The 57,671-nt window shown below is 64.9% G+C and carries 43 protein-coding genes (1 of these 43 running past the window's edge); 23 read left to right on the top strand and 20 right to left on the bottom strand.

Features of this window, described 5'->3' with window-relative positions; all coding sequences use genetic code 11:
• Positions 1-1,332: the 5' end (the start) of a TonB-dependent receptor gene (locus C8J47_RS12220; protein ID WP_183129099.1), read on the bottom strand. The gene continues 1,668 nt to the left of window position 1, outside the view; the window shows 1,332 of its 3,000 coding nt (coding positions 1-1,332); its start codon is at positions 1,330-1,332; the stop codon falls past the left edge of the window.
• A 239-nt stretch (positions 1,333-1,571) separates the two neighbouring features.
• On the opposite strand from C8J47_RS12220, the gene C8J47_RS12215 reads away from it, so the two are divergent.
• On the top strand, positions 1,572-2,258 hold the full coding sequence (locus tag C8J47_RS12215) for a SapC family protein (RefSeq protein ID WP_121885924.1): 687 nt from the start codon (positions 1,572-1,574) through the stop codon (positions 2,256-2,258).
• Positions 2,255-3,250, top strand: coding sequence for a cupin-like domain-containing protein (locus C8J47_RS12210; RefSeq protein WP_259467515.1), 996 nt, complete (start codon positions 2,255-2,257; stop codon positions 3,248-3,250). The genes C8J47_RS12215 and C8J47_RS12210 overlap by 4 nt, the downstream gene beginning before the upstream one ends.
• Here C8J47_RS12210 and C8J47_RS12205 read toward each other — a convergent pair.
• The 4 genes from C8J47_RS12205 to C8J47_RS12190 form a co-directional block, all read right to left on the bottom strand.
• Complete coding sequence (locus C8J47_RS12205) at positions 3,225-4,565, bottom strand: MFS transporter (protein WP_183129098.1); 1,341 nt, start codon at positions 4,563-4,565, stop codon at positions 3,225-3,227. The genes C8J47_RS12210 and C8J47_RS12205 overlap by 26 nt on opposite strands.
• Entirely contained in the window at positions 4,543-6,627 is a 2,085-nt protein-coding gene (locus tag C8J47_RS12200; RefSeq protein WP_259467514.1) for a glycoside hydrolase domain-containing protein, read from the bottom strand. The genes C8J47_RS12205 and C8J47_RS12200 overlap by 23 nt, the downstream gene beginning before the upstream one ends.
• Before the next feature lie 173 nt (positions 6,628-6,800).
• Positions 6,801-7,952, bottom strand: coding sequence for a YdcF family protein (locus tag C8J47_RS12195; RefSeq protein ID WP_220683375.1), 1,152 nt, complete (start codon positions 7,950-7,952; stop codon positions 6,801-6,803).
• A complete protein-coding gene (locus C8J47_RS12190; protein WP_121885922.1) occupies positions 7,949-10,519 on the bottom strand; it encodes a TonB-dependent receptor in 2,571 nt (856 codons plus the stop codon). The genes C8J47_RS12195 and C8J47_RS12190 overlap by 4 nt, the downstream gene beginning before the upstream one ends.
• A 124-nt stretch (positions 10,520-10,643) precedes the next feature.
• Between C8J47_RS12190 and C8J47_RS12185 the strand changes: the two genes are divergently transcribed.
• Positions 10,644-11,753, top strand: a complete 1,110-nt coding sequence (locus C8J47_RS12185; RefSeq protein ID WP_121885921.1) for an ROK family protein — start codon at positions 10,644-10,646, stop codon at positions 11,751-11,753.
• A gap of 274 nt (positions 11,754-12,027) precedes the next feature.
• On the opposite strand, the gene C8J47_RS12180 is transcribed toward C8J47_RS12185, so the two are convergent.
• Entirely contained in the window at positions 12,028-13,935 is a 1,908-nt protein-coding gene (locus C8J47_RS12180) for a S9 family peptidase (RefSeq protein ID WP_121886207.1), read from the bottom strand.
• A 115-nt stretch (positions 13,936-14,050) separates the two neighbouring features.
• Entirely contained in the window at positions 14,051-15,856 is a 1,806-nt protein-coding gene (locus tag C8J47_RS12175; protein WP_404969278.1) for a glycoside hydrolase family 127 protein, read from the bottom strand.
• Positions 15,857-16,554: 698 nt separating this feature from the next.
• On the opposite strand from C8J47_RS12175, the gene C8J47_RS12170 reads away from it, so the two are divergent.
• The 6 genes from C8J47_RS12170 to C8J47_RS12145 all read left to right on the top strand — a co-directional run bounded on the left by C8J47_RS12170 (position 16,555) and on the right by C8J47_RS12145 (position 25,214).
• Positions 16,555-19,755 (top strand): TonB-dependent receptor, encoded by a 3,201-nt coding sequence (locus tag C8J47_RS12170; RefSeq protein ID WP_121885919.1) that lies wholly within the window; start codon positions 16,555-16,557, stop codon positions 19,753-19,755.
• Between the two features lie 77 nt (positions 19,756-19,832).
• Entirely contained in the window at positions 19,833-19,970 is a 138-nt protein-coding gene (locus C8J47_RS19215) for a hypothetical protein (protein WP_183129097.1), read from the top strand.
• 284 nt (positions 19,971-20,254) lie between these two features.
• Positions 20,255-21,052, top strand: coding sequence for a FadR/GntR family transcriptional regulator (locus C8J47_RS12165; protein WP_121885918.1), 798 nt, complete (start codon positions 20,255-20,257; stop codon positions 21,050-21,052).
• A 100-nt stretch (positions 21,053-21,152) separates the two neighbouring features.
• A complete protein-coding gene (gene uxuA, locus C8J47_RS12160; protein ID WP_121885917.1) occupies positions 21,153-22,325 on the top strand; it encodes a mannonate dehydratase in 1,173 nt (390 codons plus the stop codon).
• Between the two features lie 397 nt (positions 22,326-22,722).
• Positions 22,723-23,934: a D-mannonate dehydratase ManD gene (gene manD / locus C8J47_RS12150; RefSeq protein ID WP_121885915.1), complete on the top strand. Its 1,212-nt coding sequence runs from the start codon at positions 22,723-22,725 to the stop codon at positions 23,932-23,934.
• Entirely contained in the window at positions 23,928-25,214 is a 1,287-nt protein-coding gene (locus tag C8J47_RS12145; protein WP_259467569.1) for an MFS transporter, read from the top strand. Before manD ends, C8J47_RS12145 begins: the two co-directional genes overlap by 7 nt.
• Before the next feature lie 263 nt (positions 25,215-25,477).
• Here C8J47_RS12145 and C8J47_RS12140 read toward each other — a convergent pair whose 3' ends face one another.
• Positions 25,478-27,529 carry a phosphocholine-specific phospholipase C gene (locus tag C8J47_RS12140; protein ID WP_121885914.1) on the bottom strand — a complete coding sequence of 684 codons (2,052 nt, stop codon included), beginning with the start codon at positions 27,527-27,529 and terminating at the stop codon, positions 25,478-25,480.
• Between the two features lie 426 nt (positions 27,530-27,955).
• Here C8J47_RS12140 and C8J47_RS12135 point away from each other — a divergent pair, with 426 nt between their 5' ends.
• The 3 genes from C8J47_RS12135 to C8J47_RS12125 are packed head-to-tail and all read left to right on the top strand — an operon-like array spanning position 27,956 to position 32,059.
• On the top strand, positions 27,956-29,977 hold the full coding sequence (locus C8J47_RS12135) for an HAD-IIB family hydrolase (protein WP_121885913.1): 2,022 nt from the start codon (positions 27,956-27,958) through the stop codon (positions 29,975-29,977).
• Positions 29,974-31,146 carry a glycosyltransferase gene (locus tag C8J47_RS12130; RefSeq protein WP_121885912.1) on the top strand — a complete coding sequence of 391 codons (1,173 nt, stop codon included), beginning with the start codon at positions 29,974-29,976 and terminating at the stop codon, positions 31,144-31,146. The genes C8J47_RS12135 and C8J47_RS12130 overlap by 4 nt, the downstream gene beginning before the upstream one ends.
• Position 31,147: 1 nt before the next feature.
• Positions 31,148-32,059 (top strand): glycosyltransferase family 2 protein, encoded by a 912-nt coding sequence (locus tag C8J47_RS12125; RefSeq protein ID WP_121885911.1) that lies wholly within the window; start codon positions 31,148-31,150, stop codon positions 32,057-32,059.
• On the opposite strand, the gene C8J47_RS12120 is transcribed toward C8J47_RS12125, so the two are convergent.
• Positions 31,993-33,159 carry a glycosyltransferase gene (locus C8J47_RS12120; RefSeq protein WP_220683374.1) on the bottom strand — a complete coding sequence of 389 codons (1,167 nt, stop codon included), beginning with the start codon at positions 33,157-33,159 and terminating at the stop codon, positions 31,993-31,995. The genes C8J47_RS12125 and C8J47_RS12120 overlap by 67 nt on opposite strands.
• Before the next feature lie 596 nt (positions 33,160-33,755).
• Here C8J47_RS12120 and C8J47_RS12115 point away from each other — a divergent pair.
• Positions 33,756-34,646, top strand: a complete 891-nt coding sequence (locus C8J47_RS12115) for a hypothetical protein (protein ID WP_147454325.1) — start codon at positions 33,756-33,758, stop codon at positions 34,644-34,646.
• Between the two features lie 382 nt (positions 34,647-35,028).
• The gene (gene creD, locus C8J47_RS12110; RefSeq protein ID WP_121885909.1) at positions 35,029-36,396 is read left to right on the top strand and encodes a cell envelope integrity protein CreD; all 1,368 of its coding nucleotides are present in this window, start codon (positions 35,029-35,031) and stop codon (positions 36,394-36,396) included.
• A gap of 10 nt (positions 36,397-36,406) precedes the next feature.
• Here the strand turns inward: creD and C8J47_RS12105 are convergent, their stop codons facing one another.
• The 4 genes from C8J47_RS12105 to C8J47_RS18930 form a co-directional block, all read right to left on the bottom strand.
• Complete coding sequence (locus C8J47_RS12105; RefSeq protein ID WP_121885908.1) at positions 36,407-36,967, bottom strand: hypothetical protein; 561 nt, start codon at positions 36,965-36,967, stop codon at positions 36,407-36,409.
• Positions 36,968-37,242: 275 nt separating this feature from the next.
• A complete protein-coding gene (locus C8J47_RS19210; protein ID WP_183129096.1) occupies positions 37,243-37,416 on the bottom strand; it encodes a hypothetical protein in 174 nt (57 codons plus the stop codon).
• 111 nt (positions 37,417-37,527) lie between these two features.
• Positions 37,528-37,842 (bottom strand): hypothetical protein, encoded by a 315-nt coding sequence (locus C8J47_RS18935; RefSeq protein ID WP_147454324.1) that lies wholly within the window; start codon positions 37,840-37,842, stop codon positions 37,528-37,530.
• Positions 37,843-37,869: 27 nt separating this feature from the next.
• Entirely contained in the window at positions 37,870-38,538 is a 669-nt protein-coding gene (locus tag C8J47_RS18930; protein ID WP_183129095.1) for a hypothetical protein, read from the bottom strand.
• Positions 38,539-38,573: 35 nt separating this feature from the next.
• Between C8J47_RS18930 and C8J47_RS12090 the strand changes: the two genes are divergently transcribed.
• The 4 genes from C8J47_RS12090 to C8J47_RS12075 all read left to right on the top strand — a co-directional run bounded on the left by C8J47_RS12090 (position 38,574) and on the right by C8J47_RS12075 (position 42,329).
• A complete protein-coding gene (locus tag C8J47_RS12090; protein WP_121885905.1) occupies positions 38,574-39,713 on the top strand; it encodes a 3-oxoacyl-[acyl-carrier-protein] synthase III C-terminal domain-containing protein in 1,140 nt (379 codons plus the stop codon).
• A 2-nt stretch (positions 39,714-39,715) separates the two neighbouring features.
• Complete coding sequence (locus C8J47_RS12085) at positions 39,716-40,390, top strand: iron-containing redox enzyme family protein (protein WP_220683373.1); 675 nt, start codon at positions 39,716-39,718, stop codon at positions 40,388-40,390.
• Complete coding sequence (locus tag C8J47_RS12080) at positions 40,383-41,279, top strand: DUF6999 family protein (protein ID WP_121885903.1); 897 nt, start codon at positions 40,383-40,385, stop codon at positions 41,277-41,279. Before C8J47_RS12085 ends, C8J47_RS12080 begins: the two co-directional genes overlap by 8 nt.
• Before the next feature lie 345 nt (positions 41,280-41,624).
• Complete coding sequence (locus tag C8J47_RS12075) at positions 41,625-42,329, top strand: hypothetical protein (protein ID WP_121885902.1); 705 nt, start codon at positions 41,625-41,627, stop codon at positions 42,327-42,329.
• 248 nt (positions 42,330-42,577) lie between these two features.
• On the opposite strand, the gene C8J47_RS12070 is transcribed toward C8J47_RS12075, so the two are convergent.
• Genes C8J47_RS12070 through C8J47_RS12060 form a run of 3 tightly spaced genes read right to left on the bottom strand, consistent with a single transcriptional unit; the run spans position 42,578 to position 45,203 of the window.
• Positions 42,578-43,471 (bottom strand): NAD(+)/NADH kinase, encoded by an 894-nt coding sequence (locus C8J47_RS12070; RefSeq protein WP_121885901.1) that lies wholly within the window; start codon positions 43,469-43,471, stop codon positions 42,578-42,580.
• Positions 43,471-44,469, bottom strand: coding sequence for an SPFH domain-containing protein (locus C8J47_RS12065; RefSeq protein WP_121885900.1), 999 nt, complete (start codon positions 44,467-44,469; stop codon positions 43,471-43,473). The genes C8J47_RS12070 and C8J47_RS12065 overlap by 1 nt, the downstream gene beginning before the upstream one ends.
• Before the next feature lie 5 nt (positions 44,470-44,474).
• Complete coding sequence (locus C8J47_RS12060) at positions 44,475-45,203, bottom strand: NrtR DNA-binding winged helix domain-containing protein (protein WP_121885899.1); 729 nt, start codon at positions 45,201-45,203, stop codon at positions 44,475-44,477.
• Between the two features lie 311 nt (positions 45,204-45,514).
• On the opposite strand from C8J47_RS12060, the gene C8J47_RS12055 reads away from it, so the two are divergent.
• Positions 45,515-48,535 (top strand): TonB-dependent siderophore receptor, encoded by a 3,021-nt coding sequence (locus C8J47_RS12055; RefSeq protein WP_259467513.1) that lies wholly within the window; start codon positions 45,515-45,517, stop codon positions 48,533-48,535.
• Between the two features lie 26 nt (positions 48,536-48,561).
• Complete coding sequence (locus C8J47_RS12050; RefSeq protein WP_121886204.1) at positions 48,562-49,599, top strand: glycoside hydrolase family 43 protein; 1,038 nt, start codon at positions 48,562-48,564, stop codon at positions 49,597-49,599.
• A gap of 19 nt (positions 49,600-49,618) precedes the next feature.
• Here the strand turns inward: C8J47_RS12050 and C8J47_RS12045 are convergent, their stop codons facing one another.
• The gene (locus tag C8J47_RS12045; RefSeq protein WP_121885897.1) at positions 49,619-50,668 is read right to left on the bottom strand and encodes a LacI family DNA-binding transcriptional regulator; all 1,050 of its coding nucleotides are present in this window, start codon (positions 50,666-50,668) and stop codon (positions 49,619-49,621) included.
• A 278-nt stretch (positions 50,669-50,946) separates the two neighbouring features.
• Between C8J47_RS12045 and C8J47_RS12040 the strand changes: the two genes are divergently transcribed.
• Together C8J47_RS12040 and C8J47_RS12035 are read left to right on the top strand one after the other, a co-directional pair.
• Positions 50,947-52,188, top strand: coding sequence for an MFS transporter (locus tag C8J47_RS12040; RefSeq protein ID WP_121885896.1), 1,242 nt, complete (start codon positions 50,947-50,949; stop codon positions 52,186-52,188).
• Positions 52,185-53,786 carry a glycoside hydrolase family 43 protein gene (locus C8J47_RS12035; RefSeq protein WP_259467512.1) on the top strand — a complete coding sequence of 534 codons (1,602 nt, stop codon included), beginning with the start codon at positions 52,185-52,187 and terminating at the stop codon, positions 53,784-53,786. Before C8J47_RS12040 ends, C8J47_RS12035 begins: the two co-directional genes overlap by 4 nt.
• A 176-nt stretch (positions 53,787-53,962) precedes the next feature.
• On the opposite strand, the gene C8J47_RS12030 is transcribed toward C8J47_RS12035, so the two are convergent.
• Together C8J47_RS12030 and C8J47_RS12025 are read right to left on the bottom strand one after the other, a co-directional pair.
• On the bottom strand, positions 53,963-54,178 hold the full coding sequence (locus C8J47_RS12030; protein WP_121885894.1) for a hypothetical protein: 216 nt from the start codon (positions 54,176-54,178) through the stop codon (positions 53,963-53,965).
• Positions 54,179-54,409, bottom strand: coding sequence for a hypothetical protein (locus tag C8J47_RS12025; RefSeq protein WP_121885893.1), 231 nt, complete (start codon positions 54,407-54,409; stop codon positions 54,179-54,181). It abuts the gene before it with no gap.
• Between the two features lie 256 nt (positions 54,410-54,665).
• Between C8J47_RS12025 and C8J47_RS18925 the strand changes: the two genes are divergently transcribed.
• A complete protein-coding gene (locus tag C8J47_RS18925) occupies positions 54,666-55,826 on the top strand; it encodes a M48 family metallopeptidase (RefSeq protein ID WP_147454321.1) in 1,161 nt (386 codons plus the stop codon).
• Between the two features lie 585 nt (positions 55,827-56,411).
• Here C8J47_RS18925 and C8J47_RS12020 read toward each other — a convergent pair.
• The gene (locus C8J47_RS12020; RefSeq protein ID WP_183128690.1) at positions 56,412-57,101 is read right to left on the bottom strand and encodes an FkbM family methyltransferase; all 690 of its coding nucleotides are present in this window, start codon (positions 57,099-57,101) and stop codon (positions 56,412-56,414) included.
• Positions 57,102-57,671: the final 570 nt, after the last annotated feature.

Raw genomic sequence — 57,671 nt, 5'->3', positions numbered from 1 at the left:
GCGGCTGCCGATCACGTTGCCCGGGTTCAGCCAGCTCTTGGCATAGGCGCCATCGGCTTCGAGCGTGAGGTTCTCGGTCGCGTCGTACTTGACGTTGAGGCCGGTCTGGTTGGTCTGCAGGATCTGCTTGTTGAGCGCGGCGGTGAAGTCGGTCGGCGTGCCGACCTGCGTAAAGTCGGTCGCGGTACCGTTCTTGTCGAGCGTCACATTGCGCAGATCGCCCTGGTTGAACCATACGCCGAATGCGTAATTCTCCTGCGTGATGGTCTGGCGCGAGAAATTGTTATCGAGCGTCACCATCAGATCGTCGGTTGGATGATATTGCAGCGAGATGCGCGCATCGACGCGCTCGTCCTGCACCCGCTGCTGCTCCGCGCCATATTGCTGCGGGAACCAGCCGGGCAACGTCTTGTTTGCCGCCTGCGCAGTCGTGCACGCCGCAGTCAGCTGGCAGGGGGCGAAATTGCCGCCCGGCCAACCCGAGACGTAGACGCGATTGGTATCGGTATCACGACGGGTGTAGATAACGTCCGCCAGCACGCCGAACTTGCCGTCGGCGGTGGTAGTGCTGACCAGCAGACCGCCGGTCGGCACGATCCTGCTCGCGCGATCCTGGATCGAGCCCGACGCGGTCGTCGCGACGCGGAAACCGGGGTGATCGAACGGGTTCGGGAAGGCGATGTTGACGGTCGCGCCGATCGAGCTCGACGCGAGCGAGACGTCCGGGGTCTTGAGTACGCTCAGCTGGCCGATGAAATCGACGCCGACGGTGCTGAAGTCGATCTGGCGGCCGCCGGTCGCGGTCGAGATGCGGCGACCATCGTACAGCGTGGTGTTGAAATCGCCGCCGAAACCGCGGACCGTGATCCCGGTCGGCTCGCCGCGCGATCCCGAGCGCTGGATCGAGACGCCAGGCAGGCGCTGGAGCGATGCAGCGACGTTCGAGTCGGGGAACTTGCCGATGTCTTCGGCAGAGATGACGTCGACGATGCCCGACGAGGTGCGCTTGAGGTCGAGGTTGCGCTGGAGCGATCCGCGCAGACCGACCACGACGATGTCGTCGCCCGTGGTGTTACCCTGCGACGCGTCCTGCGCGGTCGTGAGATCCTGCGGCTGGCCCGCTTCGGTCGCAGTCGTCGTGTTGGCAGTGGCGGGTACGGCAGGCTGCACGGCGGCAGGGCGATCGGTCGTCGCATTCTGAAGATTGGTCTGGTCCTGCGCCAGCGCGGGCGATGCCCAGGCGAGCGCGGCCATGCTGCTCGCGCACGCCAGCGCACGGGCCCGACGCGCACGTCCGCGGTCGCCGAGTATCGAACGGGTATCCAGAGTCATTTCAACATCCCCTCAACGACGCCGCGTGCCCCTTATCGAGGGGCTATCCGGCAATATCTTGCGCGATGCGTTGAGTCGGATACCCGACCCACACCATCACGGTAGCGCTCACAATACGCCAAGTCGCAACCATTGCAAGCTCTTGTAGGAGTGAATGCGAAGGCCCTTTGCAAGGATAGGCGGGTGTGCGAGTTCGACTGTAGACGCGCGAACCAAAGTCGCGCGCGCAGGAGGATCGGATGCCGACATGGGAAATGTTGAACCGCGAACAGCATGCGGCGCTGCGTGTCTCGCGCGCCTGTGATGCGACCTGGCATTTCGCGCAGATCGTCGCCGACGAGTTTCCACGCGCTGCACCCTATTATCCCATCCTGTTCACCAAGCATCCCGAAACGGGCGCGTTCTATGCTGGCGTGGTGATGGGACTGGAGCCGGGCGACAACCTGCTGACGGTCGAGGGTGCGCTTCCGGACTACCGCCCTGCCGATCTGGAACGCCAGGGGTTCTTCGTCAACGACGGCCAGATTGTGATCGACCGCGAGCATGCCGGCTTCGCGGCTGCACGGGGTGAGGCACTGTTCGAGATCGACGGCGAGCCCACGCTGGCGTTGAAGCGCGTGCAACAGGCGCTGCACACGCTGCAGGAGGGCATCCCGGCGACCGACGACGCGATCAAGCGGTTCCTGGCGCACGGCCTGTTGGAGCCGATCGACGTCACGCTCGATTTCGACGATGGCAATCGGCTGCGGCTCGATGGACTGTACACGATCAGCCTCGACGCGCTCCACGCCTTGCCCGATGCCGCGGTGCTCGACCTCTTCCGCGCAAGCGATCTGCAACTCGCCTATGCGCAGACCGGCTCGCTTCGGCACATCCGCACGCTCGGTCGGATCCGCAACGCGCGACTGTCGGACGGGCGCGCGTGAGCGATACGCTCGCCGATGCAATGACCGATCCCGAACGGTTTCGCGCGGAGGTCATGACGCCGGGCCAGCCGGCGCTGATGCGCGGCGCGGCGCGCGCGTGGCCTTTGCTGGCCGGGGGCGGGGTGCAGGGGGTCGCCGACGAGTTGCTGCGGCTGGAGACGGGAGCCTCTGCAGAGGTGTTCGTTGGCGAACCCGCGATCGGCGCACGCTACCACTACGACGCGACGATGGCGGGCTTCAACTTCACCCGCTCGACGATGCCGTTCCGCGACGCGCTGGCGCGGATACTCGACACCGCGGGCGAGCCGGGGCACGCCAGCATGTATATGGGCTCGCTCACCGCGGAGACGTTCTTTCCCGGCGTCGAGCAGATGACCCGGCTGCCGTTCGTCCCGCCCGAGGTGTTGCCGCGGATCTGGATCGGCCATGCCTCGACCGTCGCCTGCCATTACGACACGATGGACAATGTCGCGTGCGTCGCGGCCGGACGCCGCCGCTTCACGCTGTTTCCGCCCGACGCGATCGGCGATCTCTATGTCGGGCCGATCGATCATACGCTGGCGGGCCAGCCGATCGCGCTGGCGGTCGGCAGCGCGGCGGGCGACCCGCGCTTCCCCCGCTTCGAGCAGGCAAGACATCGCGCGCGCGTGTTCGATCTAGAGCCGGGGGATGCGTTGTACGTGCCTAAGCTCTGGTGGCACCAGGTCGAGGCGACGGGCGACGTCAACGTGCTTGTCAATTTCTGGTGGGACGGGTTCGCGGCCGGCCCCGACCAACCCTATACAGCGATGCTGCTTGCGCTCACCGCGATCGCCGAGCGTCCGCCGGCTGAGCGCGCGGCGTGGCGCGCATGGTTCGATCACTACGTCTTTCGTCCCGACGGCCATCCGCTCGCGTTCCTGCCCCCGGAGCGGCACGGCATATTGGGCGCGACCAAGGAAAATCAGGGCCGCATCCGCGCGCTCGTCATGCGATTGCTGCGGGGCGGTTGAGCCGCGCGGGTGTCGACCCGAGCACGATGGCAAGCCCCGCCAGCGCGCCGACCAGCGGAATCGACCACGCCATCGTCAACAGGAGGTCGCGGCTCTCCTGGACCAGCGGCTGCCCGACGGTCCAGCCGATCGCCGACAGCCCGCGACCGAGCAACGCGCCGCTCAGGCCGCCGCCGACCTTCAACGTCAGCAGCAGCAGCGCCACCGGCAGTCCCTCGAGACGGACGCCGGTGCGACGCTCGCCGTGATCGACTGCATCGGCGAGCAGGATCCAGATCATCATCTGCAACCCGGCATTACCCGCCCCGAACACCGCGATCCCCGCGATCATCGTCGCCGGCCCCGCGGCGAATATGCCCAGGCCGACCGCAATCGCGACCAGCGCGAACCGGAGCACCACGCGGCGTTCGCGTCGGCGGGCGAGCGCCATCCAGCCCGGCAGCGTGACGAGCTGCGCCAGTGCCAACGTCGCCAGCGCGCGGCCCGTCCACCCCGCGTCATGGATCACGCCCTTGCCGATATAGGCGACCGATCGCGCCAGGACCGGCAATGTCAGCGCCTGCGCCAACGCCAGCGCGAGCAGCATGAGCAGCGGCCGGTTGCCGACGATCCACGCGAACGATCCGTTCTGCGCGTGTGTGCTCATGGGCGTCGATCGGGGCGCGGCGGCGGCCGACAGCCACAGCGTGAGGACATAGGCGACCGCGGCAAGGCCTGCGACGACGACCAGCGCGTGCCCACCGTCGCGATCCGGATCGACGAACGCCGGCGCGCAGTACGCGACCGCCAGCGTCCCGCAGCAGCTGAACATGTAGCGCAGACCGGACACCGTCGTGGCGGCGCCCGGCGTCCGGGTCAGCTGCATCATCAGCGCGTTGTGCGCGACGTCGCAGACCGAATACGCGCTGCGGAACAGCAGCACGATCGTGATCGCCCACACCATGATCTCGTGGTGCCCTAGCGATCCCGGTGCACCCGGCCGCAGGAAGAAGATCGCGAAGAAGATGCCGACGACCGGTGCACCGACGAACAACATGCGACGGTACGCGCCGAGCCGGTCGGCGGACCGATCGACGAGCCGCCCGAGCAGAGGATCGCAGACGCCGTCCCAGACGAGGCCGATCATCACCACCAGCCCGGCCGCCGCGGGCGATATGCCCCAGCGCTCGGTCAGGATGAACAGCAGGAAGAAGTCCATCGTCGAGGCGAGGACGTTCTTGCCGAAATTGCCGCTGGCATAGCCGAGCATCTGCGCGCGCCGCGGGGGGCTGCGATCGCCGGGGATCTCCAGTCTAGTGGCGGCGGCGGTGTCCATCGCTCGGGACTTTAACGCCGATGTCTTGCAGTTGCGGGACAATTCGTCCGTCTCGTGTGCGGGTCGTGATCGCGAGGGTGCCGCCGCGGAGCAACGCGGCATGGTCGACGCGGAAGTCGGGCAGTGAGCGTCCGTTCAGGTTGGCGCGTGCGATCGTGCCGTCCGCCGGTCCGTCGCGCCGGATCGTCAACCTGCGTCCATTGCCGAGATCGATCTGCGCGCGGTCGAACGCGGGGGTCGTGACCACATACCACGGCTCGCCTGGGACCAATGGATACAGGCCGAGCGTCGCGAACACGTGCCACGCGGTCATCCCGCCGGCATCGTCGTCCATCCCGTCGGCGAACCCCTGCGGCGACAGCGCGAAGCTGCGGCCGACGAACGGCACCGGGAGCTTGCCGCTGTTGGTATAAGGGTGCGCGATCTGCCGGTTGAGAATCGTGTGGATCAGGTCGGCGGTGGCTTGCGGCTGGCCGAGCGCGGCGAACATCCACGGCACTTGGATATCGGGCTCGTTGGTCATGTTGAACAGCCCGGCATCGAAGAAATGATGCAGTTCGCTCAGCAGCCGCTCGCGCTCGACCGTCGCGGTCATCCACGGCAGGTCGAAGATCGGCGCCCAGCGATATTGCCACAAGGTGCCCTGATACAGCCCGCGCGCCTTGACCACGTCGCCATCCGCGCCCGGTGTCTGGAACACCGATCGCCACATCGGGCGATAGCTCTGCGCCTTGGCGGTGAAGATGCGGGCCAGATCCGTGCGGCCGAGATCGCGCGCGAGTTCGGCGGTCGCCCAATCGTCATAGGCCGCTTCGATCTGCTCGTCGGGCGTGCCGCGCTTGAGCGCGTCGCTGTCCGCTGCCATTCCCGCCAGCGCGGCGTGCGCGTCGAATGCGATGCCCTTGCGGTGCATGTCGAGCAGCGCGATCCCGGCATGTTCGGTGCGGACCGTCAGGAACGGTTCGTGCGGGGTCGACCATTGCGCCTTGCCGCCTGCGTACAGCGCGACCAGCGAGTTTGCGATGTCGGCGCTGCGCTCGGGCTGGAGCAACGCGAGCAGCGGCATCTGGGTGCGGTAATTGTCCCATAGCGACCAGTTCGCGTAGCGCGTCCGGCCCTTCGGCGAGGTCTGTACCGTGCCGTCCTTGTCACGGTGCCGCCCGTCGGGATCGTCGATCGCGACCGGGGTTTCCATCACGCGGTAGAGCGACGTGTAGAACAGTGCGCGCTGGTCTCGCGGGCCGCCGAGCACGACACGGCCGAGGATGCGGTTCCAGGCGGCGCGCGTTTCGCCCGCGACGGCAGTGAGCGATTTGTTGCCGACTTCCGTGTCGCGGACCGATGCCGCGCCGCGTCCGTCGACGGTCGACAGGCCGGTGCGGATTTCGATCGCATCGCCGGCCTTGGCGGTGAGGTGCAGCGTCGCCAGATCGCCCGCGACGGCGGTCAGCGTCTGGTGGATCGGCCGTCCGTTGACGAGGATCCGGCTGGCGGTGTGGAGGCGATAGGCGCCCTGATCGCAGACCGTGCCCGCGACGAGGTCGGCGCGGAGGTCGTCGCTGGCGACGCTGCCCCAACTTGCTGCCAGCCGTTTCGAATAGCTGTGTCGTGGGTCGATCTGCAGATCGACGGCGCCGGCGCGGGGCAGCGTGAAGCGAAGGACACCCGCACCCCGCGTCGCCGCCATCTCGGCGAGAATGCCGCGGTCATAGCGGACGCGGTATTTCCCGGCGCTTGCGGTTTCGCTCGCCTTGTCGATCAGCGCGGCGCCGGTGCTCCCGGTATAACGCAACGAGATCATCAGGTCGCCGCCTGCACCGCCGCAGCCGACCCCGACGCCGCGGGTGTGCGAAAAGCCGAGCAATGTGGTCGCCGCGTGGTCGTAGCCCGCGTGGTTGGCCGGGCTGGTGTCGGGGCCGAGCTGCATCATTCCGAATGGCGCGACGGCGGCGGGGGAGAGTTGGCCGAAGTCGGCGAGCGTGCCGACGAACGGGTCAACGAGGTCTGCGGGTGTTTCTTGTGCCGTGAGGGTAGTGGGGGTGAGGAGGAGGCCGAGAAGCACCGCGTATCTCGCCCTCGTTTTTCGTAACCACCCCGGCGAAGGCCGGGGCCCAATTGGAAAGGTCGGCGTAATGGAGCGCGTTTCTCCGTTACAGCCGTCCCCCAATTGGGCCCCGGCCTTCGCCGGGGTGGTGCCGCGGGCGTGTATCTCATATACGTGCAAGAGATACCGCTTCATGGATCGAGAGGATCGCGCGGATCTTGGCGTAGGGATAGCCGCGACGGCCGGAATTCGAGATCGTACACCGACAGCCGCCGGCCCACCGCACCCGGCAGATACCCAAGTTCCGCGCGGTTGCGGTCGGTGAACGTCTGGCTCTTGATATACTTGCTCTGCTCGGCGTCGGTGACGATCAGCGTCGGCCGATCGAGCGGGATGCCGAGCGCGACCATCCGCCGCGTCGCGTTGCGCAGATTGGTGGTCGTGTGCCGCGCATACGGCTCTAGGATCACGCGATCGGCGGGGATGCCGTAGCGCTCGATCAGCGCGCGGCGGATCTCGACCGCCTCGACGAACCGCGTGCCGCGCGGGTGGACCGCGCTGCCCGAAACCAGGATGAACGGCGCGAGACCCTGTCGATAGCGTTGCGCGGCGAGCAGCGCGTGGAGCTTGCTGCGGGGGCTCAGCACCGTCGCGCTGTCCTCGGGGCCGACGCCGGGGACGATCAGCAGCGAATAGCGATACGCGCTCCAGTTCGTCCGCGCCGCCACCGCATGCGCGCCCACATTCTCGCGCTGGTCGAGCGGGTCGAACCGCGTCGCCGCGGTCGCATCGTTGGCGTCGAGCAGCGCCACCGCCAGTCGCACGCTCGCGGCGATCGTGTCAGGCCGCGCCTGCGATGCCGCCCGCGCGGTATCGATCGCGACCTTCACGCTGTCGGCAAAGAAGGGCGTGTCGGTCGCAAAGACCGGCCCGTCGATCTTCGGATAGCGCCCCGGCAGCCCCAGTCCGTAAACCCGCAGGACGACGTTCAGCGTTTCCAGCTCTTGGTCGACCCCCGCCGCCACCGACAGGTCCGCATTCTGCCGCATGCCGGTCTTCCCCAGCCGGGCCACCGCTGCCGCGACCGCTGCCCGGTCCTGATCGCTCCACATCGCCGCCTCGACCACGCACGCAGGCCCGCCGCCACACGCGGCAATCCGCGCCGCCCGCGCCCGCGTGTCGAGGCCCGGCAACCGGCCGAGCGCGCCCAGCATCGGGAACAGCCGCTGCGACAGGCCATCGGCGACGGTATCCGTCACCGCCACCGGTGCAGGCGTCTCCGCCCACACCGGGGCCGCCGCCGTCATCGCCAGCGCCGCCATCACCATACGCAGCCCCGTCACCAGGACTTGCTGACCACGAGGCGGACGTTGCGGCCGAAGATCGGACGGCCATAGATGGCGTCAGCGGTGCCCTGGCCGCTCAGCTGGTCGGTGCGCGTATTGCCTTCGGTCAGGCCCTTCGCGTTGAACAGATTGTCGCCGACCACCTGCATCTGCCACGTGTCGTGGGTCAGCGTCATGCCCGCGCCGACCGTCTGGTACGAGGGCAGCGCGGTGTTGTTGAAGAAGTCGACATAGCGCTTGCCGGTATATTCGTAGCGGCCATAGACCTGCACCGCATTGCCCGCGACGTCGAAGTCGACCGAGGGGCGGATGTTGCCATAGACCTTGGGCTCGCGGACGATCTGGTTGCCTTCGACGGCGCCGGCGCTTGCGCCATTGGCGTTGGTCAGGCTCTTGTATTGCGGATCGCTGACCGTCAGCGCGCCGGTGACCGCGAAGCCGTGCGGCAGCGCGAGGTTGCCGTCGATCTCGATGCCCTTGATCTCGGCCTTGCCGATGAACGGCACCGACTGATCGTTGCGGCCGGTGACCGGGTCGAGCGCGACGAACGACGCGTTGAGCGGATTGTAGCGCGTATAGAAGCCGATCAGGTACAGATACGACCGGCCGAATGCGGCCTTCAGACCGACCTCGTACTGGTTCGCCTTCGACGTGATGATCGTCGGGTTGATCTGGTAGGTGACCTGCGTCGATGGCGGCGTTTCGAGATGCGAGGCGCGCGCATAGGCGCCGAGATGCTGCGTGACGTCGTAGTTGACGCCGCCCGTCCAGTTGGTGATGCTCGGGCTCAGCTTCGAGTTGATGATCTGGCCGGTGAACGCGCGCACCGCATTGTCGGCGAGCGTGTTCGGGTCGCCGAGATTGGCGGACGTCGTCGCGAACGCAGAGCCCTTGAAGCTGTAGCGCTCGTGGCGAATGCCGCCGTCCAGCGTCAGGCCCTTGACCAGTTCCCACGTGTCGTTCGCGTAGAGCGCGTACATCGAGGCGTCGGTGTTGCCGCGGTTGAGCGTGGTCGTATAGCGCAGCACGCCGTTGTCGGTGATCGAACCGACCGCCTGGCCCGCGGCGTTGTAGGCGATGAGGTCGAGCGTCCGCGGCTTGCCCTTCACCTCGAGCAGATAGTCCTGATACGCGACCTCGTTGGTTTCGCCGTACAAACTGCCATACACGCCGACGCGCAGGTCATGCGTGCCGAACCCGGTCGCGATCGAGCGGGTGACGCTGAGATCGCCCTGCGTCGAATAATATTTAGAGACGACGTCGCGGAACTGCGCGGGCACGACGAGCCCGGACGCGGCGTTGGGATCATAGACCTGCGCGCCGTTGGTGCCGGCGATCGCGTAGCCGAGCCGCGTCACGCCTGCGCCGAACGCGGTCCGTGCCGCGCTCAGGTTGCTCGCGGCAAAGGCGTTCGCGTCCGACGGGTTGCTGGTCGAATAGAGCGCGTCGAAATGCAGCTTGCCGACGCTCACGCCGCCCTTCGCCGCGACCTTCCATCCGTCGTAATCCGCGTCGTACTGCACCCCAACATTGCCGAACTGCGTGTGGCGACCATTGCCGAGATCGGCATTGACGTTGCGCGTCGTGCCATCGGCCTCGCGGAACCGGATATCGGCGTTGCGCAGCGCCGGCGAGTTCATCGTGCCGCTGAAGAAATCGATATACTGGTTGAGCGACTTGGTCGGATCGCGCGGATCGGCGGTCGGGATCGGCAGGTAGAACACGTTGTGGTCGTTCAGGTAGTTGCCAGAGATCCGCAGCGATCCGTTGCTGAAGTCGTGTTTGATATTGCCGCGGATCTGGCCGCCGCGATCGTTCGGAAAGCCGTTGTCGCGGTAGCCGTCGTGATGACGGATGAACCCGCCGATCGCGTAATAGGTCGAATCGTCGATCGGCCCCGCTTGATACGCGTCGAGGCGGTAGAGGCCGGTGTCGCCGAGCGTGACCTGCGCCTTGCCGCGCGTCGTATCGGTGCCCGACACGGTGATGTTGTTGACGATCGCCGCGGCATAGCTCGCATAGACCGGGGCAGGGCCGCCACGCACGACCTCGACGCGCTGCGTCATCAGGTCGAACCGGTTGATGCTGTCGCCGCGAAAGAAATTGCCGTCATTCTCGTGGAACAGCGGCAGGCCGTCCTGCTGGAACGTGACCAGGCCGCCGTCGCTCGGCAGGCCGCGCAGGCGGATGATGTTCTGGACCTCGCCACCGGTATTCTCGACCGCGAACCCGGGCAGCTTGCCGAGCAGGTCAGCGAAGTTGATCGGCGCGAGCTTCTGGATTTCGGCGTTGCTGAGCGAGTTGACCGCGTAGGACACGTCGAAGCGGCGCTGCTGGCGCGCGGAGCCGGTGACGATGATATCGCTGCCGGTCTCGGGCGTCGTCGCGTCCTGTGCAGGTGCGGACGGGACCTGCGTTGCGGACGCGTCGTCGGTCGACGCGGTCGTCGGTGCAAGCGTCGTCGGTACGGGCGTCGTCGGTACGGCTTGGGCCCAGGCCGGCGTGTACGCCATCATGCCGAGTGCGATCAGCGCGCAGCCACCGCGCAAGCGAGTCTTCGTCATCAATTGGTTCCCACCCTGTGTCCTGACGCTGCCGCTGGGCGCGCAATGTGACAATTTTAATTAATTTCACGAAATAAACTAATGGTGTAGCCGATTGTCGTAAAAGCGTGCGGAGGTGTCACACATGAGGCTCAGGCTGGACGACGACGAACGCCGGATCATGCAGGTTCTGCGATCGACGGGCTCCCGGTCGCGCAAGCAGCTGGCGGTCGATCTCGCCATGAGCGCATCGAAGCTGACCCGGCTGTCCAGCAACCTGCTGGCGCACGGCCTGATCGAGGAGTGCGCGACCGCGGATGCCGTCACGCCCGGTCGTCCGGCGGTCCCGCTGCGGATATCGCCGCAGGCGGGCTATGCGGTCGGCGCGATGCTGCACCGTGGGCTGATCGAGGTGGCGCTGGTCGATTATGCCGGCGGCGTGATCGCGCACAGCTCGCAACCGTTCGACGATCCCGACCCGTGCGTGTTCGCGGCGTGCGTGACCGCGACGATGCACGATCTGGCGATCGCGAACCGCCTGTTGGGCCGACGGCTGCTGGGAGTCGGTATCGGCGTCCCCGGATCTTCGACGTCGCCCGAGGGGAACAAGCGCTGGACGGTGGACAGCCTCGCGGTCTGGCGGGGCATCGACCTCAAGGCGCTGTTCGAGGAGCATATCGGCCACCCGGTCTGGATCGAGAACGATGCCAACGCCGCGGCGCTGGCGGAATATTATATCGGTGGCCTGATGCGGCGCTGTTCAACCGCGGTCGTGATTTTGCTCGGCCACGGGATCGGCGCGGGCGTCATCATCGAAGGGCGTATCCTGCGGGGCGCGATGGCGAGTGCCGGCGAGATCGGCTGCCTCTATCCCAGTACCGACGCGCGTCCCTCGACGCTCGATCTACTGGTGACGCTGCGCGCGGCGGGGTGCGCGATCCATTCGCTGGTCGATTTCGACGCGGCGATCGCGGGGTACGAGGACGTCGTCGATCGCTGGGTGCGGCGCGCCGCCAGCCAGATCGCGGTGATCGTCAACTGGGGCATCGCCTGGATCGACCCCGGCGAGTTCGTGATTTCCAGCCCCTTGCCCAATCGCATCCTGACCGCGCTGGTCGAGCATATCGATTTCGCGGCGATGCACATCGGCGATCACGTCGCCACGCCGCCGCGGATCTCGGTGTCGACGCTCGAAGGCGCCGCCGCGACGATCGGCGCCGCGCTGCTGCCGATCCACGCGACGACCGTGCCTTGAGTCCGGCGAACCCGCGTGCGGACAGGGGGGGCGATCGACAATCGGTGTGATGCGCGAGATCCGTTCATATCCCGTCATCCCCGCGGAGGCGGGGACCCAGATGCTAAGACGGTCGCGATCATATCGCGAGGTATGCCAGTATGGGTTCCCGCCTGCGCGGGAATGACGGGCGCATGTTTGACGGGGACAAGCGCCAAGCCAGCCCGGGATGACGGAATAACGACCGGCGCGCGTCCCACACTGATTGTCGATCCCAAAGTCTCGGCCGAAGCCGTTAGCGCGCGGCCTTCACATAGCGGTCGAACCACGCGATCGCGCGCTGGCGCACGTCCGCCGACTGCTCGGGCCCGGTCACGCAATGCCCGGCGTCGGGATAGATCACCAGACTGACCGGTACGTTGCGGTCCTTCAGCGCATGCCACCATTCGATCGACTGCGTCGGTGGCACCTCGATGTCGCGCTCGCCGACATAGATGAAGGTCGGCGTCTTCGCCCGCTTGGCCTGGTAGATCGCCGACACGTCCTCATACGCCTTCATGTCGTCGTACATCGACTTGCCGAAGAACGGCAGCAGCCACTGGTCGATGCCGTTGGTGCCGTAATAGCTGACCCAGTTCGACAGCCCGGCACCCGCGACGATTCCCTTGAAGCGGTCGGTCTGCGTATTTGCCCACATCGCCATGAACCCGCCATAGCTGCACCCGCCAAGCCCAAGGCGCTTGTCGTCGACCGGTGCGACACGCTCGACCGCATCGATCCCGGCGAGGATATCGCGCAGGTCGCCGCCGCCGAAATCGCGCTTGTTGGCGGCGGTGAACGCCTCGCCCTGGCCGTAGCTGCCGCGCGGATTGGGCAGGAACACGTAATAGCCGGCCTTCACCAGCGCCGCGTTGAGCGAGGTCGGGTACAGATAGTTCGGCGTGGAGGCCGCCGACGGCCCGCCGTGGACGATCGTGATCATCGGCGCCTTGCCGGTCGGTGCGACGCGGGGGGCGAGCAGCCAGCCCTGCACGTCGTAGTCATCGTTCTTCCAGCTGATGCTGCGCGCGGCGGCGAGGGCCGGGGCGGCGTCGTTGTCATGCGTGACCTGCTTCACCCCGGCACCGGGGGCGACGATCGAGCCCGCAAAGATCGCCGGCGCGCGTTCGTAGTCCTGCACCACCGCGGCGGCGACCCGGCCATCCGCGGAAAACGCCGCGCGACCGTCTCCCGCCGCCGTACTCACGGGTTTCGCGAAGCCGGGGACTACAGGCTGGCCGGGTGTCAGCGTGCCGAACTGGACCTGGTCGCCCGCGAGCGTGACGACGCGAAGGCCCGCTCGGGTCCAGTCGATCGTCGTCACGGTGGACTTTGCACCTTGCGTGATGTTGCGCGGTGTCCCGCCGCCGAGACCGACAGTATAGACGTCGCCGCCGATCGATCCGAAGTCGCTCATCAGGCCGCCGATATAGGCGACCGTCCGACCGTCCGGCGAGACGCGCGGCTGGTTGATCTGCATCCCCGGCTTGGCGATCGCGCGAACCGCGCCGCTCTGCGCATCGATCGCATCGAGCGTCGCGACCCACCAGTTATTGTCGCCATTACCGAGCGCGGTGGTCGCGACGAAGCCGCGTCCGTCGGGCGTCCAGTCATATTCGTAGACATAGCGTCCCGCCGGCGACAGCGGCTTTACCGCCTCGTTGCTGCGCGCGAGGTCGAACACGGCGAGCCGTTGCTCGTCGTTCTTCTCGCCGATCTCGCCGATCATCCGCACGCCGGCCTGCGTCGCGCCCGATTCCTTCGCGGCGCCCAGCGTTACGAGCAACGCGATCCGCTTGCCGTCGGGCGATACCCGCGGCGTCTGCGCGATGCCGCCGATCGTCGCGATGGTGCGCGTCGTCTTTGCATCGGCATAGGTGAGGCGCACCGTGCCCGCAGTGGTGTCGCGTGCGAGGAACACCAGATCGCCGTTCGGGGCGAACGTCAGTCCGGCATAGCTGCATGTCGGGCACGGATCGATCGTCCGCACCACGTGGCCATCGGCAGCGGCGCGGATCGTCACGACATTGTGACTGCCATTGCCCTCGATCGTCGCCATCCGGTCGCCGGCCGCGGACAACGCCAGACCGCCATATTGATGCAGTGTCTGCGCGGAGGCCGGCGACGTGGCGGCGAGAAGGGCAACGGCAAGGGTCAGGCGCATCGAAAGCTCCGGCAGACGGCAGGTTGTCGCCATGCTTACCGCGTCCACCTCAACCCGCAAGCGGCGACGCGAGGACCGGATCGAAGATCGAACCGGAGCGATGCCGGTTGGTGCGTCAGACCGCCCCGCGCTCGACCTTCCAATAGGTCGCGTACCGCTCGTGCGCGATCCGGTGATAGGGGATCAGGCGGATCGGCTGCCCCCCGGCCGACACCGTCGTGAACTCGAGCGGCCTCGGGCCGGGCTTTACCGTCGCAGCGAGCGTGTCGGGATCGCCGGCCAGGTCGGGTGCGGTGAACGGCGTGGCGTTATATTCGCCGTATTTGCGCTCGCTGACAATGATGTCCGATCCCGGCGCCAGTCCTTCGCGCCCTAGTGCGCCGGCGAGTACCAGCGGGCCGTAGGTGAAGGCGACGATATCGGGTGCGGCGGGTGCGCGTTGGACCGCGACCTCCATCGCCAGTCGCAGTTCGACCCGGTCCCCGTCGCGCCACGTTCGCGCGATATCGACATAGCTGCCGGGCATTGTCGATCGCGCGGTCTCGACGCCGTTGACTAGCACGACTGCGGTGTCGCTCCAGTGCGGATGCCGCAGTTTCAGCGTCGCGCTGGTCGGGCGCTTCGAACTCCAGCGCAGCGTCGTCGTCGGTGTCTCGGGAAAAGTGGTGGTCTGCGTGACGACCGCCTCTTTGTCGCGCCACCGCACCGACGACGGCAGGAACAGGTTGACATACAACGCGTCGGCATCGTGGAAATAGATCGAATCACGGTATTTGACGTGGTTCTCCATGCCCGTGCCGGTGCAGCACCAGAACGAGTGTTCGGGGGTGTGATACAGCTTCATGTAGCCGGGGCGGGCGCCCTGGAAATAGGTCGCCATGCCGCTGTCGGGATCCTGCGACGCGAGGATCCCGTTGTAGAGCGTGCGCTCGTAGTAATCGGCATACGCCGCCTGCGGATCGTGGAGGAACAGCGCCCGCGTCAGCTTCAGCATGTTGTGCTGGCAGCAGGTCTCGGATCCCTTCGCGGAGAAGACGTGGTCCGCGAAATCGGCCATCGGGAAGAAATGCTCGTTGTCGCCGTGCCCGCCGGTGGCGAACGACCGGGTCCGCGCCACCGTCTGCCAGAAGAACGCGGCCGCGACGTGATAGTCTGGGTTGCCGGTGATCTCCCACACCCGCTGGTAGCCGATGATCTTGGGCAGTTGCGTGTTGGCGTGCATCCCGTCGAGCATGTCGCGGCGCTTGGCGAGCGGCGCCATGATCGCCTTCTGCGCGAACCGCTCCGCCGTCGTTTTGTAGTCGGCGTTGCCGGTCATCGCGAACAGGTCGGCGAAGACCTCGCTCATGCCGCCATGCTCGGTCTCGAGCATCGTCTCGAACTGCGCGTCGCTCAGCGGACGCGTCGCGATCACAGCCCAATCGGCGAATTTCAACAGCACCGCGCGTGATGCTGCGCTGTCCGCCAGCATCGCCCCGTCACGCAACCCGGCATAGACCTTGTGCAGGGTATACCAGGGCACGCCGGTGATCGGCTCGCCCCGCAGATGCGCCGCGACCAGTTTCGCGCCATCGGGAAACGCACAGATCAAGCCGCTATCCGCGGCCTTCTGACAGGCAGCCAATTCGCGCGCGATATAGTCGACCCGCTGCTTGTACGCCGCAGTGCCCGTCGACCGGTACGCGAGCGCGCACGCGGACAGGTAATGGCCCAGCGTATGACCGTGGCAGTTGATATCCGCCCAGGTCGGATCGGATTCCCATCCGCCATAGACGGGCGCCTTGGGCTTGAGCCCTGCGTTCACGCGAAAATTGTGGAGCATCCGGTCCGGCTGCAACGTCAGCAGATACGCCTCGGTCTTGCGCTGTGCCTGCAGGAAGGGACCGTCGCCCAATGTGACGTCGGCGAGATCGAACGGCATCACCGTCGCCGCCGGTTCTGACGCCGATATCGGTGCTGGTGCTGCGACGGCGGACCGGGTGGCGGCAAGCAACGCTCCCCCCGTCAGCGCCGCCGTCCCTGTTCCCACGAGAAAATCTCGCCGGGACCTGCCCGCGCAACATCCATCCGCCAACATCTCTCTCCAGATCGATTTTTTGTCAGAGTATTGGTATTCCGCGGGATGTCAAAGCTGGTGGCGACGATTTCACCAAACTGATGAACGACGCTCCGCAATACGCGCTACCGTAAGGTTAGAGGAGCTCAGGTCGCGGGAGCGGTACCTTTCCATTTTTTCATGCTCGCCAGCGCATCGGCGAATAAGGGCTGCGGCCTGCCGCGATAGGAAATGGCGCGACTGACGCTGGGGCCGCTAGGCAAATTGGTCATACAGAAGCGCGATATTTTTCATGATTATCTCCCCGCCCGGTCGCCTGTGCGTGAAGATTGGCCATGCCGGTGGGTCTTGACTCGGTCACCAGTCGACCTAAAGGTACCGCTATCAATAGCCTGCTCAAGACAGGCATGATCGGGGGTTGGATGGGTTTCGCGCTTCATTTTCTGCAATCAGCACGCCGGAGCAATCGCTGCTCCGCGCCGACTGACGCGCGTCCAGACTTCCACCGACCATAAACGCGTTCTCGCCGCAACGTCGGCGAGGCTTCAGAGAGGATTCTGATCATGACCCCTTTTAAAATGGTATCACGTCTGACGCGCGCGGCGTTGCTGGGCGCCACGACGATGGCCGCAGTGTCCGCGACCATGGCCGCAGCGCAGACCATACCGCCGACGCAAGACCCGTCGCCGCCCGCGGCTCAAGGCGCGGCCCCGACCGCAGCAGACCCTGTTGCCCCGGCGTCGGCGCCCGCGCCGGCAGCGACCCTGCCGAATTCCGATCAGACTCCGGGCGCGATCGATGCAGCGAACAGCGCCGATATCGTCGTCACCGGCTATCGCTCCAGTCTCGCCAAGTCGACCAACGCCAAGCGTGCGGCGACCGGGTTTACCGATTCGATCTTCGCGGAGGATATCGGCAAGTTTCCCGATACGAACATCGCCGAATCCTTCAATCGCATTCCCGGCATCACGATCACGCGCGACGTGACGGGTGAAGGCACCAACGTCGCGATCCGCGGGCTGGGGTCGAACTTCACGAACGTGACTCTGAACGGCGCGACGATCGCGGTGGCGTCGTCGGGCGCGACCGATGCGCAGGGCACCGATCGCTCGGTCGATCTGAGCTTCTTCCCGACCGACCTGTTCACCAAGCTGACGGTCAACAAGAGCTACACCGCCGACCTTCTCGAAGGCGGCGCGGCCGGCAATATCGACCTTCGCTCGGCACGGCCGTTCGATCGTGCGACCTCGTTCCTGGCGTATAACGTCCAGGGCACCAAGCAGTCGCCAGAGGACCGGATCGGTGCGCGTGGCTCGCTGATCGGCAGCTGGCGCAACGACAAGTTCGGTATCCTCGCGGGCGTCTCGGCGCAGCGGCTGTTCACCGACACGCGCGGGTTCGAGACGATTGGCTATACCAATCCCGCCCTGACCGCCGCGCAGTGCGGCGCCGCATCGGGGTGCAACACGACCGGTGGCGGCAACTGGACAATTCCCGCGGTGGTGCCGACTGGCGCCGGTGCAGGCCTGGTGGCGGGGACGCCGATCAACAGTGCGTTCCTGCTCGCGAACAACCCGGGCGCATCGATCCAGCAGATCGACAACGCGCTGCTGCCGCGTCTCGGCCGCTCGACCAGCATCCGTGGTCCGCGCGACCGGATCAACGCGATCGTCAGCGCCGAGTGGCAGCCGACCGACACGCTGCACCTTTATGTCGACGGGCTGTACGGCTACAAGAAGAACGACCTGATCCGCGAGAACGTGGCGTGGATCGTGCGCAACGGCGCCGTGATCCCGACCAACCTGACGTTCGACAAGGCGGATTGCACGATCGGTTGCGTCGTCACCGGCGGGACGTTCGCCAACGCGCAGTTCTTCAACGAATTCCGCCCGTATACCGAGACGACCAAGCTGTTCAGCGTCAATCCTGGCGGCGAATGGGAGATTTCGGACACGCTGAAGCTCAACCTTCAGGGCAATTACGCACGCTCGACGTTCCACCGCGAAAGCCCGTCGGTGGGCCTGACCACGCCGCTGGGCGTCGGCAACACCGTCACCTACACGAATACCGGCGGCGTCCCGTCGATCCAGAGCGCGCTCGATCTCAACGACCCCGCCAATTTCGGCTGGAACGCGGGCAGCCGCGTGAACATCCAGGACGAGCGCCGTCTCAACACGAACAAGGGCGCCCGCGGCGACCTGACCTGGGGTAGCAAGGCGCTCAACCTGAAGGTCGGTGGCGCGTTCGACGACGTATCGCGTCGTATCCAGGGCTTCGACAACAGTCAGGCGTATCAGAACGCCGTCTGCGGCAACAATCCCAGCATCTTCGTCCCCTCGCCCAATTCGCAGCCGCCCTGCGAAGGGTTGAATGCGCCCGGCGTGATCCCGGCGGGTTATCCTTCGTATCCGGGCTACGGCACCGGATCGACGGCGGGCATGGCGGGACCGGTGACCTATGGTGGTTCGCTGATCCCCAACTCGGCAGCGCCGACCTATCTGAAGCCGGGTCCGGCCGGGTTCGTTACGGTCGATTGGCCCAAGTTCGCGGCCGCCAGCAACTATGACCAGTTTCACGACAACGCGCCGGAGACCGGTGCTGCGAATACCGGGGCGAGCGGCGGCACGATCCGCGAAGTCGTGAAGTCGGCGTTCGCAACCGTGAACGGCGAGCAGGAACTGGGCGGCAACATGCTGCGGTTCAACGTCGGCTTGCGCTACGTCAACACGATCCAGACGATCTCCGGGCGGGTATCGTTGCCCGATCCGCGCAACACGACGGCGACCGGTGCCGCACTGCCCGACGGCAGCCGCTATCCGAACCTCGTCAGCAACGTGTCGACGCGCAACGAATATGCGAAGTGGCTGCCTGCGGCCACCTTCGCCTACGACGTGAGCGAGCACGCCGTGGTCCGCGTCGCGGGTTCGCGGACGATGACCCGCCCCGATCCGTCCGCGCAGTTGCCGGGCGTCAATTTCGGCGCGCCATCGGCGGATCAGGCGACGATCGGCAACCCCGCGCTGAAGCCCTATCTCTCGACCAATCTCGACCTCGGCTTCGAATATTATACCGGCCGCGAGGGCGTCGTCAGCTTCAACGCGTTCCGCAAGTCGATCGAGGGCTTCACCAACACTTTCATCAGCACGGTGCCGTTCTCGAACCTGTCGCAGTACGGGATCACGTACGACACGCTGAACCCGACGCAGCAGATCGCGCTCAACTCGCGTGGCGGACCTAATGCCGCGCAGGTGCAGGTCACGTCGCAGGTCAACGTCCCCAACAAGCTGACGATCAACGGTCTCGAATTCCAGTGGGTTCAGCCGCTCGACTTCATCACCAAGCACATCGGCGTGACCGGGTTCGGCTTCAACGCCAACGCCACGGTGGTCGACCAGCGCAGCGATGGTCCGGCGACGGCGTTCGGCGTGGCGCCGTTCACCTACAACATCACCGGGTATTACGAGAAGCACGGCGTGATGCTGCGCGTGTCGACGACCTCGCGTGAGGGCTCGCAGAACAGCGGCGCGGCGCAGAACGGCATTCCGGCCGCGGCGTTGTTCGGTACCGACTATACGACCTACGACTTCTCGTCGTCGTTCGATCTCGACAAGATCTTCGGCCTGAAGAACGCCCCGCAGCTGACCGTCAACGTGGCCAACTTCACGAACGCGACGCTGCGCTCGTACTTCCAGTTCGAGAACGCGACCTTCACGCAGTACAAGCCGGGGCGTCAGTTCCTGGTCGGCCTGCGCGGGACCTTCTAGTCGGTGAGCGGGGCGATCGCGATGCGGCCGCCCCGCCGGTCGTTTGGCGGGGTGGCTCGGTCGCGACCGTCATCAGGATGCTCACCCATCTTCCCCGCATCGCCGATGCGCCGGTGATCCCCGATAGCGACCGGCGCGGCGCGATCTACGGCGCGAGCGACCTGTCGCGGACGATCGGTATATCGTTGTGGTGTTGGCAGGCATCTTGGTCGTGAACCCTGTGAATCGGCGCAGGGTGCAGGGCGAGCTCGGCGACGAGATTTTAAGCCGCCGTTGCGGCTCCACGATGAGCGGATCTGATGGCGCAGGCCGTATCGCGTCGTTCCTCGACGAGCGCTCCCGCATTTGCAATGCTTTCCGCGGCTGCGTTCGGTGTCCAGCCCGAGCCCGCGGTACGTCGATCCGCGGACTCGGCTCCCGACCCGCATCGACGTGGCGGTGCTCGCTTTCTTCGAGGGTCGTTGTAGACATTGTTATGACAAAGGGATTGGTAAGTCCGATGGCGAAATCTGTATCTCGCAATGGACCGGTAAGAGCTGGAGCATACGACGTCCTGGCCAACGATCGCCTATATCAGCGTATCGCGCGGCGCCTGGTCGAAGAGTTGACCGCCGGGACCTATGCGATCGGCGACCGGCTGCCCGCGGAACGAGAACTCGCTATCGAATATGGCGCAAGCCGTCCGGCCGTGCGGGAAGCGCTCATAGCCTTGGAAGTGCAGGGCTTTATCGAAGTGCGCGTCGGCTCTGGAGCCTATGTCTGTCGGTTGCCGGGGCAGGGGGAGGAGCCCGGATTCGCGATCACCGCGTTCGAACTGACCGAGGCCCGGATCATGTTCGAGGGTGAGGCGGCCGCGCTCGCCGCAGCGCAGATTACGGACGCGGAACTGGATGTGCTCGACCGTCTAGTCGAGGCGATGACGACCGAAAATACGCGCGTCGAAGTGACCGAAATCGCCGATCGCGATTTTCATATGGCGATCGCGAAGGCGACCCGAAATGCCGGTGTCGTCCGGACGATCGAGGATCTGTGGCATCTGCGATCGACATCGCCCGAATGCGCGCTTCTTCACGCCAAGGCGCGCAACGCCAAGGTGCGCCCCGTCATCGCCGAACACACTGCGATCGTTGATGCTTTGCGCGCGCACGATGCCGTCGGCGCGCGCGCGGCGATGCGCGGGCATCTGACATCGGTGATGGATCACCTGCTGTTCCAGACCGAGGAAATGGCGATGGAACAGGCACGGCTGGCGCTTGCGGGCACCCGGCAACGCTATGGCGGCAGCGCCAGATCGTGAAACGCGCGCAAGCCGGCGCTTGCAAGTTGTCAGACCAATTAGATCGCTGCTATTATGATGGGGCGCCAACGTAGTGCGGACAGGACGGGATGATCGGCGAATGATGATGACCCAGACCATGCGCTGGTTTGGCCCGCGCGATCCGGTGCCGCTCCAGGCCATCCGGCAGGCCGGTGCGACCGGAATCGTCACGGCCTTGCACGAGGTCGCCAATGGCGACGTCTGGACGACGGACGCGATTGCCGCACGCCGGATCCTGATCGAAGAGGCTGGCCTCGAGTGGAAGGTGGTCGAAAGCCTGCCCGTCGCCGAAGATCTGAAGCGGCGCACAGGCGACTGGGACCGGCTGATCGCGGCCTATATCGCCAGCTTGCGGAATCTCGCGGGGCAGGGCGTCGAGGTTGTGACCTACAATTTCATGCCGTTGCTCGACTGGACTCGGACCGATCTGAGCTGGGTTTTGCCCGACGGTGCCCGCGCGTTGCGGTTCGAGCTTCAGGCGCTTGCCACCTACGATATCCATATCCTGCGTCGCCCGAATGCCGAGCGGGATTACGCGCCCGAGCTGGTTGCCAGCGCCGCCGAGCGGTTCGCGACGATGGACGCCGCCGCGCGCGATACGCTCGAGCGGACGATCATCGCCGGGCTGCCGGGCAGCGAAGAGAGCTTCAGTTCGGCGCAACTGCTCGAGCAGATCGAGACTTATGCCGAAGTCGACGCGGCGGCGCTGCGCGCGAACCATATCGCGTTCCTGGAGGCGGTGTGTCCGGTTGCCGAAGCGGAAGGCATCCGGCTGGTGGTGCATCCCGACGATCCGCCGTTTCCGATCTTCGGCTTGCCGCGCGTGGTCAGTACCGAGGCGGACGTGCGCGCGCTGGTGACAGCGGTGCCTTCGGTCGCGAACGGCCTGTGTTTTTGCAGCGGCTCGTTCGGCGCGCGCGCGGACAACGACTTGTCGGGCATCGTCCGGCGGCTCGGCGACCGCATCGGTTTCGTCCACCTGCGGTCGGTGCAACGCGAGCCTGGCGGTGCCTTTCACGAGGCTGCGCATCTGGCGGGCGATGCGAACATGCCGGCGATCATGACCGAGCTGGCGGCCTTGCAGGCACGGACGGGCCGCAGCCTGCCGATGCGTCCCGATCATGGCCACCAAATGGCCGACGATCTGAACAAGCGGACCAATCCCGGCTATTCGTTGATCGGACGGCTTCGCGGGCTCGCGGAACTGCGCGGGTTGGAGCTGGGTCTGGCGTACGGCAAAGCGCCGGTCTGATGGACGGCGGCGATGCCTCGGCGATAGCGGGGGAGCGTCACTGCGGTCAGGAGTCGTCACGATCGATATGCCGCCTATCGGAGCGATCGCACTGGTCAGCCGTCAACCCAGCTTTTGGTTTGACATGATCGCGGGCGGTCCGTCATGGTATCGCTATCAGCGGCGGCTCGGAAGATTGTCGCGTTTACGATAGGAGATCACGGTGTCCGGCATCAGATCGAAGCGATCGCGCACGGCCTTGGCTCTGCAGCCACGCCGCCGGGTGACTGCGGCAACACCCTGATGCCTGCGACGATCGGGCAGGAGGTCGCGCCGGCGACGTCGCCCTCGGCCCCTATGACCAGCGCAACCGCTTGATGCCCGAACATCCTCACCGAAAGTCCCTGGAGGACCATCGATGCCAAAAATCGTTTCCGCCCGAGTCATCGTTACCTGTCCGGGGCGCAATTTCGTCACGCTGAAGATCGAATGCGACGATGGTACCACCGGGCTCGGTGATGCTACGCTCAACGGCCGTGAGTTGAGCGTCGCAAGCTATTTGACCGATCACGTCGTGCCGTGCCTGATCGGTCGTGACGCGCACCGGATCGAGGACGTCTGGCAGTATCTCTACAAGGGTGCGTATTGGCGCCGCGGCCCGGTGACGATGGCGGCGATCGCGGCGGTCGATACCGCGCTCTGGGACATCAAGGGCAAGCTTGCGGGGATGCCGGTGTACCAGTTGCTCGGCGGCGCGGCGCGCGATGCGTGCATGGTCTACGCGCACGCGAACGGCACCACGATCGAGGACACGATCGCGGTCGCTAAGGCGGAACAGGCGAAGGGGTACAAGGCGATCCGGCTGCAATGCGGCGTACCGGGGCTCGCCTCGACCTACGGCGTCGCCAAGCACGGCGCGCGCTACGAACCCGCCGATGCCGACCTGCCGAGCGAGAGCGTGTGGTCGACCGAGAAATACCTGCGTGTCGTCCCCGAACTGTTCAAGGCCGCGCGCGAGGCGATGGGCTGGGATGTGCATCTGCTCCACGACATCCACCACCGGCTGACGCCGATAGAGGCGGGGCGGCTCGGCAAGGCGCTTGAGCCGTATAACCTCTTCTGGATCGAGGATCCGACACCGGCGGAGAACCAGGAGGCGTTCAAGCTGATCCGTCACCACACCACGACGCCGATCGCGGTCGGCGAGGTGTTCAACTCGATCTGGGACGCGAAGGACCTGATCCAGAACCAGCTGATCGACTATATCCGCGCGACCGTCGTGCATGCGGGCGGCATCACGCATCTGCGCCGGATCGCGTCGCTCGCGGACCTGTACCAGGTGCGGACGGGCTGCCACGGTGCGACCGACCTGTCGCCGGTGGCGATGGCGGCGGCGCTGCACTTTGGGCTGTCGGTGCCCAATTTCGGCGTGCAGGAGCATATGCCGCATACCGAAGAGACCGATGCGGTCTTCCCGCATGCGTACAGCTTCGACGATGGCATGATGCATCCGGGGGAGGCGCCGGGGCTCGGCGTCGACATCGACGAGGAGCTTGCCGCGACCTACGATTACAAGCGCGCCTACCTCCCCGTCGCGCGTCTCGAGGATGGCACGCTGTGCAGCTGGTGAACTCGGCCACGCCAGCAACCGAGAAACCCCGCGGGAAGGTGCGGTGGATCGTCTGTGCGCTGCTCTTCGCCGCGGTCGCGCTGAGTTATATCGACCGGCTCGTGCTGCCGGTGCTGAAGCCCGAACTCCAGGCGCGCTACGACTGGAGCGAGCAGGGCTATGCCGATCTCGCGATCGCGTTCCAGGCGGCGTACGGCATCGCCTATGTGCTGTTCGGGCGGTTCGTCGACCGGGTCGGCGCGAAGATCGGCTATGCGGTCGCGGTGACGCTGTGGACGATCGGTCATGTCGCGCACGCGCTGTTCACGAGCGCCGGCATGATGATCTTCGCGCGCATCCCGCTCGCGATCGGTGAGGCCGGCGCGTTCCCCGCCGCTTTGGCCGCCGCGAACGAATGGTTTCCGCAACGCGAGCGTGCGCTGGCGATCGGTATCTTCAACGCGGGCTCGAACGTCGGCGCGATCCTCACGCCGTTGATCGTGCCGGTGATCGCGGTGACGTTCGGCTGGCGTATGGCGTTCATCGCGACCGGCGCGCTGACGGTGATCTGGCTGGTCGCCTGGCTCGCCTTCTACCGATCGCCGCGCAAGCATCCGCGCATCACGCCCGAGGAACTGGCGTGGATCGAGGCCGATCCCGTCCCGGCCGCGAAGCCGGTCCGCTGGCGTACGCTGCTGCGGCTGCGGCAGACCTGGGCGTATATGCTCGGTCGGTTCCTGATCGATCCGGTGTGGTGGACCTTCCTGTTCTGGCTGCCCGACTTCTTCAACCGGCAATACGGCGTGAAGATGCTCGATTTCGGTCCGCCGCTGGTCGCCGTGTACGTGCTGGCCGATGTCGGATCGGTCGCGGGCGGCTGGTTCTCGTCGCGGCTGCTGGCACGCGGCCAGACGCCGAACCGTGCGCGCAAGACCGCGTTGTTCGCCTGCGCGTTGTTCGCCCTGCCGATCATCTTTGCCGCACAGGCACCGGGATTGTGGTGGGCGGTCGCGGCGATCGGCCTGGCGTGTGCGTGTCACCAGGGCTTCTCCGCCAATGTGTACGCGATCCCCGGTGACCTGTTCCCGCGCGGCATGGGTGGATCGGTAATCGGTCTCGGCGGGTTGGCGGGCGCGTGCGGCGGGATGCTGATGGCGAAGTTCGCGGGCACGATCCTGGCGGGTGTCGGTAGCTATGGGCCGATCTTCGTGGTGGCTGGCTGTGCCTATTTCGTCGCGCTGCTGGTGATCCACCTGCTCGTACCGCAGTATACGCCCGTCGATCCGGAACGCCTTGCCTGAGCCCGCGCGACCCGGCCTGATCGTGCGGTGACCGCGAGGGGGCCGGGAGTGTGGCGAAATCTATCGCGGAACGGTCGAATGGCGCGACCGGTTCTTGGCTCTTATGCGCGCACGATCCGTCAGGCACGTTTGAAGTAAACCGCGAGGTCTTCAACCGGGCCGATGCCGCGGCGCCGCAATTGTCGGTCGACGGTCTGCGCGGGGTCGCCGCTCGCTGGAGCGCCCCGTCGTGCGCGATCGCCACGCGCCACGCGTCGCGGTCGTCAAGCGCGTGCGAGTGGCGGTTCGGACCATGACGTGCGGCCGGTTTCCAGTCTTCCGGCGATGCGGCGGCGGAAGGCGGGATCGGCGGGATCGGTGACGAGGATATCGTACCAGCCGCCGGTCTCGGCGAGCGACAACGGATGAGGCCGCCCGTCGCCACGCCAGCCGCGATGCGCGCCGGTATGGCGCAGCGATACCGCCTTCAGGCCCGGCGGAACCGTCACCGAAAGCGTTTCGCGCGCCGGATCCAGCCGCCACGACACGGCCTTGGCGGTCTTCTGCCCGGCGAAGTGGCGATGAAAGCCGTTCGGGCCGAGCAGCCACAGATCGTAGCGCGCTTCGTCGTCGAGAGGCCATGTCGCGGCGATGCGATCACCGGCGGCGAGCGTGTAGCGCCGTGGGATACGATCGAGCCGGTGGCGATCGTAGACGTGGACGACCGCCGGCGCGCCGCGGCAGGCGAGGTCGAGTGTGATGCCCGTCGCGTCGATCCGCGCGATTGTCGCGTCCAGATCATAAGGGAGCGCGCGGGAGGGCCGGATACCCGGCTCCTGCGGCGGGCGCGCACCGGCCGCGGGCGCGCGCGGATCGGGTTGCCCCTTCAGGGCGGCGGCGCGTGCGGCTGTCGCGCGCGGGTCGGGCAGCGGGGCAGGGGCTGCGCCGTTGGCGCGCGCGAAGTCGAACGCGGAGGTGAGGTCGCCGCACACCGCACGGCGCCACGCCGAGATGTTGGGCTCCGCCACGCCGAAGCGCGTTTCGAGGAAGCGGATCACCGAGGTGTGGTCGAACACCTGCGAATTGACCCAGCCGCCGCGGCTCCATGGTGAGACGACATAGCACGGCACGCGCGGACCCAGACCATAGGGCCGGCCGCGACATTCGGGTGTATCGGCCTTCGCCTCGCCGGGGCTGGCGACATGATGATAGTCGGCGGCCGTGGCGATGCTCGATGCGCCCGCGAAACCGCCCGGCGCGCCGGCGTCGGGCGAGGGCGGGGCGGGCGGCGGCACGTGATCGAAGAAGCCGTCATTCTCGTCGAACATCACGAACAGCGCGGTCCGTGCCCAGATTTTCGGATCGGCGGTCAGCGCATCGAGCACCGCGGCGGTATAGGCGGCACCCTGCGCCGGGCTTGACGGGCCGGGATGCTCGGAGCCGGCCGCATTCGCGATGATCCACGACACCTGCGGCAGCGTCCCGCCGACGACATCGGCGCGCAACCGGTCGAGCCCGTGCGTGGTCATCGCGCGGTCGTGCAGCGCCGAGCCGGGCGCGGCACCCCGATAGGCGGCGAACCCGGCCAGTGGGTTGTCGGTGAAATTGTCCGCCATGTCCTGATAGATCCGCCAGTCGATGCCGGCGGCCTGCAATCGCTCGGGATAGGTGGTCCAGCGATAGCCCTCGGGCCAGCCGCCATCGGCGGGCAGGCTGTCGTGCGAATTGCCGATCGCCGGGCCACCGTGCGTGCCGGCGGGGTCGTTGGTGCCGGTCCACAGCATGATGCGGTTGGTGTTGGTGCCGGTCTGGATCGCCGCGTGATACGCGTCGCAGATCGTGAATGCCTCGGCGAGCGCGAACTGGAAGGGCAGGTCGGCGCGCGCGTAATGGCCGAGCGAGCGTTCGGTCTTCGCCGCGGGCCAGCGCGCCATCCGGCCGTGATCCCACGCCGCCTGCGCGTCGGGCCAGGTATGCGGCGTGCCCGCCATCCGCATCAGCGCGAAATGCTCCTCGGTCGACAGATGGAACGGGGCGACGTGGCGGCCGTCCGCCGTTTCCTGAGACCAGATGTCACGGTTCTCCGGCAGCGGAATGGGTAGTGGATCGGCAAAGCCACGGACACCGCGCAAGGTGCCGAAATAATGATCGAAGCCGCGATTTTCCTGCATCAGGATCACGACATGATCGACATCGGCGATCGTGCCGGTGCGGACGTCGGCGGGGATCGCGAGCGCCCGCCCGATCGCGCTCGAGACGGTACCGGGCAGCACGCCCGTCGTGGCGGCGGCAAGCCCGGCGCCGATCAGCGTCCGGCGGGTGGGATGGTCGATCATCGTGGCTCCATCATCAGGTCGAGCCCGGCGAGCGCCGAGTCTTCGCGGACCCGCGCCGAATAGCGCAGCGCGGGCCTTCACGCGACGATAACGGCGGCTGATATGCTCAAACACTGAGAGCCGCTTCGCCGCACTTTAAGGCGGTGTCGCGGGGAGCGATTGGAAAGCCGAAGACGCAGGCGAAGTCCATCGGCGCAGTCACTTATGTCCCGACTAGCAAGCCGAACGTTCCCAGACATCGCGGCCGTCGTGATCGCAAAAGCGAGACGGCGCTCCGGCCGGAAAACGACCTAATTTCGGTTAAGATGATTTACTCGGCAAATGGCGTCGCGTTGCGCAACCTTCAAACTGAACGATGCGTTAACAGCCGACGGTATCGGTCTGTCTTGAAGACATTTGCATTGGGGTTAATTTCTATTGTTTATTATGGCGATCGCCCTCGGTGGATGTTTGAAGGGGCCGCCGATCGAGTTTGGCCTTACCGAGGACACCGGCGGACATATCACCTACACGCTGGGGGCAGCGCTGGCGTTGTCGGCTCGCGATGATGTCGACTCGGTGGAGATCGTCACGCGACTGATCGAAGACGATGACCTAGGCGTCGCCTACGCCGTGCCGTACGAGCCGGTGTCGGCAAAGCTCGGGATTCGGCGCATCGCGACTGCGAACCGTCGCTATCTCGGCAAGGGGACCGGCGCTGCCGATCGCCCGGCCTTCGCGCAGGCGTTGATCGACCATATCGAGACGCTCGAACTGCGGCCCGATGTGATCCACGCGCACTTCGCCGACGCTGCCGACGTCGCCATGCTGGTCCGCGAGCGTTTCGGCATCCCCTTCATCTATACTGCGCATTCGCTCGGCATCGAGAAGGCAGGGTGTTCGTCAGGCTCGAACCGGACGCTGGCGCCGCGGATCGCCGAAGAGGATCGGGCGATCGCCGCCGCCGACGCGATCATCGCGTCCTCGCGCGACGAGGCCGAACGGCAGTTGATGCTGTATCCATCGGCGTGTCCGGCGAAGATCCACTGCGTGCCGCCCGGCGCGGGCCTCGCCGATAGCGCACCGGCAGACCCGACCAGAGCGAGGGCCTTGATCGCGCCGTTCCTGCGGGCACCCGACAAGCCGATTATCCTCGCCATCGCGCGTCCCGTCGCCAAGAAGAACCTGGTCGGGCTGATCGATCTGTTCGCGTCCGACGCGCGGCTCCGCGATCGCGCCAATCTCGTCATCGTCGCCGGGCTGCGCGACGGGCCCGACACGGGTGAGGACGAACAGCGGGCGGTCATCGGTGGGCTGCTGGCCGGGCTCGACAGGCACGACCTCTACGGGACGCTCGCCTTGCCCAAGCGCCATACCGCGGGCGATGTCGCCTCGCTCTATGCGCTTGCGCAGGAAACGGGCGGCGTCTTCGTCAATCCCGCGTTGACCGAACCCTATGGTCTGACGCTGACCGAAGCAGCGCTGCACGGTTTGCCGGTAGTCGCGACCTGCCATGGCGGTCCCGCGGACATCGTCGCACGACTAGGGCACGGGTCGGTCGCGGACCCGCGCGATCACGCCGGTTTTGCCGCCGCGATCAACGCGCTGCTCGACGATCGGATCGCCTGGAAGCGTGCCTCCCGAGCCGGGCGGGTCAACGCCCGGATGCTCGACTGGAACGGCTATGCCGCGCGCTTCGTCGCGATCGTCGATGGTCTTCGCGCGATCCGGACGGTGAAGCCGCGACCGTCGCGGCTGCTGCTGTGCGATATCGACAACACGCTGACCGGATGCACGGTCGGCGCGCTCAGCATGGCGGCGTATCTGAAGACGCAGCCGAACCTCGCCTTCGGGGTCGCGACCGGGCGGTCGTTGCAGGAAGCGGAGCGGTTGCTCGGGGAATGGGGGCAGCCTGCACCCGCGGTCCTCGTCACGTCGGTCGGTGCCGAGATCTATTGGCGCGATGGTGCGCGGCTGATCGCCGATGCCGACTATAGCGCCCATATCGATTCAGGCTGGAATGCCGATGCGGTCGACCGGCGAGTCTGCGGGTTGGCGGGCGTCGAGCGTCAGCCGGCGGTCGAGCAGCGACGTCACAAGCGCAGCTATTTCGCCGAAGAGCCTGCGGTGGTCGCGGCCATCCGTGCGGCGGTGGCCGATCTTCCGGTACGCGTCATCCACAGCCATGGCCGCCTGCTCGACATCGTCCCCGAGCGCGCGGGCAAGGGCGCGGCGATGACGTGGGTCGCAGGCAAGCTGGGGATCGCGCGCGATCATGTCTATGCCGCGGGCGACAGCGGTAACGATCTCGACATGCTCTCGATCTGCCGCAACGGCATTCTCGTCGCCAATCACAGCAGCGAGCTTGCCGGGCTGGTCGGACGCCCCACCATCTATCTCGCGCGGGGTGCGCATGCCGCGGGTATCGTCGAGGGCATGCGTGCCTTCGCGATGGAACGCGCGGCATGACGCGGCCGATCGGGTATTTCGTCCACCATCAGGGGCGCGGCCACGCCGAGCGCGCAGCGGCGATCGTCAACGCGTTGCCTTCCGACCGGCCGGTGGTGCTGTTCTCGGCGCGTGCCGACATCTTCCCGCCGCTCGCGTCGAACGTGACGATCCGCACGATCCCGTCGCTGTTCGAAGTGACGGGCGACGAGCCGATCGGGCTGGCGAATGTCCGCACGCCGTCCAGCCTTCACTGCGCGCCGCTCGGGTGGAAGAGCATCACGCATGCGGTCGCGACGATCGCGACTTGGTTCGACGCGGCCCGCCCTGCGCTGTTCGTCACCGACGTCTCGGCGGAACTCGCGCTGCTGGCACGGATCGCGTCGGTCCCGTGCGTCAGTGTCCTCCAGCACGGCGACCGCAGCGATGCCGGGCACATGGCGGCGTATGAATCCGCGCTGGGCATATTGGCGCCCTATTCGGCATCGCTCGAGCAACCGGGGCGGCCGGACTGGATGCTCGCCAAGACGCATTACGCCCCCGGCGTCGGGGTGGAGATCGACTCGATCGACCGGAGCGCTGCACGGACCGCGCTCGGCCTGCCGCTCGCCGCCGAGATCGTCGTCGTCGTCGCTGGCGGTGGTGGCAATGGTACGCCCGCGACGCCGCTCACGCTGGGCGCGCGCGCCGAACCGGACGCGCTCTGGCTGACAATCGGCGCGGTCGAGCAGGAGTGGCACGCAACGGCGCCCGGCAACCTGCGGCATCTTGGGTGGGTCGACACGCCGGCGCTGTATATCGCGGCGGCAGACCGGGTCGTATCGTCGGCGGGCAATACGACGGTGCACATGATCGCGGCGATCGGCCGGCCATGGATCGTCGTTCCCGAATGGCGCTATTTCGACGAACAGCTCTGGAAGGCGCGTACGCTCGACCAAGCCGGGGCGGCGACCATGCTCGAGCATTGGCCCTCGCATGCCGGCGCGTGGATGGACGCCTGGGCCCGTGCAGCGACGCTCGACCTGTCCCGTCAACACGCGCTCTATGCCGCTAATGCCGCACGGGACGCGGCATCGTGGCTCGCCAAGGTCGCGGACGATGCCTGGGCGCAGCCGGTCGTTGCGCTGCCTCTCGACCCTGCATCTGCCTCAACTGAACTTGCACCCTCTACCCACCATGTGAAAGCCTGACATGACCGTCTCGATCTGTACCCTCGCGCATGGCCGTGCGGCCCACCTCGCCAATGTCGTCCGGGCGCTCGACATGCAGACGACGGTGCCCGACGAGCTCGTGATCGCGGTGATGCAGGCCGACGCGTACGACCTGCCCGAGACGCGGTTTCCGATCCGGCAGATCATGATCGGCGCCGACGGCATCCCCTTGGCCGCGGCACGCAATGCGGCGGCGCGGGCGGCGCAGGGCGAACAACTGATCTTCCTCGACGTCGACTGCATCCCCGCACCATCGCTCGTCGCGGACTATCTGGCGCAGCTGCGGGCGGTCGATGCGGTGCTGATGGGGGAGGTGCTGTACCTGCCATCGGGTGCGACCGCGGAGGGGCTCGATTTCGCGCGGTTCGCCGCGCTCGGCGTCAAGCATTCCGAGCGGGCAGGGCCTCCGGTCGAGGCCCTGGGCGACTGCACCGACTATCGCTGTTTCTGGTCGCTCAACTTCGCGATGCGGCGCGCGACGTTTCTCGCACTCGGTGGGTTCGACGAGCGCTATGTCGGCTATGGCGGCGAGGACACCGATTTCGGCCGGGTCGCGATGACCGCGGGCATCCCGATCCACTGGGTACGCGGCGCGCGCGTCTATCACCAATATCATCCGCACCACATGCCCCCGGTCCATCATGTCGACAGCGTGATCGCCAACGCCGCGCGCTTTCGCGACAAATGGGGGCATTTCACCATGGAGCATTGGCTGAAGGCCTTCACGCTCATGGGATTGATAACGCTGCGCGAAGGCGAGCATGTGCGGCTGCGCACCGTGTCCGAGGAGGATCTCGCCCTGACCCGGCAACAGGTCGACCAGCCCTATGCGAGTACCTCCGTGGTGCTCGCGCAACTCGAGGCGCGGGCGCCAGCGATCGCGGCCGCATAGGCGCGTTCATAGCCCTCGACCATCGCGGTCAGCGAGAACAGCTGGGTCACACGGTCGCGGCATGCAGCGCGCGGGATCGCGACAGCACGGTCGATCGCCAGCGCGAGCGAGCCGGCGTCGGTCGCGAGCGCGCCGCAATCGCCTACCACCTCGCGCATCGCGCCGCGATCCAGCGCGGCAACGGGCACGCCGCATGCCAGCGCCTCGGCGGCGATCAGCCCGAACGGCTCGTCCCACATCGGCGTCGATAGCAATACCGATGCCGTGCCGATCGCCTCGACCAGCGCGTCGCCGCCGAGATGGCCGCGATAGACGCGGGCGTGATCGAGCAGCGGTGCCACCCGGTCGGTGAAATAATCCATGCAGTCGATCGGCCCGACCACGTCCAGCTCGATCCCGGCCAGAGTCGCCGCTTCGAGTGCGACCGCGGTGCCCTTGTTCGGGGTGATGCGACCCGCCCAGATCGCCCTGCCATCGCCGACGGCGTGAAACCGCCACCGAGCCGTATCGATGCCGTTGTGAACCACCGACACGGTGGCCGGCGGCGTCGTCCACCATGTTGCGAGATGCGCGTGCGACGTCACGGTCTGCCGCAACCAGTCCGCGCTGGTATCCGCGACCGCGTTCGCCAGGCCGGCAAACGGGGGCACGTGGAGCGACGTCACCATTGCCGTGCGGTCGCGCTTCGCCAGGACATGCAGCGTCGGGTGCATCGTGTTGTTGTGGACGATGTCGTACGCGCCCGCGCCGATCGCCTCCCAGGCCCGCCCGAACGCCGCATCCTGGAACGCGGTCAGTTGCGGCGTGCCGTGCCACTGCGCCCAGGGCAGGACCGCTTCATAGTGGCGCTCGGCGATCGGGTGCAGAGGCAGCGTCGGGTCGCTGTCGCCGCTGGCGAACAGCGTGACGTCGTGCCCGCGCGCCACCAGCGCGGTGACCAGCTGATGGCAATGCGCTTCCATGCCCCCCATGAACGGCATAGCGATCGGATGCCGCAGATGGGCGATGACGGCGATCCGCAAGGGGGCGTGGCGATGGGCCGCCTCGACCGAACCGTCATCGGTGGTCGTCGTGCTGCTGTCGAAGTCGTGGAGTGTCATAGCGGAGGAACCCACGACCGAAAGGATTGTGCCCGGACGTCGAGCGCGCGCTCGAACCGACTTGTCTGGAACCCTCGAATAAGACACCGGGCCGACGTCAAGCAGCCAGTGCCACGCGGGACCTATTTGCGGCCAGCTAGGAAGGCGTTGGGCTTGTGCGGTCACCGCGCTGCTCATCACTGTCGACCGCACTGCGCGTTCGACGCAAGTTTGCTGCCCGTAGCAATATCCCCGCTCATGTTTTGTCCCGAATTCGAAGCCGATGACGGTTGGTTCTAGGGGACCTGTGGGAGTATGTTCGAAAACGCACGCTAAGCTTGCGGGCGGCCTGTTTGGTAGCCTGTTGCAGCGTAATCATGCTGACGATCAATGGTCGCCGGCAGGACATGTCCTACTATCACCGCTGGTCTTGCTCGTGGATGGAACTGCGATAGACTTTTACGATGCGACCCCCGAACTCGAACCCGCATCAAAACCAGCCGGCGACCAAGGCCGCATGGTCGGCCATTGCAGCGGACGATTCCGCGTCTTTGCCAGGCGACGCGCTAGTTTCCGCACAGGCAAGGCTGGGTGCTTGGGCCCTCTATCTCGGTCTGTTGGCAAGCGTGGCCATGCTGATCCTTGGTGCGATCTTCGAGATCGGTCCGTTCGCCTGGAGCGAGGGGCTCGTCAATCGTCTGTTCGGGCACGATAGCGTCACGGTGGCCGGGCTCCCCGTGGTCGCGCTGACCTTGTGGTTGCCGCATGCGGTCCTGCGGCGGCTTCCCCGCCGTCCGGAACGCTCGTTTCTGTGCGGCATGCAGGACGCGCTCGATCCGAAACGCAATCCAAACTGGCGGTCGCGCTTGCCCACCACCACGCAGAAAGCGCGGTCCTTGCGCCGCAACCGCGCAGGTGCGCTTCTGGCGGCGGGGGTTTTCGCCCTAGCCGCTACGGCGGGCTATGTCCTCTTCGGCCGGACGCCACCCGACGCGGGCAAGCCGTTGCCAAGGCTGACGATAGCGGCACTCGCCAGCAAAGGTGAGGGCGAGATGCCACGCTATGCACGGCTAGCCGACGCGCTGCCGGGTTACGATCAGGCATGGCTACGGCGCTGGAATACGCGAACGAGCAGCTACGAGGACTATTACCTGCCGCTTCGCGCGCCCGGCCAATCCCCGACCGATCCGGTCACCGTCATGATGCTGGCAAGCTATCCCGCCAGCGGAGCCGGGCCCGGGGCCGATCCGCCGGTCCCGCCGATCGACGGAGCACTTTCGATGGCGCGCCTGCCGACGTGGATGCGCTCCAGGATGCGGGAGCACGGCTTGGAACTGGCCGAGAATGCGGTGTTGCTGCGGCGCATGGCGCTGGAGGGGCGTATGCCCGCCGCGGACGATGTCGGCCAGGTATTGTCGGTTATTTTTGGCGGTACGCTGACCCTCTGCTGCCTGATGATGGCCTGGCTGTGGACGCGTGCGCTGCGCGCGATGCAGCCTGAGCGGTGAACGCCGCTACGCCGGCGCGACAATCGGCACCTCTGTCAGAGCAGCGGGCAGCGGGGCCGTGTCTACTTCGCGGCTCACCTTGATCACGCCGAGCTACGCGGAGATGCGCAAGGTTGCAGTACGACAGCGCCGTCGACCTCGACGTTGCTTTCCTCCACGATCGGCAAGCGCGCCGTACCCATGCCGTCGGCCGTTCGCGGCGAGCGCGGTCGGCAGAAACGATGTCATTTCGGGAACCAAGGTACCGATCAGTATGCACTGATGGTGGTGCCCAAGGATATTTCTCTCGAGGTCGCGATGATTCGCACGAACCACTTCCGATTGACGAACAGCGACGTCCAATTCAATATCTTCAACAGCGGTCGAGACCGCCGGGGGTATCATGATCAAGTTTTCGTCTTCGTCGAAGCGCACGACGCCGGGGCGCAAGCTCGCCATGACCATCCTGCTGGGGCTGCTGCTGTCCATACCGCTTTTCGCCACCTACCTGCTGGTCTACGACCGCGAGAGCCAGTCGCAGGTCGCGCGCACGTCGATCGTCGAGGGTTGGGGTGGCCCGCAGCGCATCGCCGGGCCGTTCCTGGTCATTCCGTTCAGCCGCGTGGTGACGCGCGATGCGGTCGAAAGCGGGCGCACCGTCCGACGGACCGATCGTGAGGACAAACTGTTGTTCGTCGCGCCGACGCGCTCGGCGATCCGCACGAGGATCGATGCGGAACGGCGGCATCGCTCGATCTACGAAGCGGTGGTCTATCGCTCGCGCGTCCAGATCGCCGGCCAGTTTCGCCTGCCCGACTTCGCGACACTGAACATCCCGCCGGACAGCCTGCGCCTGGCGGATGCGGAGATCCGCGTCGGGATCGGCAACGCCAAGGGACTGGCGGGGTCGCGGCCGGCGATCCGCGTCGACGGCCGGACGCTACCGTTGATCCCGGGGGCCAGCCTGGCGACGACGAGCGGCAGCGGCTTCACCGGGCGGGGGCCGATCGCGGCAGGCGTCGGGGTAGCAAACGCGGCGTTGATGTTCGATGTCGCGTTCGATCTGCGTGGCAGCGACGAACTCTCGTTCCTGCCCTCTGCCGAACAGACCAGCATCGACGCGATCTCCGCCTGGCCGCACCCGTCGTTCACCGGGGCCTTCCTGCCGAACCGGACACCAGGAGCATCGGCGTTTCCGGCGAACTGGCAGATCGGCAATCTTGCGCTGAACCGGCCGGTCGTGACGATCGGCGAGCAGGAGATGGGGGCGGACGAAGCGGTGACGATCGGGCTGCTCGATCCGATCAATCTCTATTCTCAGGTCAATCGCTCGACCAAATACGGCTTCATGTTCATCGGCTTTACATTCCTCGCACTGCTGATGTTCGACATCATCGGCGGCGCGCCGGTGCCGGGTGTCGCCTATCTGTTGATCGGTGCCGGACTGGTGCTGTTCTTCATTCTGCTGCTGGCACTCGCTGAAGTGATCGGGTTCCTCGGCGCCTATCTGGTCGCCAGCCTCGCGGTCGTCGCGCTGATCAGCAGCTATTCCGCGGCGATCCTGCACAGCTGGCGGCGCGCGGGCGTGGTCGCGGCGCTGCTCGCCGGGCTCTACGCGGTCCTTTACGTTCTGCTCAGCCTCGAAGCCTATTCGCTGCTGATCGGCTCGGGCATGCTGTTCGCTGCGCTGGCGGGCGTGATGTACGCCACCCGTCGGATCGACTGGGGTGGCGTCGCGGCATCCGACGAAGAGGATGCCGCGCTCGGCTAGACGATAGGTCTCAACGCTGCGATTCCGCAAATTCCAGGGCGTCGCCGATCGTGTCCAGCGTCGGCATCGGACGCGCGGGCAGGGTCTTCCAGCGGACCTTGCCGGGAGTCTCGTCCTCGATCGTGCCGGTCGTCACCTTGGCCCGGTGGGTCAGATAATTCGCGCTGAACAATTCGGTCTCGCCACTGCCGCGGTGGGTGTAGTCGCGGTCGAAGCCGACGAGCCGGAAGTGTGCGCCGTCCCAGCGGAACGACAGGGTGTTGGTGCTGGTCCCCCAGCCGCCCATGCTGCGCCAGACACCCAGCCGAAGACGGATTATGCCAGCGCTAACCGTCAGGCCGTCCTCGCCAAGCGGATCGTCCATATACGGATCTTCCAACCGCGGGATGACCGCGGCGTTGACGACCCGCAGCGTGTATCCGGCCGGAGCACCAACCGCAGCGATCAGCACGCGCGGGTTGGTATCGAGCGGCCCTGCTCCGTGATCATTACCGATCACGCAACGTTTGTCCGCGCCCCTCAGCACCGCGACGATATCGGGACGGCCGTCCTTGTCGAGATCGGCCCGCACGGATCGTTCCACCTTCCACCCGGGCGGGGCGAAGCCAGCTGCGGAGGCGGCGACACGTCCCGGTTTCGGTAACGCGGGCAGCGTCATCGGCGGAATTTCCAGCGCCTCGCCGGGCGAGGACGGTTGGGTTACAGCGATGCAGATAGCAGCGGCAGCAAGAGCAGGCATTGTCGCGTATCCTGTCGACGGGGGGGGCATACGGGCGGCGGTTTGAGCGCGAGCAGGCGTTCGACCCAAATTACCAACTTCCGCAGCCTACAGCCGCGCCGACGGGATCAGAAGCACGCGCTGGGGACTGCGGCAAACAATTCGCGGTGGCAGAACCCATCGGCGAGGCTGGCACCTGAGTCCGACGAGCCGATCATCACCGACTTACTGACGGGCAGATAACCACGGTCGGCATCGAGCCGTTTTGCAGAACGGCGCAGGCTTGGCGTATACAGCGGCATACCCCGTGACCGAGTCACGCACGCAAACAGAAAGACCGCTGTGGCAATGCGTCTGCGCCTTCTATTGGGTAAGCGCCACGAGGCCGGCGCCGAGGATGGTTTTGGCAAAGCCTATTCGAGGATCTGCAGTTCCTGTTCAGGTTCCTGCAATGTCGGCGGCGTATCGTTGTCTGGCGTCGTCCGTCCACGAACGAAGCCGCCATTGTCGCCGCGCACCCCGTCTTTGGGAGGTTCGGCGATGCTACTGTCGCAGTGGCGGATGTCGACGGGGCAAGATGGATCGTGCGCGAAAACGATTTTTACGGCTGGCCCGACCCGCCGCGCTACGCCTTTTTCGCGGTCGAGGGCGATCGGATCACTGCAACCGGCGGCTTTACGGTTTCGATGAAGGCGTGGTCCTATCCCTGCGCGGATAGGACGGCTCATACGGTCGTGTAGAACGCCGCACCGTCATCATCGTCGGCGCGCTGAAGCGCGCACACGCCCCTTGCGGTCGATCACGGCCCAACGTCCGCCGCCCATAGTGGAATGTTCGTCGTCGAGCCTTTGCTCCTTGCATCCGGTGCAGACCTCGGCCCGACCATGATCGAACGGATAGCCCCAGTCGTATCCGGTCACGATAACGGGACGCAGGGCGCGATCATAATAGATGAGCTTGCCGTGGCGAAGTCCGCGTACCAGCCCTTCCCTGAAATAGTCCGGGCCGTTGTCGAGGATGAATACGCTCACGGCTCGCCCGTCGCGCCTGACATAGGCGATCCCGCCGCCGGTTCCGGCACCGCCTATCCGGATCTCCGCCAGGCCGCCTTCGAAGGTCATCCGGGCGAGATGTGCGGGGTCTATATGCGGGACGTCATCCTCGATCCGTGCGCAGGGTCCGTGTGGTTCCAACTCGCCGCCCCGCGCCACATAGGCGCAATCTAGCGGAAAGGCCGCTGCTGGCGGGGAGGCCGCAAGCAGCGTCACGGCGAATACGGCGATCACGATACCCGGTCTTCCGGCGCGACCTGCGGATCGTTCTTGCACCGGACGATAATCATACGGGAACTTCCCTGCCGTTTGAAACGTGTCCGAACATCGATACCGCCCGCCGTTACAGTCGTTCGTGCCGATATGCCGCATTGACCCAAGATAAGCGACCGCGCCATGGTGACGTAATGCGCGACGCCTTCATCACTCGCACGGCCCAGTTCCTGCCTGGGCCCCCGATCAGCAACGCGGCGATGGGCGATCATATCGGCCACCTGTCCCCACAATCGGATCGCCTGGGACGGCTGGTTCTGCGGCAGAACCGCATTCGCACCCGCCATTATGCGATCCGGCCCGACGGGACCACCGACTGGACGCTGGCGACTCTTGCTGCGGAGGCGGTTCGCGCGCTGCTGGCGGATGCGGAGATCGACCGGCGGGAGATCGGCTATCTCGCTACCGCGACGACGCAGAACGATCTCCTGGTGCCCGGGCTGGCAAGCGGGGTCCACGTCGCGTCGGGTCTGCCGCCGCTGGAAATCGCGAGCCTGCAGAGCGTTTGCGCAAGCGCGATGATGGCACTGAAATCGACCGCGCTGCAGATCCGTGCGGGCGAGCACCGCGCCGGTATTGCCGTCGGTGCCGAATTTGCCAGCCGCTATTTTCGCCCCGGCCAATATCGCGGTACCGCTACGCTGGGCGAAGACGGCACGCTGCCTGCCGACGCCGAATTCCTGCGCTGGACCTTGAGCGACGGCGCGGCTGCGCTGGTCGTCGAGGACCGGCCGGCACAGAGCGGCCTGTCGCTACGCATCGACTGGATATCGGTGCGCTCCTTCGCCGATCGTTTCGGCCCGTGCATGACCGGTGGCAGCGCGCCCGGCCCGGGCGGCGCGGTCCTGCCGTGGAGCCTGCACGATGGCGCCGAGGCCGCCGCGCGCGCCGGCGCGTTTCAGTTGCGACAGGATGTCGACACACTGCACCGGATGCTGCCGGTATGGCTGGGCGAATTGATGCGGCTGGTCGACGAAGGCAAGGTCGACACGGGTAAGGTCGATTGGTTCCTGTGCCATTTCTCCGCGCATTCGTTGCGCGAGGAGATGGTCCGGCTGGCCGAGCGGGCAGGGTGCATGATTCCCGAGGACCGGTGGTTCACCAACCTCTACGACAAGGGCAATGTCGGCGCGGCGGCGTTGTTCCTGTTGCTCGACGACCTGATGCGCTCGGGGCGACTCGTACCCGGTCAACGAATCCTGTGCGCCGTACCCGAAAGCGGCCAGTGCGTGATGGCGTATGCGGCGTTGACCGTGGTGGAGGGGGAAAGATGAGCATGACCGACCAGATCGAGGCGAGCAACCGCGGCCTTGCGCGCGTATGGATAGAATTCGAAAGCGCGCTGATCCAGGTGCCGGTGATCGCGCGTCTGACCGGTGGGCGCCTGCGCCTCGAGGAGTATCGCAGCCTGCTGCGCAACCTGCGTCAACAGGTGGTGGAGGGTGGCCGCTGGATCAGTCGCGCCGCGTCCAGCTTCGGTCCGGCGCACGAGGACCTGCGGGCGATGTTCATCACCCATGCCGCCGCCGAGCATCGCGATTATCGCCTGCTCGAACAGAATTACGTGGTCGCCGGTGGCACGCTCGAGGAGATCCGGTCGGCGCCCAAGAATATCGGGACCGAGGCACTGAGCGCGTTCATGTATCAGGCGGCATCGCAACCCGACCCGGTCGGTCTTCTGGGCGCGATGTTCATCATCGAAAGCCTGGGCAATCGTCTGGCCGGACCGTGGGCGGACAAGCTTGCCGCACAGCTCGACCTCGCGCCCGATGCGCTGACGTTCCTGCGGTATCATGGCGAGAACGACGTCGCGCATATGGCCGAGTTCGACCACGCTCTGACGTTGGCGGTGGAGTCTGGCGGCGAGGCGGCATCCGCGGCGATCGTCCGCCATGCGCAAATCGTGGCGCGGCTGTACCGGCTCCAGCTCGAGGAACTGGACAATGGCTGAGTATGCCGTCCCCGGCCATGATCCGAACGATCCCGACCCATGGCTGGCGCTGGCGCTGGACCGCTCGCTGCCGTTCGAGCCTATAGCCAAGGCGGCCTTGATCCGGGACCAATCCTCGCGCTGTCGCCAGTTCCTGCTTCCGCTGGTGCGGCCGTTCGCGCGGCTGACGATCATCCTCGCGCAGCTGGTCCACACGATCAGCCCGCGCTGGCCCCATGCGCCCAGGTTCCTGCACCGGTCGATCGCACTGGGCATGAAGCATTTCCTGTCGCGCGACGCCAATCTGCTGATCCTGCGTCACTTCCACCTTGGTGCGCAGGTCCTGCGGTTCATCTCGGACAATGCCACGCCCGGCTTCCATCCGCCGCTGAAACCCATGACGCCGCGCCGGATCGACGATGTGCGCGAGGACCTGTTCCTCAATCACGATCTTAACATCTATAATTATCTGATCGGCCTCAACCGTGAGCTAGAGCGGCGCGGCACCAGCGTCGCGCGCGTCGACAGGATTGATTTTTCCGCGATCACTGACGAGATCGTGCTCGATCCGTTGCCCAACGGCCGCCTCAACGTCGTCGATCTGCAAACCGCGATCGAGCTTTACACGCCGGCCTACGCGATGCTGCTGACCGATCGCGATTTCTGGCGTGCCGCCAATTCGCTGCAGCTCGACGAGACGATCGGGCTCTACGTGGCGCGGCTGACGGGGGAGGAAAAGCATCTGGCGATGATCAACAATCGCCACCCGCTTGTGCCCTTCTCGACGTTGGGTGCCGGTTTCCGGCTCGTGATGCACGGACTGTCGACCGAGGTGCTTCACGGCTTTCTGCGTGAACTCAAAGCGCGCCAGCGCGATCAGCCGATGCCGCCTGCGACCACCGCTCCATAAGGCTCCGAGCTTCCGCGTGCCGGGGAAACGGTAAAATACCCACGGCGGCAGGTCCGTTCGGCAACGCTCTCGCCCCAACTCGAACAGACGATCATCATCGCCCCGCTGTCCCCTTCGCGGGCGGCGCTCAACCTCGGTGACAGGGTGCACCGACGGCACCCGCCGATCCAGATGAACGGCTGGTTGGCGGTCTTCGTTATCCCGGCTGCTGCCCGAGCAGGGCAGTCCGCCCTGCTCGTATCGACGCTGCGGCAATCCCGCAAATGGCCTGCGATGCGCCGGCACCGTTAGCAACATGGCATCAGATTGCCGACTGGCGCCGCTACAAATATCGGCTTTGGTTCGATGGATTTCTCCGGCATGATCGATGCCATGGCCCAAACCCCATCTCTCACCTTCCTGCCCGATCCGGACTGCGCTTCGACGACCGGCGTGTCGCGCGTGAGCGTTCGTTTGCGCCTTGCCGCTGCGCTGCTGCTTGCCACGGGGGCCGCTCCGGCCGCCGCGTGGGAACCGGTTGCGCTTCCCAATGCGGTCAAGGCCAAGCTGCCTGCCGGATATATCGTACGCGTGGCGTCCTGCAGTCGTACTTTGGACCCACCGCAGCCGATCTGCATCGTTGTCGTCGCACGGCCTGACGAAGGCGGACAGCCGGGGGCGGCGGTGCGAAAAGCGCCCGCTCGTCCATTGCTGGTCTATCGCCTTTCGGGCGGCGTCGCCAAGCTGATCGACCGTAACGACCGCATCGTGCCGCGGCGCGATGAAGGCGGACAATGCGACCCGGTCGAAGACGCCGGCCATGTCGCGATCAAGGGCCGTTATTTCACGCTCGAGAGCGGGGTCGCGTGCGGCCAACACTGGACGGACTTCACCACGTTCCGTTTCGATACGGCGCTGCGGTCGTTCGTGTGGCAGAACCGTATCTTCGAATCATTACGCCTGAATAGCGACGCTGGACCGAATGCTCAGGCATTGGTCTCCGACGGGCGAAAGGTCACGCGTGCAGACCCGAGGCACCCGATACGACTTGACGCCTATCGTCCGCGATGATCGCTCGATGTCGCGTACCCACCAGATAGGGGCCGCGGCGCCGCCGCAGCGAGCGGCTGCTGTTGCCGTCGTCTTCGGCAAAACCCGGCTTGCCCTCCTTACCTTCGTTGAAGGCAAGGAGTGCCGATCGGGCGAGCCTTGTCGTTCGGCGATACGGTGTGGACGCTCGCCGTCTGCGGCTGTCTGGCTTCGGCGGTGTGCCGCGGCTCGTTCCGGATCGCGACGTCGCCAGCAGCTACGGCGCGCCGTCAACCGGTGATGAGATGGAGGGTGCGGGTGGCGGGGGCGATGGTGACGCCGCGGCCCCAGTCGAAGGCGAAGAAATCCTGTTCGACGCCATCCGCGAAGATCACCCCGCCGTCGTTCATTCGCGAGGTGACCGCGAGCGGCGAACCGGTGAGCTTGCCGGCGCGAAGCGAGGTCGCGGTCGCCACGCTGGGGAAGGGCTCGCGCACGAAGAAGCCGACCGCGCGCTCCTGAGGATCAAGCGGGAGAGCGGCATGCGTGGCCTCCATGATCGAGCGTGCCCAGCCCGTGGCGCCGGTCCCCGACGCAACGATCAGCCCACTCGACGAATGGTCCTCGGCCTGGTCGCCGCACGTGATCCGGTAGCGCGCGGACTGGTGGCTGCGGTGACCGACGAACACCTCGTTCAGCGCCAATAGCCGTTCGCCGGTATCCAGTCGCGCCTCGACCATCGTCCGCTGCTCGGCAGGCGCTGCACCCGCAACGCTCGCAGGCAGCAACGCGGACAGGCGCGCGAGCGGCACGCGCACCAGGACGCCGTCATACAGATCGGGAGCGGGGTTGAGTCCGAGCACGGGCTGCCCGTCGAGATACTTGGCGACGTTGGCGACCAGCCCGTCCTGCCCGACCGCGACGATCACGTCCTCCGGGCCGAACAGGAATCGATCGAGATCGGCACGAGCGACACTGGCCTGGCGCCAGTCGTCGGGGACGAGCGAACGGGCCTTTTGTAGCGTGGCATGGAAGCGGCGGTGCCGATCCTCGATTGCGTCGATGTCCTGGCCCCGCGTCTCCAGAAAGAACTTCGCCTGCCCACGCGTCGCGTGCCGCGCGAGCAGGAGGTCATAGTCGGTCTCGCGCGTGACGAAGACCGCGCGCGGGGCGTTGGTCGCCATCAGCGGGGCAGCGCAGTCTGCGCCGCCGGGGCAGCCGAGGCATTGCGGAATTCGCCGAGCACGGTCGCGAGCAGGTCGGGCGTGATGTTCAGATGCTCGATCGTGTCGAGCTTGCCCGCCAACTCGCGCGCGGCGAGCCCGAGCATAACCCCCGGCGGCAGGTCGCGATAGATCGTCATCCGCGCCTGTTCCGCTTCCGCCTTGGCGCTTTCGACCGTGCGGATACGCTCGGCTTCCGCCCCCGCCTCGACCTGCTGCGCCTCGGCCAGACCGGTTGCGCGGTTGCGTGCGTTCTCGGCCTCCTGTGTGATGAGCAGCATCTCGCGGCGTGCAAGCTCAGTGCGGTTGGCGAGCTCGTTCTCGGCGATCGCACGCTCCTTCTCGACCGCGAGCGCGCGGCGTTCGAACGTCGCCTGATCGGCCTTTTGCTGGAGCGCCTCGAAGGTCGGGGTCTGGAGCGCGCGTTCGAGTTCGCTCGACGGCGCGAGGTTCGTCAGGCGGACCGCGGTAACCGCGATGCCGATTTCGTTCAGCGCGGGATCGTTGGCGAGCGCAGCCTCGAGCTGGTGGCGCAGCGGCTCGGGACCGGCATCGAGCAGCGCCCGCACCGAGCCCTGCGCGAGATATTGCAGCGCTGCCTGGTTGACGAGCCCGGCCAGCCGGGTCTCGATCCGCTGGATCGGTTCGCTCTTGTAGGCACCGGTAAGCAGGCCGAGGCTGAAGTCGACGCGCGAGGCGAGCAGTTCGGGATCGGCGACGTGCCAAGTCAGAGTTCCCTGGATCGCTACGCTCTGGAAATCCTGGCTGCGGCCCTTCACGAATACCGCCATCTCACGGTCGTCCATCGGCAGTTCGGCGATGCTGGCGGTCTCCGGGCGGAACCAGAAGACGAGCCCGCGGCCGCTCTGCTTCACCTTGCCGCTGCGGTAGCGGATCACGTGGTTGCTCGCATCGCTGCGCAATTGGGCCACGAAGCCGAGGTTCTTGATCGAGGCCATGACGGTTACTCCTGTATCGAATGATGACGGAAAAGTTCGGCGGGACGGAACGAGGCACCGGTCTCGCGTTCGCCGGTTGCCACCAGCGTGTTCGTGGCGAGCATGCGGCGGCGAAAGGCGGGCTTGTTGAGCGGTCGCCCGAGGATCGTTTCGTGGACGTCCTGCAGCGCCCGCAGCGTGAAGCGTTCGGGCAAGAGCGCGTAGGCGACATCCGAATAGTCGAGCTTGCCGCGCAGCCGCAGCATCGCGAGCCCAAGCATGTCGGCATGGTCGAACGCCAATGGCAGCGCGTCGCCGTCCTGCGACCGTGCCGCGACCGGGCCACCGGTCTCGCCGGACCACGGGACGACGAGTTCGGCCAGCGTCAGGTCGGGCGCGGCCTTCAGTGCGGCGGCGAAGTGATCGGGCGGAAGTAGCGCGAAATACGCCACGCTGATCACCCGAGTGCGGGGGTCGCGGTCGACCGTGCCGAACGTGTAGAGCTGCTCGACATACGCGTCCGCCATCCGCACTTTCGTCGCGAGTACACGGTGTGCAGCGGCATCGAGACTCTCGTCGATGCGGACGAACCCACCGGGCAGCGACCACGCGCCCATGCAGGGATGTTCGGACCGCTGCAAGAGCAATGCTGCGGGCCTGCCATTGAGGACGCTGACCAGGATCAGATCGACGGCGACCGACGGTCGCTCGTACCGATGTGGATCATATCCATCGAAGAACTCGACCTCGTTCATGTGACCCCATATATCCTTCCGGCGCATTAGTAATATGCGATGTGAATATATGTCAATCGTTATTGCATCTGCAGCGCGATGGTTCGCGGGAGACCCCATTTCCTGCACGATCGCAGCGATCGAGATAGCCGAGCGATCATATCCGTTTCGGGTTCGGCACTTGACGAGTCGTGCGGACTTCGAGGGGTGCACCCACAAGCTAAAATAGAGCACAGCGCTGGCCCTGTTTTGTTGGACTATTGACAGGGCTGCGCAAAGGAGGAAAAAGGCGTGGTAACGTTACCAGACTAAAGCTGGACGATAATGGGGGGATGACGATGGCAATCGGGTCGAGGACGTTGCGCGCACGCGGACGGCAGATTGGCGCCACCAGCCTTATGGCGATGGCCGCATGCATGCTGTCTATGCCAGCATGGGCACAAGCGCAGGGCGGGTCTGCCGCGCCGTCCCCCGTGGCGCCCGACGGCACTGTCACGACGGCGGTTCCTCAGCAAATCGCTCCTGCAGCGTCGGATCCTGCCACGGCCGAACCGGCGTCTTCGGCAGACATCGTCGTCACCGGATCGCGGATCACGACCGGCGGTTTCACCGCGCCAACGCCGACGACAGTGATCGACGCCAACGCCATTGCCGCCAACGCGCAACCAAACGTCTTCACCACGATCGCCCAATTGCCGTCGTTGCAGGGATCGACGGGCACGAGCACCGGTACGTTCAGCACGTCGAGCGGCACGCAGGGGCTCAGTTCCTTCTCGCTGCGCGGCGTCGGCGCGATACGCACGCTGACGCTGATCGATGGTCAGCGCGTCGTTGGTGCCAACGTCACCGGCGTGCCCGACGTAAGCCTGTTCCCGCAGCTTCTCATCAAGCGCGTCGATGTCGTCAACGGCGGTGCCTCGGCCTCCTACGGATCGGATGCGGTCGGCGGGGTCGTCAATTTCATCACCGATACCCGGTTCAAGGGCATCAAGGGCAACGTCCAGGGGGGCATCACCACCTACGGCGACAACGAACAGGTCCTTCTCCAGCTCGCCGCTGGAACGAGCTTGCTCGATGATCGCCTGCACATCGTCGCCAGTACCGAATACGCGCATGAGAATGGCATCGGCGGCGGAGACTTCGGCACCGAACTGTCCGGCGGACGCGACTGGTTCCGGCAATCGACCTTGATCAACCGCAACGTCCTGAACGACGGATCGCCGCAATATCAGTTCCGGGATTTCGCTCAGCCCTACAACTATACCAAGTTCGGACTGATCACGGCGGGGCCACTGCAGGGAACCGCGTTCGATCAGGCCGGAAACCCGTTTCAGTTTCAATATGGCTCGAACGGCACCCCGGCGCGCGACGCGGCAGGGAACGTCAATGGTTGCCTGCCCGGCTTCTGTATCGGCGGCGACCTGTCCGGCAACGTCGATGCCGGGCGCTCGCTCCAGTCGCGGCTTCAGCGGGTGAACAATTACGGTCGGATCGGCTTCGACTGGGCGCCCGACAACGAGATCTATTTCACTGCCAATATCGGTCAGGTGAAGACCAACAACCAGCCGGTCGGCGGCCAGAACCGTCCGAACCTGACGATCCAGTGCGCCAATCCGTTCGTACCCGCCTCGGTCCAGGCCGCCTGCACCACGGCGGGGATCACGAACTTCCAATACGGCACGAGCAACGCCGCCTTGGGCAACACGCAGGTCTATACCGATCGTCGCCAGTATCGGTTCGTCGCCGGCGCCAAGGGGCGTCAGTCCGTCGCCGGGTCCGACTGGACCTACGACATGTATTACGAACATGGCACGAACTATTCCAATATCGACGTCAACAACGTGCTGCTGTCGAACCGCTTCAACCAAGCGATCAACGCGACGACCATGAACGGGGCGATCGTGTGTGCCGATCCTATCGCGCGCGCGAACGGGTGTCAGCCGCTCAACATATTCGGCGGCAATCCGTCGCAGGGGGCGCTCGGCTACATCATGCCCGACAAAGGCCCGTACCAGCGAACCCGCCAGACGCAGGACGTGGTCAGCGTCAATTTCTCCGGTTCTCCATTCAGTCTTTGGGCGGGGCCCGTCTCGTTCGCCTTCGGCAGCGAGTTCCGGCATGAATTCTATACCGTGCGAGCCGATCCATACGGCGCGGGCACCGGCGCTACGCCGAACACGCCCGACTATCCCGCCGATGCCACGCTGCTCGCCGGAGGCAACAACTGGTATGCCGGCAATTACAAGAATGGCAGCGGTGCCTACAGCGTCAAGGAAGCGTTCGTCGAAACCGACGTGCCGATCCTCAATTCAAAGGGGACCGGACGCGCGACGATAAACGGCGCGATCCGCGCGACCGACTACACCACGTCGGGCACCGTCTGGGCGTGGAAGATCGGTGGAACCTGGGACCTGCCGGTGGATGGCCTGCGCTTACGCGGCGTGACCTCTCGCGATGTCCGTGCGCCGAACTTGTCGGAGTTGTTCGCGGCTCCGGTGACGACGACGCTGCCGGGATTTTTCGATCCGTTCCGCAACGTCAACGTGCTCGCGATCCAGAACACGATTGGCAACACCGCCCTCACACCCGAGATCGCGCGTAACACCACGGCGGGCATCGCGTTTTCCGGATCGTCATGGCTGCCAGGTCTCAGCCTGTCCGTCGACTACTACCATATCAAGATCAAGGACGTGATCTCCAGCCTCGGCGCGGCGGATATCGTCAACCTGTGTTTCCAGAACATCCTTCCGGAAAGCTGCGGTGCATTCAATCTCAACAACCCGGCAGGGCCCAATTTCATCAACGTCCAGGCGTTCAACCTCGCATCGATCGACACCGAGGGCCTGGATATCGAGGCGAGCTATCGCTGGCGGCGTCCGCTTGGCTTGCCGGGCAGCTTCACGCTGCGCGCGCTGGCGACCAATATCCGCAAGTTCGTGACCGATACGGGGCTGCCCGGAACGATCCCCAACGATACGGCCGGCGTCAACATCGGCAGCACGCCCGACTGGAAATGGCTGGCGACGCAGACCTATGCCAATGACGACTTCTCGCTGTTGCTGCAGGAGCGCTGGTTCAGCGACGGCGTGCTTGGACATCAATATGTTCAGTGTTCGCCCGGCAATTGCCCGGCATCGACAAACAACCACCCTACGATCGACCGGAATATCATACCGGGCGCGTTCTACATGGACGTCGGCGGCACGTATAACCTTACCAAGCAGGTGACCGGCTATTTCAAGGTCGACAACGTGTTCGACAAGGATCCGGCGAGGTCCCCGTATTTCGTCAATCCTCAGCTGTACGACGTCTATGGCCGGACGTTCCGCGTCGGCGTCCGGTTCAGCATGTGATGCAGGATCGATCGGGAACGTCGATCATGCGCCGAGTTCGCGTCTGTCTCGTCGTCACGCTCGCGGCTCTGACGATCGGGGGCTCGCCGATCGGGGCGGCTCCTGGCCCGGAGCCAGCCGCCGCCGTCCGCGGCGGCAACCCGATCATTCGGGACAAGTTCACGGCCGATCCGGCGCCGCTGGTCGTCGGTAATACGCTGTATCTCTATGTCGGGCATGACGAAGCGCAACGCGACGAGATGTTCAACATGCGCGAATGGCTGGTCTATTCGACCACCGACATGAAGACGTGGACGGATCACGGCGCGATCATGAACGTTGCCGACTTCAAATGGGCCAAGAAGGACGCATGGGCGTCACAGGCGATCGCCAAGAACGGCAAATACTGGTTCTACGCGGCCGTCGAACACGACCAGACGCATCCGGGCAAGGCGATCGCGGTCGCGGTATCGGACACGCCGACCGGTCCCTTCGTCGATGCCAAGGGATCGGCGCTGATCACCAATGCCATGACGCCGAAGGGGACGCATAGTTGGGAGGATATCGATCCCACCGTCCTGACCGACGACGACGGGACGACCTGGATCGCGTGGGGCAACCGGCAATGCTACATCGCCAAGCTGAAGCCTAACATGATCGAGATCGACGGTCCGATCCATGAGATCACGCCGCCGCATTTCGAAGAGGGGCCCTGGCTGCACAAACGGGGAAAGCTGTATTACCTGACCTACGCGTCGCTGGATCGTGCGACGCAGCGCGACGAGCACGTCTCCTATGCGACCGCGCCGTCGCCGGCCGGACCTTGGACCTATCGTGGACTGCTAACGGGGTCGGGCAAGTACAGTTTCACGATCCATCCGGGCATCGCGCAGTTCAGGGGTAACTGGTATCTGTTCCTGCACAACGCGTCGCTTGCGATCGGCGAACTGAACGGCGCGATCGGGCGCCGCGCGGTTACCGTGGAGCATCTTCGCTACAATCCCGACGGCGCGATGGTTCCCGTGGTTCAGACCGACGCTGGTGTTTCTGGTTCGGTATCGAGATCGGCAGGCGGTGCGGGCTGACCCGCCGTACCGGGGACGCTCAAATCGTCTGGGTGATCGCGCGCGGAGGGGCGGTCGATTCCCGTTCGACGAGCACATGGTCGAGGACGTGAGACTTGGCCGTAGCCCTCCCGGTGTCCCCGTCCTGGCGCATCGCCTGGATGAGTCGTTGCAGCGCCTCCGCAGCCAGCGCGCGGACCGGTTGGCGTATCGTCGTCAGCGGCGGCCAGAGCGTGATCGCGGCCGTGCTGTCGTCGAACCCGACGACGGTCAGGTCGCTGGGCACATCGAGGTGGCGGCGGTGCGCGACGGAGACTACCGCCGCGGCCATGTCGTCGTTGCTCGCGAACACGGCCGTGGGCGGTCGCGACCCGGCCAGCAATGTCTCGCCGGCGATCAGACCGGAGGCGTAGCTGAAATCGCCTTGGACGATCTGCGTTTCGAGTGCGCCGTCCCCCTGTATCGCAGCCTGGAATCCGGCCAGGCGCTCGGTCGCGGCGGACTGGTCGAGATTGCCCAGCACGAAGCCCAGATGGCGATGGCCGAGCCCGATCAGATGGCGGGTCATGTCGTAGGCCGCCCGGTGGTTGTCGATGCCGACGCAGATCGCGCCGGGTGCAACGCCGCCGACGATCGCGAGCGGCAGGTTCGCGTCCGCGACGATCGCGCGGATGATCTCGGACTCACCGAGCGGCGGCGCCAGGATCATGCCACCGATCCGCGATGCGATGAGCCCCTCGACCGCGGATCGGGTCGGTGGCTTGCCGTTCTCGCCCTTCAACAGGATGAGCTGCGCGGCGTGGATCGAGGCTTCCTCGAACACACCGGCGAGCAGGTCGCTCATGAACGCGGCGCTGGGGTTGGAATAGATCACGCCGATCCGGACCTCGCGCGAGGTGACCAGATTGCGCGCCGTCAAATTGGGCGTGTAGTTGAGTTCGGCGATCGCATCGGTAACCAGCGCGCGGGTCTCGGCACGCACGCCTGCGTCGCCGTTGATGACCCGCGACACGGTCATCGGCGATACATTGGCCCGTTTGGCGACATCGATGACGGTCGCCCCGCGAGGCCGAGAGGGAGAGCGCTGCATGCGTATCTCTACCCAGCCGCCGACTTAGGGGTGCCAATCGTCTTGGCTGTATACGGGGTTTCGGCTTCGGAACTCGTCGTCATGCCCCGACGTGCATCGTCGGCAGGTTGGGGGTCAATGGATATCCGCGCCACCCGCCGGATTGTCGTCCGGATCACCATGCGAGCGACGCACGGCAGCGTATCGGACCGCCACGAACTTTACCGTTGCGACGGGTTGCCTACACTCATAGCAAAGGCCGATCGTATGATGTTAGCGTTACCAGGCAGGGCAGGCGGATGAAGCGATTTCCCTATATCCGCTGGACGATCATAGCGGTGTTCGTCGGCGCGATGGTCATCAACTATCTAACCCGCAGCATCCTGGGTGTCGCAGCGCCGGCGATCATGACCGAGCAGCACATCTCGTCCGAGCAATATTCCTGGATCACCGGCGCATTCCAGTTCGGCATCATGTTTCAGCCGGTGGCAGGCTATCTGCTCGATCTGATCGGGCTGAAGATCGGCTTCACGCTGTTCGTTTCGATCTGGTCGCTCATCACGCTGGGACACGGGTTTGCGAGCGGGTGGATGGGGTTCGCCGGTCTGCGCGGTGCGTTGGGGTTGGTCGAGGGATCCGCGCAGCCGGCCGGCATGAAGCTCGTGGCGGAATGGTTTCCGGCACGCGAACGGGGGATCGCTGGCGGCCTTTATCAGATCGGCGCCTCGTTCGGCGCGGTCTTCGCGCCACCTCTGGTGGCCTGGGCGGTGTTCAATCACAGCTGGCGGGCGGCGTTCTTCGTCGCTGGCGGACTGGGGCTGGCATGGGTCGTCCTCTGGCTATTCTGGTATGCGCCACCCGGGCGGCACCGCGCGCTGTCGGATGGCGAACGCACGCTGATCGTCGAGGGACAGGAAGCCGAACTGGTGAAGCGTCGGCGTCGACCGCCGCTTGGTGAATTGCTCCGCCGCCGCAACCTGTGGGCGATCGCCGCTGCGCGGTTCCTGGCGGATCCGGTCTGGGGCATGCTGTCGCTGTGGATGCCGCTATACCTGGTGCAGGCGCGCCATTTCGATCTCGGGCAGATCGCGCTGTTCGCCTGGCTGCCTTTCCTCGCAGCGGATCTGGGATGCCTGTTCGGCCCCGCCGTAGTCGCCTTCCTGCAACGCCGCGGCGTACAGTTGATCGATGCGCGGCGCAGCGCCTTCACGCTGGGCGCAGTGATGATGACCGGCATGATGTTCGTCGGCAGCGTCACGAGCCCGATCGCCGCGATCGCGCTGTTGTGTCTGGGCGGGTTCGCGCATCAGACGCTGTCGGTCACCGTCATCACCTTGTGTTCCGACCTGTTCCCACAGGACCAGGTAGCGACGACGACCGGCATATCGGGAACCGCGGCCAATCTTGGTGTTCTGATCTTCACGCTGACGCTGGGCGCGCTCGTCGACCAGGTCGGGTATCAGCCTTTCTTCATATTGCTGGGCCTGCTCGATATCGTCGGCGCAGTCCTGCTCTGGACCATGGTGCGAAAGACCGCATGACTTCACATCGTATGACACCGGCCAACCCCATCCTGCGCGGGTTCAACCCCGATCCCTCGATCGTGCGCGTCGGAGCCGATTATTACATCGCGACGTCCACGTTCGAATGGTTTCCGGGCGTACAGATCCATCACAGCCGCGACCTGACGGACTGGCGGCTGGTCGGTCGGCCGCTGTCCAGACCAACGCAACTCGACATGCGCGGCGATCCCGATTCCTGCGGCGTCTGGGCGCCCGACATCAGCTACAAGGAGGGCCGCTTCCATCTGATCTACACCGATGTGAAGCGCTACGGCCGCACTACCGTCGACGGAGCGAAGGGCGCCTCGCTCCGTGATTTTCATAATTACTGGGTCTGGAGTGATCGGATCGACGGCGACTGGTCCGATCCCGTGCATTTGAACAGCAGCGGATTCGATCCCGCGCTGTTTCATGACGACGACGGCCGTAGCTGGTTGCTCAACATGCTGTGGGATCACCGCCCCGATCGCCAGCGGTTCGCGGGTATCCTCGCGCAGGAGATGGATCTCGCAGCGGGCCGCCTGATCGGCGATCGCCGCATGATCTTCGAAGGCACCGCGCTCGGTTTTACCGAAGGCCCACATCTCTACAAGCGCGACGGCTGGTATCACCTGCTGGTCGCAGAAGGCGGCACGGGGCGCGGACACGCCGTCGTGATGGCGCGCTCGCGTAATCTTTTCGGGCCTTATGCGGTACATCCCGATGGCCCCGTCCTGACCGCCCGCGACAGCCCGGACGCGCCGCTGCAACGGCTTGGCCACGGTGATCTCGTCGAAACCGCCGATGGACAGACGTGGATGGCGTATCTTTGCGGCCGGCCGCTGCCCGACAGCGACCGGTGCGTGCTGGGGCGCGAGACTGCGATCCGGCCGATGCGCTGGGACGACGATGGCTGGCTGCGCAGTGCCGAGCCGCTCGCCGATACGGTCGTCGAAACTCCCGTTCGCGCACTGGACGTTTTCGATTTGCCGGTGCTGCCGCAGTCGTTTCAATGGCTTCGTACGCCGTACCCCGACTATCTCTTCAGCCTGACCGAGCGACCCGGCCATCTGCGCCTGTTCGGTCGCGAGACGATCGGCAGTCACTTCCATCAGGCATTGGTCGCGCGCCGACCGCAGGCGTTCCGTTACGACGTCCGCACGCTGATGGACTTCGATCCGGAGCATTTCCAGCAGGCGGCGGGGCTGATCTGCTATTACAACAGCAGCAAATACCTCTTTCTGCATGTCACCGCGGGCGATGCGGGCGAGCGTCAGCTTCAGATCCTGTCCGTCCTGCCGATCGGCGAGGGACAAAGTACGTTGACGTCGCCCGTGGCGCTTCCGCCCGGACCGATCGAACTCCGTGCGAGCGTCGATCGAGAACGGCTGAACTTCGGCTTTCGGGCAATGGGCGCCGCCGATTGGCGGTGGCTGCCGGAGACATTCGATGCCAGCCTCCTGTCGGACGAGGCGACGCTGCCCGGTCTGCCGAACTTCACCGGAACTTTTGTCGGCATGGCCTGCCAGGATCTCGCCGGGACCGCACGCCCCGCCGATTTCCGGTTTTTCCAGTATGTCGAGGACGGGGCGGCCTGACGGGGATCGGCCGTGTCCAAGCTCGTCTTGCGATATTCTGGGCCTGTCCCGCTCCGCGAAACCCTTACCGTAGTGCCATCGTAGCACCTTGAAGTAACGCGCCAGAGGACGCGGTTGCTGATTGGAGCCGACCGGGCGCAGATCTCGTCTCGGACTGCCGGCTCCAGGATGACGTTTCAGCTTCGGACATCGCTGCCGCCGAAGACGACCCGGTTGCGCACGGCAGGGGCGAACAGGCCGTCGAGAAACGGCAGGTTGCCACCGCTCACCGCATCGAGCGCAGCACGGTGCTCGGGTGGCAGCGTGAGGCCGAGTGCGGCGACATTGTCGGTTACCTGCTCCGTCCGGCTCACGCCCATCAGCGTCGATGCGACGCCGGGCTGCCCGACCACTCAGGACAGCGCGACGCGCGCCGGCGTCTCGTTAATCTCCGCTGCGACGCGCTTCAGTTCGTCGAGGATCTGCCAGTTGCGCTCGGTGAACAGCGTGTCGCCGAACGGATTGTCGCCATCGAGCCGCTTGTCGTTGGCGGGCCGCGCCGCCGATGTTGGGAGACGGGCGGGGTACGTTGGATGGCCGATAGTGGGTCTTTGAAGACCCATGCCGTCAGGCAGTTTCGCCATTTGCTGCCTTTCACAGCCATGTGACTCTTGCCTAGGATCAGCCGTTCGTTCAGCGTGGTAACATGACAAACCGATTGGGCGTCCGAGCTGTTTCACGTTAATATTTTGCTGTCAGCGAAAATGATGATGATGCTCGAGGCGACCATAGCAAACCGGACAACCTGCGGATGCCATCTAACTAAGTAGATTTTTATTCGCAAATAACGATAGGGTTAATTAAATGGGGAGCGGTTATCTATCGTCTATGAGGTTCCGAATGATTGGGTTGATGTTGGCTTTCAACCTGATTTCACTCACGAATGCGTCGGCTCAGCAAGTAATGCCTTCAGAACCGTTTGTTCATGCCCCTGTTAATTGGGGCGATAAGGCTGGTGAGGCCGAGTTTCACATTGTTGGAGATTTGGCGATTATAACGCTCCGCGTTTCTGCTGACGAAGTCTTACTCGTTCGTCGAATTGAAAATCCCAGCGACGCTCTTGCGGTGCTCGCGGATGAACGGTTGAGTTTTAGTTGGCCTGCTTTGCTCACATGGGCCGGGTCAGATCTTGTCGTGCTTCGCGACAAGGTCCTACTGCGCGCTAAAGCGGCGGCAGACATCGGATTGCCAAATGCTGACCTAAGGGGTCAAACGGAAGAAAACTCGGGCGCGCTGCAAGCCGCTAAGCTTCAATATGCACGTGTGCTTAACCAGTCCGGCCGCCGAAAAGACGCCGTCACTATGCTGACTCAGCAGATTCAATCGACGCCGACGACGTTAGATGGTCAATATGATCGAATGGTGCTAAATATAAGACTGGTAAGCATATTGTTCGAGGATGGTGATGCTGCCGAAGTTTTCAATATACTCGATCAATATATTAAAGATGACAAAACTCCCCCAGATGCACGTATAAATTACCAAGTGACGCTATCGCAATATCTGGCAAGAAGCGGAAATTATAGGCGGGCTTTGGAAGACATAACAAAGTCTCTAGATGATTTTTTAAAAATCAACTCTCAATATAACAAAAGTATCAAATTGCCCGGTAGCGAAGCCCAATTTTCTTGGATTCAAGCCTGCGCCTTGCATGGAGTGGGCAGAGAAAAAGAAGCTAAAGCTATCGTGAACTCATTAAATCCGGCTTTATTCTCAGCGAAGAATGCTGCGCAAATTCGACAGGCAAGATTAAATGCGTTGCTGTGCATGAAGGATACTAAGCAACTAGGTATCGATTTTGCAACTATGATTCTTACCGAGCCTCCGGCTTCGGGCCTGTTCCAATTACTACAGCCAGATAATCGCGCTTTCTTGCCTGAGAGGGCTGTATTGCGAATGGCTGTAAAAGATCCGCTTTTCTTGAAAGCGGCGAGCGGTCATGTGCGCTTCCTTGGAGGCTCGCTTTCATCTGCCGTCAAAGAGTGGCGCAATAATCAATGAAGCAGCTAATGCGGCCTCTCTTTTTGCGAAACATTTTAAATCGCCATCCTGCTTCCCATCTCGGCCATTCCGATATCGCCCAATTGTTGATGATCGCAGCGCAGGTGGCGCTTTGGCAAATTCAACGTTACGGTTAGCCGGAAATAGAGATGGGTGAAGTATTAAGGCGGCGTTTTGGCGATTTGCACAACAGCACTATCAAGGCAGAACACCGCTACTCCTCGTTGATGCCACAGCATTCACATGGTTCGCGTTATTTGCGCTGATCTATGCAGCAGCACTTCTGGCTGGCCGGTTGCCGGATTTCTTAGAAGTGCTGGTCGGGCTGCTTCTATTAGGTGGTCCGTTGAGGGTAGGGTGTTAAATCGTCGTATCAGGATCGAAGCGGCCAAGGCTCCGGACGCGTTGTATAGGAAACGGCTGCTCACAAGTCGGTAAGCCACGGCGCCCGCTTACCAGCGCATTGTCCCGCCAGCTGCCCGTCCGCTTTCTTTCCCAACTCGGCCATTCCGCTATCACCTAGATTACGTCGTTGGCGGCTATTTCTTTCGCTCACTAGAGCGAACACAGCCGACGTTGCCAAATCTAACGTCGAAGCAGGAGCATTCGTAAGGGTTCTTCACCGTTCATAAGAGCGTCTCGCCCAATGGGCTGGCGGCCGATTCCGTGTTCGATGTCATGAATTGCAAAGCCGGCTTTGGTAATCTCATCGATAAATTGCCCGGCGTCGGCGTACACAGAAGGAGAAAACTCGACAACCATGGTACGAAGATGTTGGCCGTCAACCATCCGGCGCATGCCTTGCCAAATTGCCTCCTCAAAACCTTCCGCGTCGATTTTGACAAAATTTGCTTCCAGAGCACCAGGAATGCCGTCCAATCGACGTGTGCTGCATTCGATGCGCATCGAATTCGCGACGATTGCGCCGGTAAGTTGGGCTCCTCCCGGATGGTTTAATGGGATCATTAGCGTAACATCCCGACCGTCGCGCTCTGCGACAGGGAAAGTGTGCACCGTTACTCTATCCGTAACGCCGTTTAAAATGCATGTGGCCTCAATGCGCTGGGCCATTGCCGGGTTAGGTTCAATTGCAACAACTCTTCCGGTAGCACCGCATCTATCAGCCATGATCATCGAGAAATAGCCAAGATTTGCGCCTACATCTATCGCGGTCATACCTTTTTTCAAAGTGTCTATAACAATTTCGGTGACGCGAGGCTCCCAAATACCATCCGCGATAATATGCGGTGATACACTCCAATCGTTCGGATCCACAAATATCTTATACTGCCCAAGCATCCGGCAAAGTACCATCTCGTTGCCGAGAGATTGTGCAAAAGCACGATTATGAAGGTATCTTCTCCGCAAAGCTCGCTGCATCTGAGGAAAATGTCTCAAATACGAAACTTTTCGTCCGAAAATGGTCGGGCTGATTGGTCTTGGCATACCGGCTTATCAGATGACCGGCTCTGACATTCAAGCCATGCCAATAATTTTATGGCGCGAATTAAAGGTTTTGAATTTCCGAGCAACAACCGGGCGATCACGGTATGAAGCCTATCGACGCCGCACACCCGCCTATAGCGCGAGAGGCGCCAATTGCTGGCTGCAGAACAGGGCTTCACATTCGGTGGACTGTCCGGGCGGGCATCGGCTGATCTAATCCTGACCCGATCAAGCATTGAGCCGCGGATTGCAAGCGCAGGAGTCAAGTCTCCCTATCCTTAAAGCAAACGACACGGCGGAGAGGTGACGTGACCCCCGCCTTTCATCCAACTGCAACCAGAGACCGACCGTTGTTGTCGCGCAGGAGCGCGGGTGAAGCAACGGTCGGGTTTAAACCCG

Source organism: Sphingomonas sp. PP-F2F-G114-C0414 (genome assembly GCF_003688595.1).
Classification (GTDB): Bacteria; Pseudomonadota; Alphaproteobacteria; order Sphingomonadales; family Sphingomonadaceae; genus Sphingomonas.
Note: the sequence above shows the minus strand (reverse complement) of the source record. Positions and strands in the feature narration are given on the sequence as shown.

What these genes read in the sequence shown, in the direction of transcription:
- C8J47_RS12170 (WP_121885919.1), top strand. Translation starts at nt 16,555, where the DNA reads ATGACCCCTTTTAAAATGGTATCACGTCTGACGCGCGCGGCGTTGCTG.
- creD (WP_121885909.1), top strand. Translation starts at nt 35,029, where the DNA reads ATGATCAAGTTTTCGTCTTCGTCGAAGCGCACGACGCCGGGGCGCAAG.
- C8J47_RS12045 (WP_121885897.1), bottom strand. Translation starts at nt 50,668, where the DNA reads ATGCAGCGCTCTCCCTCTCGGCCTCGCGGGGCGACCGTCATCGATGTC.
- C8J47_RS12140 (WP_121885914.1), bottom strand. Translation starts at nt 27,529, where the DNA reads ATGATCGACCATCCCACCCGCCGGACGCTGATCGGCGCCGGGCTTGCC.
- C8J47_RS19210 (WP_183129096.1), bottom strand. Translation starts at nt 37,416, where the DNA reads ATGCCGCTGTATACGCCAAGCCTGCGCCGTTCTGCAAAACGGCTCGAT.
- C8J47_RS12055 (WP_259467513.1), top strand. Translation starts at nt 45,515, where the DNA reads ATGACGATGGCAATCGGGTCGAGGACGTTGCGCGCACGCGGACGGCAG.
- C8J47_RS12130 (WP_121885912.1), top strand. Translation starts at nt 29,974, where the DNA reads ATGACGCGGCCGATCGGGTATTTCGTCCACCATCAGGGGCGCGGCCAC.
- C8J47_RS12050 (WP_121886204.1), top strand. Translation starts at nt 48,562, where the DNA reads ATGCGCCGAGTTCGCGTCTGTCTCGTCGTCACGCTCGCGGCTCTGACG.
- C8J47_RS12070 (WP_121885901.1), bottom strand. Translation starts at nt 43,471, where the DNA reads ATGGCGACCAACGCCCCGCGCGCGGTCTTCGTCACGCGCGAGACCGAC.
- C8J47_RS12090 (WP_121885905.1), top strand. Translation starts at nt 38,574, where the DNA reads ATGCGCGACGCCTTCATCACTCGCACGGCCCAGTTCCTGCCTGGGCCC.
- C8J47_RS12205 (WP_183129098.1), bottom strand. Translation starts at nt 4,565, where the DNA reads ATGGACACCGCCGCCGCCACTAGACTGGAGATCCCCGGCGATCGCAGC.
- C8J47_RS18925 (WP_147454321.1), top strand. Translation starts at nt 54,666, where the DNA reads ATGATTGGGTTGATGTTGGCTTTCAACCTGATTTCACTCACGAATGCG.
- C8J47_RS12060 (WP_121885899.1), bottom strand. Translation starts at nt 45,203, where the DNA reads ATGAACGAGGTCGAGTTCTTCGATGGATATGATCCACATCGGTACGAG.
- C8J47_RS12085 (WP_220683373.1), top strand. Translation starts at nt 39,716, where the DNA reads ATGACCGACCAGATCGAGGCGAGCAACCGCGGCCTTGCGCGCGTATGG.
- manD (WP_121885915.1), top strand. Translation starts at nt 22,723, where the DNA reads ATGCCAAAAATCGTTTCCGCCCGAGTCATCGTTACCTGTCCGGGGCGC.
- C8J47_RS12175 (WP_404969278.1), bottom strand. Translation starts at nt 15,856, where the DNA reads ATGCCGTTCGATCTCGCCGACGTCACATTGGGCGACGGTCCCTTCCTG.
- C8J47_RS18935 (WP_147454324.1), bottom strand. Translation starts at nt 37,842, where the DNA reads ATGAGCCGTCCTATCCGCGCAGGGATAGGACCACGCCTTCATCGAAAC.
- C8J47_RS12125 (WP_121885911.1), top strand. Translation starts at nt 31,148, where the DNA reads ATGACCGTCTCGATCTGTACCCTCGCGCATGGCCGTGCGGCCCACCTC.
- C8J47_RS12180 (WP_121886207.1), bottom strand. Translation starts at nt 13,935, where the DNA reads ATGCGCCTGACCCTTGCCGTTGCCCTTCTCGCCGCCACGTCGCCGGCC.
- C8J47_RS12135 (WP_121885913.1), top strand. Translation starts at nt 27,956, where the DNA reads ATGGCGATCGCCCTCGGTGGATGTTTGAAGGGGCCGCCGATCGAGTTT.
- C8J47_RS12185 (WP_121885921.1), top strand. Translation starts at nt 10,644, where the DNA reads ATGAGGCTCAGGCTGGACGACGACGAACGCCGGATCATGCAGGTTCTG.
- C8J47_RS12215 (WP_121885924.1), top strand. Translation starts at nt 1,572, where the DNA reads ATGCCGACATGGGAAATGTTGAACCGCGAACAGCATGCGGCGCTGCGT.
- C8J47_RS12080 (WP_121885903.1), top strand. Translation starts at nt 40,383, where the DNA reads ATGGCTGAGTATGCCGTCCCCGGCCATGATCCGAACGATCCCGACCCA.
- C8J47_RS12075 (WP_121885902.1), top strand. Translation starts at nt 41,625, where the DNA reads ATGGATTTCTCCGGCATGATCGATGCCATGGCCCAAACCCCATCTCTC.
- C8J47_RS19215 (WP_183129097.1), top strand. Translation starts at nt 19,833, where the DNA reads ATGCTCACCCATCTTCCCCGCATCGCCGATGCGCCGGTGATCCCCGAT.
- C8J47_RS12035 (WP_259467512.1), top strand. Translation starts at nt 52,185, where the DNA reads ATGACTTCACATCGTATGACACCGGCCAACCCCATCCTGCGCGGGTTC.
- C8J47_RS12065 (WP_121885900.1), bottom strand. Translation starts at nt 44,469, where the DNA reads ATGGCCTCGATCAAGAACCTCGGCTTCGTGGCCCAATTGCGCAGCGAT.
- C8J47_RS12190 (WP_121885922.1), bottom strand. Translation starts at nt 10,519, where the DNA reads ATGACGAAGACTCGCTTGCGCGGTGGCTGCGCGCTGATCGCACTCGGC.
- uxuA (WP_121885917.1), top strand. Translation starts at nt 21,153, where the DNA reads ATGATGATGACCCAGACCATGCGCTGGTTTGGCCCGCGCGATCCGGTG.
- C8J47_RS12040 (WP_121885896.1), top strand. Translation starts at nt 50,947, where the DNA reads ATGAAGCGATTTCCCTATATCCGCTGGACGATCATAGCGGTGTTCGTC.
- C8J47_RS12165 (WP_121885918.1), top strand. Translation starts at nt 20,255, where the DNA reads ATGGCGAAATCTGTATCTCGCAATGGACCGGTAAGAGCTGGAGCATAC.
- C8J47_RS12120 (WP_220683374.1), bottom strand. Translation starts at nt 33,159, where the DNA reads ATGACACTCCACGACTTCGACAGCAGCACGACGACCACCGATGACGGT.
- C8J47_RS12025 (WP_121885893.1), bottom strand. Translation starts at nt 54,409, where the DNA reads ATGGCGAAACTGCCTGACGGCATGGGTCTTCAAAGACCCACTATCGGC.
- C8J47_RS18930 (WP_183129095.1), bottom strand. Translation starts at nt 38,538, where the DNA reads ATGCGGCATATCGGCACGAACGACTGTAACGGCGGGCGGTATCGATGT.